This window comes from Embleya sp. NPDC050154 (assembly GCF_044460165.1).
Taxonomy (GTDB): Bacteria; Actinomycetota; Actinomycetes; order Streptomycetales; family Streptomycetaceae; genus Embleya.
In genome coordinates this window covers 241,651-298,196 of sequence record NZ_JBITJP010000009.1, presented here as the reverse complement: position 1 = coordinate 298,196, position 56,546 = coordinate 241,651, and the positions used below count along the sequence as shown (strand labels likewise).

50 protein-coding genes and 1 pseudogene (2 of these 51 only partly in view) are annotated in these 56,546 nt (G+C 72.0%); 26 read left to right on the top strand and 25 right to left on the bottom strand.

Going from position 1 to position 56,546, the window contains the following annotated elements; genetic code table 11:
• Nucleotides 1-471: the 5' portion of a helix-turn-helix domain-containing protein gene (locus ACIBSV_RS21135; RefSeq protein WP_395865138.1), read on the bottom strand. 123 nt of this gene lie to the left of the window's left edge; only the first 471 of its 594 coding nucleotides appear in the window; it begins with the start codon at nt 469-471; its stop codon lies beyond the left edge, outside the window.
• 48 nt (nt 472-519) lie between these two features.
• Between ACIBSV_RS21135 and ACIBSV_RS21130 the strand changes: the two genes are divergently transcribed.
• The 15 genes from ACIBSV_RS21130 to ACIBSV_RS21060 all read left to right on the top strand — a co-directional run bounded on the left by ACIBSV_RS21130 (nt 520) and on the right by ACIBSV_RS21060 (nt 18,162).
• Nucleotides 520-1,431, top strand: coding sequence for a class I SAM-dependent methyltransferase (locus ACIBSV_RS21130; RefSeq protein ID WP_395865136.1), 912 nt, complete (start codon nt 520-522; stop codon nt 1,429-1,431).
• Between the two features lie 294 nt (nt 1,432-1,725).
• Entirely contained in the window at nt 1,726-3,870 is a 2,145-nt protein-coding gene (locus ACIBSV_RS21125) for a PEP/pyruvate-binding domain-containing protein (protein WP_395865134.1), read from the top strand.
• Nucleotides 3,867-4,778, top strand: coding sequence for a hypothetical protein (locus tag ACIBSV_RS21120; protein ID WP_395865132.1), 912 nt, complete (start codon nt 3,867-3,869; stop codon nt 4,776-4,778). Before ACIBSV_RS21125 ends, ACIBSV_RS21120 begins: the two co-directional genes overlap by 4 nt.
• Nucleotides 4,779-5,062: 284 nt before the next feature.
• Complete coding sequence (locus ACIBSV_RS21115) at nt 5,063-5,665, top strand: tyrosine-protein phosphatase (protein ID WP_395865130.1); 603 nt, start codon at nt 5,063-5,065, stop codon at nt 5,663-5,665.
• Between the two features lie 139 nt (nt 5,666-5,804).
• Nucleotides 5,805-6,212 carry a YciI family protein gene (locus tag ACIBSV_RS21110; RefSeq protein ID WP_395865128.1) on the top strand — a complete coding sequence of 136 codons (408 nt, stop codon included), beginning with the start codon at nt 5,805-5,807 and terminating at the stop codon, nt 6,210-6,212.
• An 8-nt stretch (nt 6,213-6,220) separates the two neighbouring features.
• Nucleotides 6,221-7,366 carry an RNA polymerase sigma factor gene (locus tag ACIBSV_RS21105; RefSeq protein WP_395865290.1) on the top strand — a complete coding sequence of 382 codons (1,146 nt, stop codon included), beginning with the start codon at nt 6,221-6,223 and terminating at the stop codon, nt 7,364-7,366.
• A 684-nt stretch (nt 7,367-8,050) separates the two neighbouring features.
• Nucleotides 8,051-9,328: an asparagine synthetase B family protein gene (locus ACIBSV_RS21100; protein WP_395865126.1), complete on the top strand. Its 1,278-nt coding sequence runs from the start codon at nt 8,051-8,053 to the stop codon at nt 9,326-9,328.
• 111 nt (nt 9,329-9,439) lie between these two features.
• Entirely contained in the window at nt 9,440-10,714 is a 1,275-nt protein-coding gene (locus tag ACIBSV_RS21095; protein WP_395865125.1) for a cytochrome P450, read from the top strand.
• Between the two features lie 116 nt (nt 10,715-10,830).
• A complete protein-coding gene (locus ACIBSV_RS21090; RefSeq protein ID WP_395865123.1) occupies nt 10,831-11,901 on the top strand; it encodes an L-tyrosine/L-tryptophan isonitrile synthase family protein in 1,071 nt (356 codons plus the stop codon).
• 233 nt (nt 11,902-12,134) lie between these two features.
• A complete protein-coding gene (locus ACIBSV_RS21085; RefSeq protein ID WP_395865121.1) occupies nt 12,135-13,217 on the top strand; it encodes an iron-siderophore ABC transporter substrate-binding protein in 1,083 nt (360 codons plus the stop codon).
• Between the two features lie 22 nt (nt 13,218-13,239).
• Complete coding sequence (locus ACIBSV_RS21080; RefSeq protein ID WP_395865119.1) at nt 13,240-14,277, top strand: FecCD family ABC transporter permease; 1,038 nt, start codon at nt 13,240-13,242, stop codon at nt 14,275-14,277.
• Nucleotides 14,274-15,329: a FecCD family ABC transporter permease gene (locus ACIBSV_RS21075; protein ID WP_395865116.1), complete on the top strand. Its 1,056-nt coding sequence runs from the start codon at nt 14,274-14,276 to the stop codon at nt 15,327-15,329. The genes ACIBSV_RS21080 and ACIBSV_RS21075 overlap by 4 nt, the downstream gene beginning before the upstream one ends.
• Entirely contained in the window at nt 15,308-16,144 is an 837-nt protein-coding gene (locus ACIBSV_RS21070) for an ABC transporter ATP-binding protein (RefSeq protein WP_395865114.1), read from the top strand. The genes ACIBSV_RS21075 and ACIBSV_RS21070 overlap by 22 nt, the downstream gene beginning before the upstream one ends.
• Nucleotides 16,145-16,222: 78 nt before the next feature.
• The gene (locus tag ACIBSV_RS21065; RefSeq protein WP_395865112.1) at nt 16,223-17,041 is read left to right on the top strand and encodes a class I SAM-dependent methyltransferase; all 819 of its coding nucleotides are present in this window, start codon (nt 16,223-16,225) and stop codon (nt 17,039-17,041) included.
• Nucleotides 17,042-17,736: 695 nt separating this feature from the next.
• The gene (locus tag ACIBSV_RS21060; RefSeq protein ID WP_395865110.1) at nt 17,737-18,162 is read left to right on the top strand and encodes a YybH family protein; all 426 of its coding nucleotides are present in this window, start codon (nt 17,737-17,739) and stop codon (nt 18,160-18,162) included.
• A gap of 53 nt (nt 18,163-18,215) precedes the next feature.
• On the opposite strand, the gene ACIBSV_RS21055 is transcribed toward ACIBSV_RS21060, so the two are convergent.
• Both ACIBSV_RS21055 and ACIBSV_RS21050 read right to left on the bottom strand, forming a co-directional pair.
• A complete protein-coding gene (locus ACIBSV_RS21055; protein WP_395865108.1) occupies nt 18,216-19,973 on the bottom strand; it encodes a hypothetical protein in 1,758 nt (585 codons plus the stop codon).
• Between the two features lie 74 nt (nt 19,974-20,047).
• A complete protein-coding gene (locus tag ACIBSV_RS21050) occupies nt 20,048-20,542 on the bottom strand; it encodes a MarR family winged helix-turn-helix transcriptional regulator (protein ID WP_395865106.1) in 495 nt (164 codons plus the stop codon).
• A 163-nt stretch (nt 20,543-20,705) separates the two neighbouring features.
• On the opposite strand from ACIBSV_RS21050, the gene ACIBSV_RS21045 reads away from it, so the two are divergent.
• Both ACIBSV_RS21045 and ACIBSV_RS21040 read left to right on the top strand, forming a co-directional pair.
• Nucleotides 20,706-21,548 (top strand): NAD(P)H-binding protein, encoded by an 843-nt coding sequence (locus ACIBSV_RS21045; protein ID WP_395865104.1) that lies wholly within the window; start codon nt 20,706-20,708, stop codon nt 21,546-21,548.
• Between the two features lie 80 nt (nt 21,549-21,628).
• The gene (locus tag ACIBSV_RS21040) at nt 21,629-22,048 is read left to right on the top strand and encodes a MarR family winged helix-turn-helix transcriptional regulator (protein WP_395865102.1); all 420 of its coding nucleotides are present in this window, start codon (nt 21,629-21,631) and stop codon (nt 22,046-22,048) included.
• Between the two features lie 38 nt (nt 22,049-22,086).
• Here the strand turns inward: ACIBSV_RS21040 and ACIBSV_RS21035 are convergent, their stop codons facing one another.
• The 13 genes from ACIBSV_RS21035 to ACIBSV_RS20975 all read right to left on the bottom strand — a co-directional run bounded on the left by ACIBSV_RS21035 (nt 22,087) and on the right by ACIBSV_RS20975 (nt 37,092).
• The gene (locus tag ACIBSV_RS21035; RefSeq protein ID WP_395865099.1) at nt 22,087-23,520 is read right to left on the bottom strand and encodes a M1 family metallopeptidase; all 1,434 of its coding nucleotides are present in this window, start codon (nt 23,518-23,520) and stop codon (nt 22,087-22,089) included.
• Nucleotides 23,521-23,602: 82 nt separating this feature from the next.
• Nucleotides 23,603-24,121: a nucleoside 2-deoxyribosyltransferase gene (locus ACIBSV_RS21030; RefSeq protein WP_395865097.1), complete on the bottom strand. Its 519-nt coding sequence runs from the start codon at nt 24,119-24,121 to the stop codon at nt 23,603-23,605.
• A 109-nt stretch (nt 24,122-24,230) separates the two neighbouring features.
• Nucleotides 24,231-24,848, bottom strand: coding sequence for a class I SAM-dependent methyltransferase (locus tag ACIBSV_RS21025; protein ID WP_395865095.1), 618 nt, complete (start codon nt 24,846-24,848; stop codon nt 24,231-24,233).
• A gap of 44 nt (nt 24,849-24,892) precedes the next feature.
• Nucleotides 24,893-26,776, bottom strand: a complete 1,884-nt coding sequence (locus ACIBSV_RS21020) for a hypothetical protein (RefSeq protein WP_395865093.1) — start codon at nt 26,774-26,776, stop codon at nt 24,893-24,895.
• Nucleotides 26,777-26,866: 90 nt separating this feature from the next.
• Complete coding sequence (locus ACIBSV_RS21015) at nt 26,867-28,183, bottom strand: MFS transporter (protein WP_395865092.1); 1,317 nt, start codon at nt 28,181-28,183, stop codon at nt 26,867-26,869.
• Entirely contained in the window at nt 28,180-29,421 is a 1,242-nt protein-coding gene (locus tag ACIBSV_RS21010) for an ATP-dependent carboxylate-amine ligase (protein WP_395865090.1), read from the bottom strand. The genes ACIBSV_RS21015 and ACIBSV_RS21010 overlap by 4 nt, the downstream gene beginning before the upstream one ends.
• Nucleotides 29,418-30,596 (bottom strand): DegT/DnrJ/EryC1/StrS family aminotransferase, encoded by a 1,179-nt coding sequence (locus ACIBSV_RS21005; RefSeq protein WP_395865089.1) that lies wholly within the window; start codon nt 30,594-30,596, stop codon nt 29,418-29,420. Before ACIBSV_RS21005 ends, ACIBSV_RS21010 begins: the two co-directional genes overlap by 4 nt.
• Entirely contained in the window at nt 30,593-31,759 is a 1,167-nt protein-coding gene (gene blsG / locus ACIBSV_RS21000) for an arginine 2,3-aminomutase (protein WP_395865087.1), read from the bottom strand. Before blsG ends, ACIBSV_RS21005 begins: the two co-directional genes overlap by 4 nt.
• Before the next feature lie 222 nt (nt 31,760-31,981).
• On the bottom strand, nt 31,982-33,043 hold the full coding sequence (gene blsF / locus ACIBSV_RS20995; protein ID WP_395865084.1) for a CGA synthase-related protein: 1,062 nt from the start codon (nt 33,041-33,043) through the stop codon (nt 31,982-31,984).
• The gene (gene blsE, locus ACIBSV_RS20990) at nt 33,031-34,020 is read right to left on the bottom strand and encodes a cytosylglucuronate decarboxylase (protein ID WP_395865082.1); all 990 of its coding nucleotides are present in this window, start codon (nt 34,018-34,020) and stop codon (nt 33,031-33,033) included. Before blsE ends, blsF begins: the two co-directional genes overlap by 13 nt.
• Nucleotides 34,021-34,090: 70 nt before the next feature.
• On the bottom strand, nt 34,091-35,299 hold the full coding sequence (locus tag ACIBSV_RS20985; RefSeq protein WP_395865079.1) for a hydroxymethylcytosylglucuronate/cytosylglucuronate synthase: 1,209 nt from the start codon (nt 35,297-35,299) through the stop codon (nt 34,091-34,093).
• A gap of 211 nt (nt 35,300-35,510) precedes the next feature.
• Entirely contained in the window at nt 35,511-36,455 is a 945-nt protein-coding gene (locus tag ACIBSV_RS20980; RefSeq protein WP_395865288.1) for an endonuclease/exonuclease/phosphatase family protein, read from the bottom strand.
• 217 nt (nt 36,456-36,672) lie between these two features.
• Nucleotides 36,673-37,092, bottom strand: coding sequence for a MerR family transcriptional regulator (locus tag ACIBSV_RS20975; RefSeq protein WP_395865077.1), 420 nt, complete (start codon nt 37,090-37,092; stop codon nt 36,673-36,675).
• A 28-nt stretch (nt 37,093-37,120) separates the two neighbouring features.
• On the opposite strand from ACIBSV_RS20975, the gene ACIBSV_RS20970 reads away from it, so the two are divergent.
• The 7 genes from ACIBSV_RS20970 (at nt 37,121) to ACIBSV_RS20940 (ending at nt 43,043) form a co-directional block, all read left to right on the top strand.
• Nucleotides 37,121-37,936: a methyltransferase domain-containing protein gene (locus ACIBSV_RS20970; protein ID WP_395865075.1), complete on the top strand. Its 816-nt coding sequence runs from the start codon at nt 37,121-37,123 to the stop codon at nt 37,934-37,936.
• Nucleotides 37,937-38,261: 325 nt separating this feature from the next.
• A complete protein-coding gene (locus tag ACIBSV_RS20965) occupies nt 38,262-38,390 on the top strand; it encodes a lasso RiPP family leader peptide-containing protein (RefSeq protein WP_395865073.1) in 129 nt (42 codons plus the stop codon).
• Between the two features lie 297 nt (nt 38,391-38,687).
• A complete protein-coding gene (locus ACIBSV_RS20960) occupies nt 38,688-40,505 on the top strand; it encodes an asparagine synthase-related protein (protein WP_395865071.1) in 1,818 nt (605 codons plus the stop codon).
• A gap of 19 nt (nt 40,506-40,524) precedes the next feature.
• The gene (locus ACIBSV_RS20955; RefSeq protein WP_395865069.1) at nt 40,525-40,785 is read left to right on the top strand and encodes a lasso peptide biosynthesis PqqD family chaperone; all 261 of its coding nucleotides are present in this window, start codon (nt 40,525-40,527) and stop codon (nt 40,783-40,785) included.
• The gene (locus tag ACIBSV_RS20950) at nt 40,782-41,210 is read left to right on the top strand and encodes a lasso peptide biosynthesis B2 protein (RefSeq protein WP_395865067.1); all 429 of its coding nucleotides are present in this window, start codon (nt 40,782-40,784) and stop codon (nt 41,208-41,210) included. Before ACIBSV_RS20955 ends, ACIBSV_RS20950 begins: the two co-directional genes overlap by 4 nt.
• On the top strand, nt 41,207-42,223 hold the full coding sequence (locus tag ACIBSV_RS20945; protein ID WP_395865065.1) for an ATP-binding cassette domain-containing protein: 1,017 nt from the start codon (nt 41,207-41,209) through the stop codon (nt 42,221-42,223). The genes ACIBSV_RS20950 and ACIBSV_RS20945 overlap by 4 nt, the downstream gene beginning before the upstream one ends.
• Nucleotides 42,224-42,227: 4 nt before the next feature.
• Entirely contained in the window at nt 42,228-43,043 is an 816-nt protein-coding gene (locus tag ACIBSV_RS20940) for an ABC transporter permease (RefSeq protein WP_395865063.1), read from the top strand.
• Nucleotides 43,044-43,105: 62 nt separating this feature from the next.
• On the opposite strand, the gene ACIBSV_RS20935 is transcribed toward ACIBSV_RS20940, so the two are convergent.
• The gene (locus ACIBSV_RS20935) at nt 43,106-43,543 is read right to left on the bottom strand and encodes a DUF6314 family protein (protein WP_395865061.1); all 438 of its coding nucleotides are present in this window, start codon (nt 43,541-43,543) and stop codon (nt 43,106-43,108) included.
• 74 nt (nt 43,544-43,617) lie between these two features.
• Nucleotides 43,618-45,288, bottom strand: a complete 1,671-nt coding sequence (locus ACIBSV_RS20930) for a helix-turn-helix domain-containing protein (protein WP_395865059.1) — start codon at nt 45,286-45,288, stop codon at nt 43,618-43,620.
• Between the two features lie 378 nt (nt 45,289-45,666).
• On the opposite strand from ACIBSV_RS20930, the pseudogene ACIBSV_RS20925 reads away from it, so the two are divergent.
• Nucleotides 45,667-45,774, top strand: a pseudogene (locus tag ACIBSV_RS20925) (transcriptional regulator); the annotation flags it as partial.
• Between the two features lie 35 nt (nt 45,775-45,809).
• On the opposite strand, the gene ACIBSV_RS20920 reads toward ACIBSV_RS20925, so the two are convergent.
• The 4 genes from ACIBSV_RS20920 to ACIBSV_RS20905 form a co-directional block, all read right to left on the bottom strand.
• Complete coding sequence (locus tag ACIBSV_RS20920; protein WP_395865057.1) at nt 45,810-47,063, bottom strand: serine hydrolase domain-containing protein; 1,254 nt, start codon at nt 47,061-47,063, stop codon at nt 45,810-45,812.
• A gap of 530 nt (nt 47,064-47,593) precedes the next feature.
• Entirely contained in the window at nt 47,594-47,872 is a 279-nt protein-coding gene (locus ACIBSV_RS20915) for a hypothetical protein (protein WP_078981015.1), read from the bottom strand.
• Nucleotides 47,873-48,270: 398 nt separating this feature from the next.
• Nucleotides 48,271-48,471: a hypothetical protein gene (locus tag ACIBSV_RS20910; RefSeq protein WP_395865055.1), complete on the bottom strand. Its 201-nt coding sequence runs from the start codon at nt 48,469-48,471 to the stop codon at nt 48,271-48,273.
• Between the two features lie 171 nt (nt 48,472-48,642).
• A complete protein-coding gene (locus tag ACIBSV_RS20905) occupies nt 48,643-49,392 on the bottom strand; it encodes a DNA-binding response regulator (RefSeq protein ID WP_395865053.1) in 750 nt (249 codons plus the stop codon).
• Between the two features lie 383 nt (nt 49,393-49,775).
• On the opposite strand from ACIBSV_RS20905, the gene ACIBSV_RS20900 reads away from it, so the two are divergent.
• A complete protein-coding gene (locus tag ACIBSV_RS20900; RefSeq protein ID WP_395865051.1) occupies nt 49,776-50,081 on the top strand; it encodes a hypothetical protein in 306 nt (101 codons plus the stop codon).
• 86 nt (nt 50,082-50,167) lie between these two features.
• Here ACIBSV_RS20900 and ACIBSV_RS20895 read toward each other — a convergent pair whose 3' ends face one another.
• From ACIBSV_RS20895 to ACIBSV_RS20885, 3 genes are all read right to left on the bottom strand, one after another.
• Complete coding sequence (locus ACIBSV_RS20895; protein ID WP_395865050.1) at nt 50,168-51,886, bottom strand: carboxylesterase/lipase family protein; 1,719 nt, start codon at nt 51,884-51,886, stop codon at nt 50,168-50,170.
• 148 nt (nt 51,887-52,034) lie between these two features.
• On the bottom strand, nt 52,035-55,334 hold the full coding sequence (locus ACIBSV_RS20890; protein ID WP_395865048.1) for an ATP-binding protein: 3,300 nt from the start codon (nt 55,332-55,334) through the stop codon (nt 52,035-52,037).
• A gap of 339 nt (nt 55,335-55,673) precedes the next feature.
• Nucleotides 55,674-56,546, bottom strand: partial view of a tryptophan dimethylallyltransferase family protein gene (locus tag ACIBSV_RS20885; protein ID WP_395865045.1) — the 3' portion only. The gene runs 282 nt beyond the window's last position; the window shows 873 of its 1,155 coding nt (coding positions 283-1,155); the start codon falls outside the window, past its right edge; its stop codon occupies nt 55,674-55,676.

Sequence of the window (56,546 nt, the reverse complement as noted above, 5' to 3'; positions counted from 1 at the left end):
CTCGGCCGCGTTGCCGGCCTGGATCATGATGGTGCGCTCGCCCAGTTGCAGCCGGGCCGTGCCGGACAGGACGGTGAACCACTCGCGGCCCGGATGCACCTTGAGGTGTTCGGTTCCGGTCGGCCGGTCGGGGGTGATCCGCAGCTTGGCCACGGTGACCCCGTGCAGCGAGCGTTCGTTCGACAACAGCCAACTGGTCATGCCCTGCGTGTGACAAGGCTCGGGGCGGATCACCACATCCTCGTCGTCGGCGGATTCGACGAGTTGGTCGAGCGTGGTGTCCAGCGCGCGGGCGATGCCCACCAATTGGTCCAGAGCGATCCGGCGGTGCCCGGTCTCGATCCGGCTCAGGTTGGACGGGCTCAGGTGGCAGCGGGCGGCGAGGGCGTCCAGCGACCAGCCACGGGCGAGTCGCAGGCCGCGAATGCGGTGGCGGACGATGTTGTCCAGGCCTACTTCTTCTTGCGCCATAGGCAAGAGTATATGTGTCGCGCGCATGAATGTGCCTATCGTGAGGCCATGGAAACGCACTCGGATCGGCACGGCCACCACCGGAACCACGAGCACCATCAGCAGCAGGACCGGCCCCGGCACGACCACGACCACGACCACGGTGACGGGGCCACGGGGCACGACGAGTCGGCGTCGGCGGACATGCTGGACCTGGACGCCGAGATGCTCGGGTCGCTGCTCGACGAGATGACCGACTGGGTCGGGCGGCACGGCCCCGACGCACCGAAGCGGGTCGCCGACGTGGGCGCGGGCACCGGTACCGGGACCCTGGCGCTGGCCCGGCGATTCGAGGCGGCCGAGATCGTCGCGATCGACCGGTCGCCCGCGCTGCGCGACCGCCTGCGCGCGACCGCACACGGCGCGGGACTCACGGATCGGCTGCGCGTCGTGTCGGCCGACCTGGACGTCGCCTGGCCGTCCGTCGACGCCGTCGACGTCGCGTGGGCGGCCTCCTCGATGCACCACGTCGCCGACCCGGACCGGGTGCTCCGCGACATCCACGGCGCGTTGAACCCCGGCGGCGTGCTGGCTGTCGTCGAGATGGACGCGCTGCCGCGCTTCCTGCCGGACGACATCGGCGTCGGCCGCCCAGGGCTGGAGACCCGCTGCCACGAGGCGGCGGCGCGAGCGGGCTGGAACGCGCACCCCGATTGGCGGCCACACCTGGAACGGGCCGGCTTCGAGCCGGTCGCGCAGCGCACCTTCACCGTCGAGGCGAGCCCGGCGCCGCCCGCCGCGAGGCGGTACGCGCGGCGCCAGTTCGCCGCCTTCCGGGTCGCCGTCGAGGGCCGGGTGGCCGCCGACGACCTGGACGTGCTCGACCTCCTGTTGACGCAGGACCACCCCGGCGCGCTCCCGAACCGCCACGACCTGACGCTGCGGAGCAGCCGTACGGTCTGGGCGGCCCGCCGTCCCTGAGTCCGCCCCGGACGCCGACGCGCCCACGGTGCCGCCGTTTCGTCGCGCGGTGCCCTGGCCGGTTTCCACCCGTCGGATTGCCCGATGTGCGGACGGAGAGGGAAGCTTGAATGTCGAGATGTCGGTACGGCCCGTCGGCCGTGTGCCCGGGACGCTCCGTTCCGCTCGGGAGCACCGGAACCGGTCGGCACGAGCACCGGAAGCGGAACTCGGTACTGAGCACCGCAAGCGGAACTCGGTACTGAGCACCGCAAGCGGAACCGGTGCAGGCACCGGCGGCGGAAGGAGCCCGCCATGGCGGTCGAGGCGAACCGGCTGGTCGTCGTGCCGTTGGAGGCCGAGCGGGCCCACGATCCGCGGCTGACCGGCGGCAAGGCCGCCCAACTGGCCCGCGCCGCGGCCGCCGGCCTGCCCGTCCTGCCGGGGTTCGTGCTCGTCCCGGCCACCCGCGCCCCCGATGCCCCGCACGGCGAGGAGTCGTTGCGTCGCGCCTGGCACACGCTGGCCGAGGGCGGTTCCCGGTCGCTGATCGTGCGGTCGTCCTCGGTACACGAGGACACCGCGACCTCCTCCATGGCCGGGCGTTTTGCGACGGTCGCGGACGTGCGCGGCTGGGACGCCTTCACCGCGGCGGTGGACACGGTCCTCGATTCGGCGCGGGCCGCCGACCCGGACCTGCCCGGAGACGGCACCGGGGGCGACGGCATGGCCGTTCTGGTCCAGCCGATGTCGTACCCGGTCGCCGGCGGGGTGATGTTCGGGGCCGATCCCGTCGAAGGGCGCGAGGACCACATCCTGATCAGCGCGGTGCCGGGCAGCCCCGCCCGGCTCGTGGACGGGCGTAGCGACGGCGTGCACTACCGGCTCACCCGCCGCGGCCGTCGGCTGCCCACGCGTCCCGCCGAGCCGTCGGGTCGGCATGTACTGGGCCGGCGCCGGTTGCATCGGCTCGTCGTGCTCGCCGGGCAGACCGGGCGCCTGTTCGGCGCGCCGCAGGACATGGAGTTCGGCTTCGACGCCGACGACCGTCTGTGGCTGTTCCAGTCCCGCCCGATCACCGCGATGAGCGCGCGGCCCGCGCGGGGCGCGCGACTGCTGGGGCCCGGGCCGGTGGCCGAGACCCTGCCGGACGTCCTGCAACCACTGGAGGAGGACCTGTGGGTGGCGCCGATGGCGCACGGCCTGGCCGTCGCCCTCGACGTCACGGGCACCGCTCCCAGGCGCCGGCTGCGCACCGTCCCGGTCGTGCGCACCGTCGACGGCCTGGCGGTGGCCGATCTGCGCCTGCTGGGCACCGTGCCCTCGCCGCACCCCGTTCTCGACATCCTCAACCCCGCACCCGGTGCCCGTGCGGCCGGAGCGGCGTGGCGGGTGGGACGCCTGCGATCCGCGCTGCCCCTGCTCGCGCTGGACCTGATGGCCGACGTCGATCGCCGGCTCGCCGAGTTCCCGGCGCCCGGCGAGATGCTCGGCGGGCGGCTCGTGTCCGCCGCGTCGTGGGGTCGCCGGGCCCTGTCGGCGCTGCACGCGCAGGAGGCGCTGGCCGGGGCGCTCCTGGGCGGCGGTGCGGGCGCCACGCTCGCCGGCGAGGCCCTGGCCGTGCTGTCCGAGGGGCGTACGGCGGGCAGATCCGACGCGGACCTGGTGGCGGACCACCCGGTCCTGCTGGCGCTGTTTCCGCCGTCGCTGCATCGCGCGCGTCGGCTGCCCGGGCGCACCGGCTGGACGGGCGCGCCCAGGGGAGTGGGCACGCTGCCGTTCCGGGAGGGACTGCGGCTGCGGATCCGGTGGGTGCAGGAGATGCAGGTGGGCATGGTGCGCGAGTTCGCCGCCCGGCTCGCGACGGCCGGTCTGATCGAGGATCCGGCCCAGGTGGCGCGGTTGCGCTGGAGCGAACTGGTCGCGGCAGCCGGTGGCGCCGACCTCCCGGCCGACCTGCCCGCCCGGGTGCCCAGGCCGGACCGGCCACCGCTGCCCGCCGCGTTCCGCCTGGTCGAGGGTCGGCCCGTCGCGGCGCCGACCCGGACCGGTCGCGGCGACGGCGGCCGGGGCGCGGGCGGCGGTACCGGTACGGGCACGGTCTGGGACGGTGGCGGTGCACGGCCCGAGCACGCGGTGCTGGTGGTGCGTGTCCTCGACCCGGCACTGGCCGCGCTGCTGCCGGGCCTGGCCGGACTGGTGTCCGAGACCGGTAGCCCGCTATCGCACCTGGCCGTCCTGGCCCGCGAACGCCGCGTTCCCACCGCCGTCGGCGTGGTCGGCGCGGTGGACCGGTTCGTACCCGGGACGACACTCACGGTGGACGGCGGCACCGGCCTGGTGACTTCTCCCGCCGACGCGGGGCGACCGGCGGCGGACGGAGCGGACGCGGACGTCGAGGGCGCCGGGGACGGGGAGCGTGGGGTGGGGGCGGGGTCCGGGAAGGGAGCGGGCGCGTGAGGTACCTGGCGTTTCTGTTCGGCGGCATCGCCGGAGCCGCGTCGGCGTGCTACGCGGTGGTCTACCTGTACCGGTGGGAGTGGAACCGGGCGGTCTTCTGCCTGTTGATCTTCGTGATCGTGGAGATCCTGGTCGTCGCGGCCGTGCTGCTCGGCCGGATCGCCCGGCTGGAGCGGCACCTGGGGGAGGCGGACGAGCGTACCGAGGAGGCCGGGCGGCGGTTGGAGCAGGCGCGCGACGAGACCGGGACGGGCCGGTTTCGTTGGCTGGACGCCGAACGCATGGACAGCCGTGACACCCACCACGTGTTCGTGCCCGTCCTGCTGGCCGCGGGCGTCGTGCTCTCCGGGGTCGCCTGGGTGATCCAGCGGATCGCGCGGCTGACCTCGCATCCGGTCTCGAGCGGGATGCTGGCCCGGCGGTTGGTGGCCCTGAACGCACCGGCCGACGACCAGGCCCTCGGCGTCGAGCCACAACTGGAGGATCGACCCGCCGTCGCACCCGCCCGCCGGGTGCGCGCGGTCGCGGTGGTCGCCGGCGCCGTGCTCGCGGCAGTCCTGCTCGCCCTCGCGGTCGACCGCTTGGCGGACGCCACCGAGAGCCGGTCCGAGGGGCCGCCCGAGTCGGTCGCCAGCACCGTGGTGTTCCGGGTGATCTCCCGCGAGGAGCGCGAGATCGCCCGCGAGGTGGCCGCACGCGAGCTGTGGGAGGGCTGCCGCAGCTCCACCGGGGCCCGACCCGAGTACGCCCTGCTCGGCCGCCTCGACACCGATGTGTGGGTGGGCGTCGTGCGGCCGGCGCTCAACGACCACGACATGATGCGGCTGCGCGGGTGTCTCCAGGACACGAGGGCCTTCCACGCGCGCGCCGAGATCGTGGGCGAGGGGCAGGCGCCACCGCGACCCTGAAAATGGTTGATTTGAGGCTTTTTACCGTTAAATCAATATTGTTACTAATATCTTGAGATCGATCGGTTAACCTTGAAGTACGACCCGTCGGTTCCCCAGGGCCCGGGACGTTGCCCGTAGCCCGCAAACATCGACGGTGATTCCACTTGTCCGGACCCAAGGTCCTCACGCGTTCCGCCTTCTCCCCCACGCCTGCCACACCTGCCGCCGGAGCCCCTTCGGCCGCGCCCGCCGGTCCCCGGCGGCGCACGACTCGACGGGTTCTGAAGTACGTACTCGTCGCCGTGCTCGCTTACGGCGTGATCTGGCTGGTGTCGGTCCTGGGCATGCTGGGCGCGCACGCGGTCGCCCAGCAGGGCGAATCCTCGGGCAGTTCGATCGCCGGGATGAACCACGTCAAGCAGGTGGACGACAAGGTGTGGCGCGGTTCCGCTCCGGGTGTCCCCGGATACCGGGAGCTCGCCGACCGCGGCGTGCGGACCGTCGTGGACCTGCGCGCGGAGAAGATGAGCCAGGCCGACCTGGAGCGTCCGGCGCAGGCCGGACTGAAGCTGGAACGGCTGCCGATCCGGGACGGTCAGACTCCCACCCAGGCCCAGGTCGACGATTTCCTGCGGATCGTGCAGACCTCCGACGGACCGGTGTTCGTGCACTGTGGTGCGGGCGTCGGCCGGACCGGCGCGATGACGGCCGCCTACTCCGTGCGGACCGGCGAGGCCACCTCCCAGCAGGCCGCGCGCCAGGCGCTGGCCGTCGGACCCCCCTCGGTCGAGCAGGTCTACTACATCCTGGGCAACGACCGGAACGGCAGCGAACAGCCGCCGCTCGTGATCCAGATCATCAGCCGCATCCTGGACGCCCCGCGGCGGATCAAGGCGTCGATGTAGCCCCACATCACCCCCGGACGGCATCGTTCTCCGCAAGGGCCGAAAAAAGTTCGGCCGATGATGTCGAGAGCGCGTGACCGGCTCCGTCCCCGGTGTGCAGGCGACCACAATGGGTCGCATCACACCGAGGAGAAACACGATGGCCAAGTACCTGTTGCTCAAGCACTACCGCGGCGCTCCGGCCTCGGTCAACGACGTGCCGATGGAGAAGTGGACGCCGGAGGAGATCTCGGCGCACGTGAAGTACATGAACGACTTCGCGGCCCGGTTGGAGGAGACCGGCGAGTTCGTGGACAGTCGGGCGCTCGCCCCGGAGGGGACGTTCGTGCGGTACGACGGCGAGGGGCGCCCGCCGGTCACCGACGGTCCGTTCGCCGAGACCAAGGACCTGATCGCCGGGTGGATGGTGATCGACGTCGAGAGCTACGAGCGCGCCGTCGAACTGGCCGGGGAGTTGTCGGCCGCCCCCGGGGCGGGCGGGCGCCCGATCCACGAATGGCTGGAACTGCGCCCGTTTCTGGGCACGCACCCCACCGTCACGGAGTGACCCCACCGATGGACGAAGCCCTGCTCCGGAGCCTCACGCCGGGCGTACTCGCCGTCCTCGTGCGCCGCGGAGCCGACTTCGCGGCAGCCGAGGACGCCGTCCAGGACGCCCTGGTCGAGGCACTCCGCGTCTGGCCGGCCGACCGGCCGCGAGATGCGAAGGGCTGGTTGGTCACGGTGGCCTGGCGCAAGTTCCTGGACGCCACCCGCTCGGATGCCGCCCGCCGTCGGCGCGAGGACCGCGTCGACGAGGAGCCGGCACCCGGGCCCGCGCCCGCGGCGGACGACACCGTCCAGCTCTACTTCCTGTGCGCCCACCCCTCGCTGACGCCCTCCTCCGCGGTCGCGCTCACGCTGCGCGCGGTCGGCGGGCTGACCACCCGCCAGATCGCCCAGGCCTACCTGGTGCCCGAGGCGACCATGGCGCAGCGCATCAGCCGGGCCAAGCGCACCGTCTCCGGCGTGCGGTTCGACCGGCCCGGCGACGTCGCCACCGTGGTTCGTGTGCTCTACCTGGTCTTCAACGAGGGCTACTCCGGCGACGTCGACCTCGCCGCCGAGGCCATCCGGATCACCCGGCAACTCGCCGCCGCGATCGACCACCCCGAGGTCGCCGGGCTGCTCGCCCTGATGCTGCTCCACCACGCCCGGCGGGCCGGCCGTACCGCGCCGGACGGGAGCCTGGTGCCGCTCGCCGAGCAGGACCGCGGTCGGTGGGACACCACGTCGATCGCCGAGGGCGTCGTGATCCTCCAGGCGGCGCTCGCCCGGGACCGGCTGGGCGAGTTCCAGGCCCAGGCCGCGATCGCGGCGCTGCACGCCGACGCGCCCACCGCCGAGGAGACCGACTGGGTGCAGATTCTCGAGTGGTACGACGAACTCGTGCGCCTGACCGACAGCCCCGTGGTCCGGCTCAACCGCGCGGTCGCCGTCGGCGAGGCCGACGGACCGCGCGCGGGCCTGGCGGCGCTCGCGGCGCTGGAGGACTCGCTGCCTCGGCACACCGCGGTGGCGGCGTACCTGCACGAGCGCGACGGCGACCCGGCGACGGCGGCACGGCTGTACGCCGAGGCGGCCCACAAGGCGTCCAACCTCGCCGAACGCGACCACCTGACGCGCCAGGCCGCCCGGCTCAACTCCCGCCGAGGTCGCTGACGGGTCGCGCCGGGGTCGCGCCGGGGTCGCGTCGGATTGCGTCGGGATCGTCCCGCGGTATTCGGCGCGGCCCTCGCGGCCTCGGGGCCGGAACGGTCGGCGTACGGTCGAAGCCTGCGGGCTTGAACGGTCCGCCGCCCCGCGAGGGGTGCGCCTGGGGGCGGCGGACCGTTCGTCTCGCCGCCGGACCTGGTTGGGGGGCAAGTCTCCGGCAGCCTGAAGAATGTAGCGGTCCGCTCCGACACCGCACGTCCCGGCGGGCCGGACCGGGCCGGTCGCCCGGTTGCCCCTCGCCGCCCCGCTGCCCCTCGCGCCGCCCCGAGCCGCCTTCCGCGCCGCGCCCCGCGCCGGCCGATCCGTCCGACGCGGCCTTTCTCCAGCGTTGACCCTGGCCGCCCGTGGGGCGCCGAGACGTGCGCCTTCGCGCCGTCGCCGCCGCGGACCGGATCGAGCCGCGCGGGAAAACGGTGGCGAGTCCGGAACCGGAGGCGATCGCCGCCCGACTACTCGGATGCGTGTGCGGACGTGTGTGCGTGTCGGTGGTGCGGTGGCTCCCTCGTCGCCGCCCGTGCGGGCGGATCGCCGCGAAGATCGAGACCGAGATAGACAACACGGGCCCGCCCGTCCCATCCCGAACCGATGTGACGGCTTCGCCCCGTCTCCCGACCGAAGGACGGACCACGTATGTGCGGTATCACCGGCTGGGTGTCCTTCCGGGACGACGCGCGGCCACGGCGCTCGACCCTCGACGCGATGACCGCGACGCTCGCCCGGCGCGGACCGGACGCCGGTGGTGCGTGGCTGGACGCCCATGCCGCCCTGGGACACCGGCGATTGGCCGTACTCGACATCGCGGGCGGCCGGCAACCCATGACCGACCGGCGCGACGATCCCGAAGTGGTCCTCGACTGCGGCCTGGACTCCACCGTCGTCACCGCGCTGCTCGCCGACGAATTGCGTCTGCGGGAAAGCCCCGACGCGCGCATTCGCTCCTACGCGGTCGACTACACCGACCGGGCCCGCTCGTTCACCGCCGACGTGCTGCGCACCGGGCACGACACCCCGTTTGCGGCGGAGGCGGGCCGGTTCATCGGCACCGACCACGACACCGTCGTCCTGGACCCGCTCGCCCTGCTCGACCTCGACCACCGCCGTGCGGTCGTCGCCTGCCGCGACTCGCCGATCGGCGTGGGCGACATGGACACCTCGCTGTACCTGCTGTTCGGCGAGATCCGTCGGCACTCCACCGTCGCGCTCTCCGGCGAGGCGGCGGACGAAGTCTTCGGTGGCTACCCGTGGTTCCACGATCCGGCCGCGCTCGCCGCCGACACCTTCCCCTGGTTGCGGGTCACCGGCGACGAGGCCGCCATGCCGCTGCACCCGGATCTGTCCCGAACCCTGCGGATCGGCGAGTTCCGGGCGGACACCTACCGCGCCGCGCTCGCCGCCGTCCCGCACGCGGACCACGAGGACGCCGGCGAACATCGGCTGCGCGAACTGCGGCACCTGTCGCTGACCCGCTGGCTGCGCCAACTCCTGCACCGCAAGGACCGGTTGAGCATGGCCCAGGGACTGGAGGTGCGGGTGCCCTACTGCGACCACCGCCTCGTCGAATACGCCTACAACGCGCCGTGGTCGCTGCACACCTTCGACGGTCGGGAGAAGAGCCTGCTGCGGGCCGCCGCCGGCGACACCCTGGCCCCGCCCTCGGTGCTGCGCCGAGCCAAGAACCACTACCCGGCCACCCACCACCCGGACTACAACCGCGGCCTCCAGGACCTGGCCCGCGAGGCGCTCGACGCGCGCGGCGGCGAGATACGCGGCATCGCCGACGAGACGGCCATCAAAGCCTGCCTCGACGCCCCCGCCGACCGGCTCCCGTGGGGCCATCGGCTGCGCCTGGAACGTGTCGTCGACCTGGCTCTGTGGCTCGACGAGTACAACCCGCGCGTCACGCTCTGACCGCCCCCGCCGCGCCCCCCCGCGCCCCGCGCGCACCCCGCACCCACCGCGTCCCGCACACCCGCCGCGCACCCGACCCGCCCCACGACCTCGTCAGGAAGGCGAACACCCGTGACCCAGGCCGAATCCGGCGCGAACAGCCTCGAACCCGTGGAACCGGTGGAACCGGTGGAACCGGTGGAACTGTACGGGGCCGAGTACAAGCGTGACCCGTACCCCCTGTACACCAAGCTCCGCGACGCCGGCCCCGTTCATCGGGTGCGCTTCCCGAGCGGGGTCGGGGCCTGGCTGGTCACCGGATACGACGCGGCGCACGCGACGCTCAACGACCCGCGTCTGGGCAAGAACCACGACCTGGGCAACGACCGGTGGCGGGCGCTGGCCTCGATCATGCCCGAGCCGCAACACGCCCAATTGCAGGTGCACTTGCTGCACCAGGACCCGCCCAAGCACACCGCGATGCGGCGCCTGGTCACCGACGCGTTCGCGCCGCGTCGGATCGACGCGCTGCGACCGCGCATCCAAGAGCTGGCCGACATCCTGGTCGACGCCATGCCCGCGGACCGGGGCGCGGACGTCGTCGCGTGCTTCGCCGCCCGCTTCCCGTTCCTGGTGCTGGCCGAAGTCATCGGTCTCCCGGCCGAGTCGGCCGCCGGATTTCGCCGCGAGTGGTGCAAGGTGGTCCAGCCGGTGGGTCCCAAGGACCCCGGACGCGAAGCCTACGAGGGCCGGTTGCGCGCGCTGCAGGCCTACATCGCCGACGTGGTCGCCGACCGGCGCGCGAACCCGGACGACGGGCTGCTCGCGCGACTGGTCGCCGCGCACACCGCCGGCGAGCTCACCGACCACGAGCTGGACTCGATGGTCTTCCAACTCCTGGTCGCCGGACAGGAACCGGTCACCAATCAGATCAGCACCGCGCTGATGACCCTGCTGCGCCATCCCCGACACCTGGCCCGGCTCCGCAAGGACCCCACCCTGCTCCCCGCCGCGGTCGAGGAACTGCTGCGGTACGACAGCGCGTTCGAGCTCACCACGTGGCGCTTCCTCGGCGCGGACGACGACCTGCACGGCACGACGGTGCCCGCCGGCGACTCGGTGATCGTCTCGCTGTGCGCGGCCAACCGCGATCCCGCACGTTTCCCGGACGCCGACACCCTCGACTTCGACCGCAGCCCCAACCCGCATCTGGCGTTCGGGCACGGCATGCACTTCTGCCCGGCCGCCGCCCTGGCCCGGGTCGAACTCCAGGTCGCCCTCGGCACCCTCCTCGCGCGCCTGCCCGGCCTGGCGCCGGCGGTACCGGTCGAGGACATCGCGTGGATTCCCGCCGTCCTCGCCCGCGGTGTCGACTCCCTCCCGGTCACGTACACCGAACGCGTCTGACCCGAGCACCCGAACCCGCCACCGCCGCCCGGGTCGTCCCGCCCGTGCCGCCCCCACACCGCCCGCCGCCCGCGCCGAGGCGTCCTGCCGCCCTGCCCCCGTGGAGAAGCCGACCCATGCACGCCACCCACCCCCACGATCCCGCGGACCGCGCGAACACGTCCGCGACCTGCGCCGCGATCCTGAACCTCCTGCTGCCGCACCGCCGCGCGACGGAGGAGGAACGCCGCACCGCGACCGAGGCCGGAGCCGGCGCCGCGGACACGGGCGGGGTGGTGGGCGAATCGGTCGCGGACTTCCCCATCCAACTCGACCGACTCGCCCGTTTCGTCGGGCGCGACGAACCCGTCGTGTTCACCCTGCCCGGCTTCCCGTGCAAGTCGCCCAACCCCGCCAAGGTCCTGGGCACGTTGCCCGACGAGGGCGAACGCCTGAGCCTGGCGTTCCTGCACCGCCTGTGCGCGGCGATCGCCGCCGTACACCCGCCCGGTGCGCGGATGGTCATCTGCTCCGACGGCCACGTCTTCGCCGACCTGATCCACGTGCCCGACGGGCACATCGACGCCTATGCCGACGAACTGCGCGCGATCATCGCCTGCGAGGACCTGCACCACCTGAGCGTCTTCGACCTGCGCGACGTGCGTGGCGAGGACTCGCACGACGACAAGCGCGCCTGGCTGCACGCGCGCCACGCGCCCACGATCGCGCAACTGCGGGCCCAGGTGCGCGCCGACGAGGACACCCTGCGCCTGTACCGGGGCATCACCCGGTTCCTCTTCGAGGACGCCGTCGACTTCCCCGGCACCCGCTCCGCGCTGCAACGCGACTGCCGCGCCCGCGCGTACGGCGTCATCCAACGCAGCCGCGCCTGGGGCGACCTGGTCGCCGAGCACCACCCGCACGCACTGCGGCTGTCCATCCACCCGCAACGACGCGGCGCGGAGAAGTTCGGCATCCGCCTCCTGGACGCCCCCGACGTGTGGGCCACTCCCTGGCACGCCACCGTCCTGCACCACCCCGACGGCCGCCCGCACCTGCTCCACCATGCCGAAGCGGCACGATCAGGCGTCCTGGTCCACCGGGACGGCCGCCCCAGCCACTTCCGCCGGGAGACACCGAGCCCCGCGCCCGCACCCGGTACGACCACCGGTGCGGGATCCGCCGGCGCGGGCAGTCGGGTCGCGTGACGCGCCTGCGTGTCGGTGACGCGCCTGCGTGTCGGTGACACGCAGTGATCGCCGCCCCGCCCCTCGCGGAGGTCGATGTGTCCGAGGAGGGGCCCATTGAGGCGCGATGGTCGTTTAGCTTAGGCTGACCTAACAAGCGCGACATTCTCGGGCTGTACGACACCGCCCATGCTCGGCTACTCACTGTAGTGGGTTGATCGCCGACTGTTCGGTTGGCAAGAAAGAGGTCATCGATGTCCCCGCTGCCCAAGGGCATGATCCGCCGCCGATTCGCGGTGCCGGTCGCCGCCGCCGTGCTCGCCCTCGCGCTGGGCGCCTGCGGCTCGAAGGACGACGACAAGAAGTCGGCCGGCACCGATGGCGCCGCGACCCCTGCGCCCGCCGGTTCGGGCGCGCCCGCCGCGTCGGCCTTCCCGGTGACCATCAAGAGCGCGCTCGGCGATGCGAAGATCACCAAGAAGCCCGAACGCATCGTGACCCTGGGCCAGGGATCGACCGAGACCGCCATCGCCCTGGGCCAGGTGCCGGTGGGCATCGAGAGCTACGAGTGGGGCAGCGACAAGTCCGGCTACCTGCCGTGGGTGCACGACGCGGTCACCAAGGCCGGCGGCAAGCTGCCCAAGCAGTTCAAGGGCGGTGAGGAACTGGACATCGAGGCGATCGCCGCGCTCGACCCGGACGTCATCCTTGCCCCCTGGTCCGGCATCACGCAGAAGCAGTACGACCTGCTGAAGGACATCGCGCCCACGGTCGCCTACCCGGACAAGGCGTGGAGCACCAACTGGGACCAGCAGATCGACATCGTCAGCAAGGCCCTCGGCCGGCCCGACAGGGCCCAGGAGCTGACCGGCAGGATCAAGCAGCAGCTCGCCGACGCGGCGGCCACCCGGCCCAACTACAAGAACGTCACGTTCTCCTACATCTACACGACCGGCCCCGGCACCCTCGGCGTCTTCAAGCCCGAGGAACAGCGCGTGTCCGTGGTGTCCTCGCTCGGCCTCAAGGTCGACCCGATCGTGAACACCTTCCCGGAGACCGACGGCACCGACTCGGCGCTCATCGGCTTGGAGAACGCCGACAAGCTGGCCGCCAGCGACGTGGTCTTCACCTTCTACACCGACGCCAAGACCCGCCAGGAGATCGAGGCCCAGCCGCTGTACGCCTCGATACCCGCGGTCAAGCGCGGCGCGGTGGTCGCGAGCAACGACAACCCGTTCGTGACCGCGTCGTCGATGATCAACCCGCTGACCGTGCCGTGGAGCATCGAGCGCTACCTGCCGCAGATCGACGCGGCGGTCGCCAAGGCCGGCAAGTAGCCGCGGCCGAGAAACGAATCGGATGACCGCCGACACGCGCGTGCGTCCGGCCGGAACCGGGATCGGTGCCTCGCGCACCGGTCCCGCCGGTCGCGTCGCCGCTCTCTTCGCCGGATGCCTCGTGCTGCTGGTCGTCGCGCTCTTCGCGAGCGTGATGTTCGGCAGCAGGACGACGTCGTTCGGCGACGTCGTGGACGTACTGACCGGGCACGGCGACCCGTACCTGACCACCGTGGTGGAGAGCCGCTACCCGCGCACCGCGCTCGGCGTGCTGGCCGGCGTGTGTCTGGCGGTGGCCGGCGCCCTCATGCAGGGCGTCACCCGCAACCCGCTGGCCGACCCCGGCCTGCTGGGCATCAACGCCGGGGCCGCGGCCGGCATCGTCACCGGCACCGCGTTCGCCGGTGCCACCGGCTCCTGGGCGGCCCTGTGGTGGGCCCTGCCCGGTGCGCTGCTCGTCGGCGTGTTCGTGCACGTCCTGGGCGCGGGCGGCGGCCCGGTGCGGCTCGTGCTGGCCGGCGCGGTCCTGTCCGCCGTGCTCGGCGCGTACATCCAGGCGGTCACGCTCGGCAAGCCCAAGGTCTTCGACAGCTATCGCTACTGGGTCGTGGGCGCGCTGGGCGGGCGCGGCTGGGACGTCTTCTGGTCGATGTTGCCGTTCGGCGTACTCGGCGTGTGTGTCGCGCTGTTGCTCGGGCCCGGCCTGAACGCGCTCGCCCTGGGCGAGGAATCGGCCACCTCGTTGGGCGCCGATCCCGCCGTGCTGCGCGCGGCCGGCCTGGTGACCGCCACCGTCACCAGTGCCGCCGCGACCGCCGCCGTGGGGCCGATCGCCTTCGTCGGCCTGGGCGTCCCGCACATCGCCAGAGCCCTCGTGGGCGGCGACTTCCGCCTGCAGATCGGCTTCGCGGCGCTGCTCGGTCCGACCCTGCTGCTGGCCGCCGACGTGGTGGGCCGGATCCTGCTGCGCCCCCAGGAGTTGATGGTGGGCGTCGTCACCGCGTTCGTGGGTGCGCCCGCCCTGCTGTTCGCGGTACGCCGGATGCGGGTGAGCACATGAGCACCACACCGCGGACCCGACGCCCGGGCGGCTACCTGCGGATCGGGAGCACGATCGCGCTGCCCGTGCGCGGGGCGACCGTGCTCGTGGCGATCGTCATGCTCACGCTGACCGTCGCGGCCGCGTTCGCCACGCTGACCATGGGCCGGCTCGGCATCGCCCCGGGCGACCTGCTGCCCGCGGTGTTCGGCGGCGCGGAGGGCAAGGAGAAGTTCGTGCTCAACCGGCTGCGCGGGCCGCGCCTGGTGGTGTGCCTGGGCGCGGGTGCCGCGTTCGGCCTCTCCGGTGCCCTCTTCCAGACGGCCACCCGCAACCCGCTGGCCAGCCCGGACGTGATCGGGCTCAGCAGCGGCGCGGGCGCGGGCGCGGCGATCTTCGCGCTCGTGGTGCCCGGCGACACCCCGGTGTGGATCGGCGCCCTGCTCGGCGCGATCGGCGCGATGGCCATCGTGTACCTGGCCACCGGCACCGGGTTCCGCGATCCCGGACGCCTGGTCGTCGCCGGGATCGGCGTCGCCGCGATCGGCACGGCGCTGACCCAATACGTCGTCTACGTCGTCGAACGCGACAAGGCGAGCGCACTGAGCGCGTACGTCAACGGCAGCGTCGCGGCCCGGTCCTGGGACGACGCCGGCACCATCGGGCTGGTCCTGCTCGTCGTCGCCGGCCCGGCGGTGGCCCTGTCCCGGCATCTGGACCTGGGCGAGATGGGCGACGAGGTGGCCCGCGCGCTCGGCGGCAACCCCGGCCGGGCCCGCAGCCTGGCCGTCGTACTGGCCGTCGTACTGTCCGCGGGCGCGGTCACCGTGGCCGGTCCGATCGCGTTCATCGCGCTGACCGCGCCGCAGATCGCCCGCCGGCTCACCCGGGGCACCGGCCCACACCTGGTGTTGTCCACGCTGACGGGCGCCCTGCTGCTGACCGTGGCCGACCTCGCCGCGCAACAACTGCCCTGGGTCGAGCCGCTGCCGGTGGGCATCTACACCCTCGCCTTCGGCGGGGCCTACCTCGGATTCCTGCTGACCCGCGAATGGAGGAGTGGACGACTGTGAACGACCAACCGGCGCCCGCCCCGGCCGGGCTGAGCGCCCGCGACGTGACCCTGTCGTACGGCCGCAAGCCGGTTGTCGAAGGCGTCGACCTCGACCTCCCGCACGGCGGCCTCACCGTCATCGTCGGTCCCAACGGGTGCGGCAAATCCACCCTGCTCAAGTCGTTCGCCAGAGTGCTCAAGCCCGTGCGCGGCACGATCACCCTCGACGGGAGGGACGTACACGCGCACCGCGGACGCGAGTTCGCCCGCCGGGTCGCGCTGCTGCCGCAGAGCCCGATCGCGCCCGAGGGCATCAGCGTGCGCGGCCTGGTGCGGCGCGGCCGGCACCCGCACCACACCCTGCTGCGTCAGTGGTCGCCCGACGACGACCGCGCGATCGCCTTCGCGCTGGAGCGGACCGGCCTGGTCGACCTCGCGGACACCCCGGCGGGCGACCTGTCCGGCGGGCAGGCCCGGCGGGCCTGGATCGCGATGGTCCTCGCCCAGGAGACCCCGATCGTCCTGCTGGACGAGCCGACCACGTTCCTCGACATCGCCCACCAGTACGAGCTCCTGGAACTGTGCGCCGAGTTGAACGCCGAGGGCCGCACTGTCGTCGCGGTGCTGCACGACCTCAACCAGGCCGCCCGCTTCGCCTCCCACCTGGTGGTGATGAAGGCCGGCCGAGTCGTCGCCGAGGGCCCGCCGGGCGAGGTGCTGACCGCCGCCCGCGTCCACGACGTGTTCGGCCTGGCGTGCGACATCGCGCCCGACCCGATCACCGGCACCCCCATGGTGATCCCGCACGCGCGGCGCGGCGCGGTGGTGGGGTGAGCGCGGCGGCGTGCGCGCGAGCCGGCCCGCCGTATATCGGTTGAGCCGTGCGGCCGCGGCCGGCTAGCGTGGCTGGTCATGACGAAGATCGAGGCCGCGGCCGACTGGCGGGACGTCAATCGGGCCAATTGGGACGAGCGGGTCCCGATCCACAGTGCCAGCCGCTTCTACGACGTTCCCGGCTTCGTCGCGGGCAAGGACGCGCTCCGGGACTTCGAACTCGCCGAGGTGGGCGACGTCGACGGCCGTACGCTGGTCCACCTCCAGTGCCACATCGGCCTGGACACGCTCTCCTGGGCCCGGCGCGGAGCCACCGTCACCGGCCTGGACTTCTCCGAACCGGCCGTGGCCGAGGCCGGCGCCATCGCCGCGCGGATCGGTGCGAGCACGGCCCGATTCGTCACCTCCGACGTGTACGACGCCGAGGCCGCGCTCGACGGGGCGACCTTCGACATCGTCTACACCGGCCTGGGCGCGCTGTGCTGGCTCCCGGACATCGACCGCTGGGCCCGTACGGCGGCGGCACTCGTCGCGCCGGGCGGCTTCCTCTACCTGGCCGAGTTCCACCCGTTCACCGACGTCCTGGCCGAAGACGGCCGCACCGTCGAACTGGACTACTTCCATCGCGAGCCGACCGTCTGGGACGAGCCGGGCACCTACACCGACGCGGACACGGAGACCTCCGCGAACATGACGGTCGAGTGGCAACACGGCATCGGCGACGTGGTCAGCGCCCTGATCGCCGCCGGGCTGCGCCTGGAGTTCCTGCACGAGCACGACTACTCGCTGTTCGCCCGCTTCCCGATCCTGGAACACGACGACGGTCGCTACCGCTTCCCCGCCGGACAGCCGCGTGTTCCGCTGATCTACTCGCTGCGCGCGACGAAGGCGGCGTAGGCCCCGCCGGCCTCGTACGCGGACCTGCGCGAGCGGCCAGCCGACGAACCGGGACCCGGCGCGTGGACCGGGTTGCTGACGCGGTGTCAGGGGAGACCGCTGCGGCGGCGTCGCCTGCGGCGGTATTCCGGGTGTCATCCCGGCGAGGGGCGCGTTCACCCGAGCGGCCCCAAGGCCGGCACCGGGTTCTTCCCCGTTCGGGTGGGCTTTCAGGGGCGCCGGCCCCGGGTCCGAGCGTGCGCGGCGCGGCGCCGGCGGCTTATCTGGTGAGGGCGACGGCGCTACACCTCATCGAACAGGAGTGCACATGCGCGGGACGAGAGCGACCGGGAACACGCCGGGTGCCGGCAGGCGGGCGACGGGTCGTGCGGGTACGAAGCGGAGCGGCGGCGCCACGCCGCCGCGCGGGCACGACGACGAGGGCCGACGCCGACGGGAGATGTTCTGTCCGCGATGCATGGGCGTGACGGAACGCTGTACGCACGCGATCGGCGAACTCTCCGCCGCACGCCCGGGATTCCTCCTCGGAGCCGACCCGGCTCGCGGCGTCGAGCACCCGTGACGAAGCGGCGCCGGGCCCGGGGACGCCCGGCGCCGCACGAACACCCCTCGGCCCGGGCCCGCACCGCCGCGATGAGTTCTCGCCATCGCGCGAGTCCTACCCGGAGCCGGCGCCGCCGAGGAGGAGCCCACCCATGACCGACGAGCAGCAGATCCGCGATCTCATCGAACGCTGGGCCGGTGCCGTGCACGACGGCGACCTGGCCACCGTGTCGGCCGACCACGCGGCCGACATCGTCATGTTCGACGTCCCGCCCCCCGAGCAGGGCGTGCGCGGCATCGAGGCGTACCGCGAAACCTGGCCCGGCTTCTTCGAGTGGCAGGCGTCCGGCGCCGTCTTCGAGATCGAGTCGCTGGAGATCACCGCCGGCACGGACGTCGCCTTCGCGATCGCCCTACTCCGCTGCGGCGACCCCACCGACCTCGCACACCACCCCGACCGCCGCCTACGCCTGACCCTCGGCCTCACCAAGCCGAACACCCACTGGACCATCACCCACGAACACCACTCCTTCACCACCCCACCCACCCCGACTAGCCACCCCACCCACCCCGACTAGCCACCCCGCCCACCCCGAGCCGAACCGACTCACACCCGGGATCCGCGTCGCGATCAGCGTTGTCGGATCGGACCGAAGTCCTCGGTCGGGCTGCCCCCTTCGGTCAGGTCGAGAGGTACGACAAGGTCGCCCAAACGTACGGAGAGCGTTGTGGGATCGCCTCCGCCCGCGGACCGGCCGTAGACGGCGGAGGCGACGACCGCGGCCGACAGCCTGGGGTCGGCGGATTCCCAGCGCACGGTCGCGCGCCAACCGGACGACGTGCCCACGACACACGCGCGGACCCCGTCCGGGAGCGCGGCGACCCGGCACCCCGGGTGGGCGCGGAGCAGTTCCGCGAGGTGTCCCGCGGAGGCCGGCGGCCGACCCACGACGACATCGGCCCGAAGTCGGAGGCGGTCGTCGGGCTCCGCCTCGTCGACCACGAGATGAGCGTCGGTCAGGTGCGCGTCGGTTCCGCCGGCAAGGTGCGCGGGGTAGCGGCGCAACGCCACGACGTCCCCCTCGAACGTGACGGCCGACATCGACGCGGGCGCCACGGGTGATCGCCGCGACTCGACCACGGACCGGGAATCGGGCACTTCGACGGGCCGCACCACCACCGGTTCCGCCGGTTCGTTCAGGCCCAGCCGGTCGTAGAACAACGTGCGCAGCGTGCGTGCGGATCCGCCGGGTAGGGAGGTCGCGTTGGCGGTGACCTCGGCGACGGCCGGATCTGTGCGCAGGCGACGCTCGGCCGCGTCGAGTTGACGCGGCAGGGGTAGCGTCGCGTCCACGCGTGGCAGCAGTGGAAGCAGTCGGGCGATGGGAGAGGTTTCGGCCAGGGTGCCGTCGGCGGGAATTCCGGACAAGAGGGTGGGCAGTCCGAGAGCGGCGCCGTAGAAGGTCACCGAGCCGTAATCGCCGATGAGCGCGTCGGCCGCCACCAGCGCGGCCTTCCATCCGTCACCCTCGGGACGCACGAGCGTCAACCCGGCGGATTGCAGGGGAGCGAGCCAGGAACGCACCTGCCAGGGACTGTGGGCGTACCAGACGTTGGGATGGATCACCGCCGCGACGCGGAATTCGTCGCGGGGCAGCGTCGCCAGCACGTGCCGCAGGACGTCTCGGGATTTCCCGAGCTGCGATTCCCGGCTCCAAGTGGACGAGACGACCACCAGCTTTTGGCCCGGAAGCATCCCCCAGGCGGCCCGATAGTCGTCGCGAAACGGCAGGCCGGCCCGTAACTCGTCCAGGCAGGGGTCACCGGCGACAACGGCCGAGGGCAATGCCTCCGGGCAACCTTCGGCGAGTCGCGACAACTGCTCGTCGTGGGACAGGACCACGGCCGACGGGACGACCGCACCGTCGTGCGTGAGCCACTCCGCCGTCAGGCCGAAACTTCCCGGACTCGCGGTTTCGCGCGGCCGTGGGCTGCTTCCGGCCTCCTGCCGCAGGATCTTGTTGTAGCCCATTCCGTGCGGCGTACCGATGATAGGCGCATTGATCCGATGCAAATCTCCGCCGCGACTCGTCGTGATGGCCAGGTCGAACTTCGTGGCAATCGCCTGAGCCCAGGGAAGGCACACGAGCCCGTGGTCGCGAACGAATTCCGGAATCCCGTGTTCGAAGGCCGAGGAGCCGGTGCACGTGAAGACCGTCTGTATGCGGGTGTCGCCCTCGAAGAGCCGCAGAAGATCGAGCAGGCGGGTCGCCGAGGTGACGTTGTGGATGACGCCGAGAACGGTCCGCTCGGGCCGTACGGTCAGCCACCGGTCGGCGGCGGTGCCCACCGGAAGTGCGATCGGGTCGTCCCACGGTATTCGCGGCATGCGTTCCCCCAAGCTTCCGGCGTCCGGGAGACCCTAGCCCAACCGAGCCGACGTACACGCTCTTCGGTGTGGGATCAGGTGTGGGGCTTGGGGGTTGGGGGGTTGTGGCGGAGGGTGTTTTGGGAGGTTACGTATTTGAGCATGAGGCGGGCGAAGTCGAGGCGTTCCTGGGCGGGCCAGTCGGCGGTGATGTATTCGTAGGCCGAGCGTTGGTGGCGGCGGAAGCGCTTCATCAGGTCGATGCCGTCGGGGCTGAGGTGGAGGACTGTGCGGCGGCCGTCCTGTTGGGAGGCGGCGCGGATCAGGTAGCCGGCGGAGATGCAGTCGGAGACCATGCGGCTGGCCACCGACGGATCCACGCTCAGGTGGTCGGCCACCGCGCCGACGGTGACCTCGCGGGCGTCGTCCTGTTCGGCCTCCAGGACGATGTTGAGTACCAGGGTGCGGCTCAAGTCCTTTTGGGAGATCGGGTTTTCGACGTCCAGGAGGGAGGAGCGCCGCAGCTTCCCGAAGGCCGGGCCCACGGCGTCGAGCAGCTCGTCGGCTGTGCGCGGCTCGTGCTTCGTCATGTCCTCATCGTACACATACGTGACCAACCGAAGACATGTGTTGACGCGAAAACGTATGCATGACAGCATGCATATGTCGGCATGAGCGAAGCGACGTGCAGACCGCAACCTTCAGACCATCGAACGTGCAGATCATCCGAGAGCAAACGAACGGGGCCTTTCCATGACCATCCTCATCACCGGCGCCCGCGGCAAGGTCGGTCGCGCGATCATCGAGCGCCTGCACTCCGCCGGACACGCGTTGCGCGCCGCCAGTGCCAACCCCGCCGAGCTGACCGTTGCGGCCGGCGTCGAGGTTGCCGAGCTCGCCCTCGACCGTCCCGAGACCTTCGAAGCCGCGCTTCGCGGCGTTCGCCAGGTCTTTCTGTATCCCGAGCCCGCCGGCATCGACGAGCTGATCAAGGCCGCCGGCACGGCCGGCGTCGAGCATGTCGTCCTGTTGTCCTCGTCCTCGGTCCTGGGCCCGGGCGCCGAGAACGACCCGCTCGCGAGCCACAGCCTCCGGGTCGAGCGTGCGCTCGCCGACTCGGACCTCTCCTGTACATTCCTGCGCCCCGACGCCTTCGCGAGCAACGCGCTCGGCTGGGCGTACTTCATCGGCAAGGCGATGCCGATCCAACTCGCCTACCCGGACGCGCGGATCGCCCCGATCCACCCCGAGGACATCGCCGACATCGCCGTGGAGGCGCTCACCGGCGACTCCCTCACCGGCCGCCGGGTCACCCTGACCGGTTCGGAATCGCTCTCCTTCCGCGAGCAACTCGCCGTCCTCGCGGGCACCATCGGCCGTGAGATCCCCGTCGAGCGGATCACCCGCGCCGAGGCCGAGCAGCAGATGGGCCACCACATGCCCGCGCCGATGGTCTCCTCGCTGCTCGACCTGTGGGAAGCCGCCGACCACGGCCCCGCGGCCATCGCCGACACCACCGAGTCCCTCCTCGGCCGCCCAGCCCGCACCTTCGAACAGTGGACCCGCGAGAACGCCGCCGCCTTCACCGGCCGCTGACCGAACGAGCCTGCGCCGCACGCCCGTTCGCCCCGTCGCCCGCTCGACCCCGGCATCGCCGATCCACTCGGGAGCAGGACATGAAGCCCATCGGCTACTGGCTCAACCGCACCGACAAGGCGATCACCGCCGCCATGGACTCGATGGTGGCCGAGTTCGGCCTCACCCGCCTCGCCTGGCAGGTCCTCAACGTCGTGCAGGGCGACCCGCGGGCCACCGACACCGACGTGCGCACCGTCCTGGCCGCCAACGCCGACGTCGCCGACCTGACCGCCGCGGTCGAGACGGTCCTGGCCGACGGCTGGGTCTCCCGCCCGGCACCGAGCAGGCTGGCCCTGACCGACGACGGCCGCGCTCGGCTCGCCGAGGTCGCCGAACGTGTCGGCGCCTTCCGCCAGTTGTCGACGGCCGGCATCACCGACGAGGAATATCGGATCGCGGTGAGCGTTCTCGAACGCATCACCCGCAACCTGGAGACCGGAGCGGAACACCGCGACTGACAAACCCGGTTCGTGCCCGGGCGGCCGCGCAGGCCGGTTCAACCGTCGATGCGGTGCCGTGTCCAGAACGGTGTCAGGTCGTGGGTGGTGGCTGCCTGGGCCGCGCGCTTGAACTCGGCCGTGGTGGAGATCCCGTACCAGTGGTCCGCGGCATACCGGCGCAGCAGCGCCTCCATCGGGGCATCGCCGATCAGTCGCCGCAGCTCGTGCAGTGCGCACTTGCCGTAGTCGTAGACGACGGCCTCGTAGCGGGACGGGTGGGCGTCCCAGTACCGCATCGAGTCGGTGATCCGTTCCGTCGGCGCGGCCCAGGAGAAGCCGTCTCGGCAACCGTCGCCGGTCCTGCCCAGGGCGAGGTCGGTGGCGTACTCGGAGAACGACTCGTCCAGCCAGGGGTCGTTGTACTCGTCGTTGCCGACGATCCCATACCACCACTGGTGCGCGATTTCGTGGACGAGTGCCGTGGACCGGACCCGGTCCAGGACGAAGCCCGGGTACTCCATGCCGCTGAACCACAGATCGTCGTCCAGGACGACGTCCAGTTCGGCGTACGGGTAGGCACCGAAGCGCCCGGCGTGGGCGTCGACGCTCGTCAGCGCGACGTCCAGCATGGCCCGGGCGTCGGACGGGTCGATGCCGGCGTCCGCGTGGACGTTGATCCGGACCCCGCCGGCGGAGGTGCCGGAGACGCCGGCGAACGGCCCCGCGGCCCACACGAAGTCCCGGACCTCGCGCGCCGTCGCGATGGTGACCGTACGACCGGGCGCGCCCGGGGACTCGACCGAGGTGCCGGTGGCGGGCACCCGGAGCCGCGCGGGGTGGTCGAGGGTGACGTCGAAGTCCGCGGCGAGGGAGTAGAAGGACTCGCCGTGGTTGGTATAGGGGTCCAGATGCGTGCCTGCGGCGTCCCGAATCGCCAGCAGTGGCAACGCGTTGCCGAGTACGGCGTACTCGCCGTCGTGGCCGAACCGGTCGACGCGGTCCGGGACTTCGATCCGCAGATCGAAGGCGATCGAGGTGCGCTCGCCGCGGCCGAGCGGCTTGGGCAGGACGACCCGCAGGGCCGTGCAGTCGACGGACAGGGCCACCGGGGTGCCGCCGGTGACCTCGGAGACCGTGATCGGCGGCGCCGCACACGTGCCGTGCGCGTTGTCCCACAACCGCAGGTACACCTCGGGGAGCGGATCGACCGAGGCGTTGGTGAAGCCCACCCGCTCATGGCCGGTCCACACACGGCCCGTGGCGTCGGCGGCGAGGTCGACCGTGTACGAGGGCGCCGCGGGTGTTCGCACCCGGTCCGCGGCCGTCCACACCCTCTCCGCCGGCGTCCGGACCGCGTCCGCGGCCGGCACCTCGTCGCGCACCGACGCGACGCCCACGACGGGGCCGGGGCCGCCGCCCGCTCCGGAGCTCGCGCCGACCCCGCCGAGCAACACGGCGACGGCGGTGAGCACGGCCGTGGCGATTCTCATCGGCTGATCCCCGTCGGGTCGGCGGCGTTCGGAGGCAGGCGGCCGGGCGTGACCCGGCCGCCTGCCGATATGGCGGCGCGGGTCAGCCCGTGCGGGTCGTCTCGCGGTGGCGCGACACCGCCCGGTGCAGTGCCAGGTCGAGTTCGGGCAGGGCTTCCGCGACGTCCGTGTACTCCACGTACTCCACGGTGGCCACCGTGTGCAGCCCCTGGACCAGGAACGTGTACTCCCGGCCCCGCTCCAGCATCAGCACGATGGGTTTGTCGAAGGCACTGGCCCAACCCACCTCGATGTGGGTGCCCGGCGAGGCGGGGAAGCCCGGGAGCGCGACGAAGACGTCGGCCTTGCGGATCTCGTCCTGGTCCAGCCGGGTGCACTGGTCCGGACGCATCAGCTCCGCACCCCACGCCTCGCGGCGGTGCGCGTTGTGGACGGCGAGCCCACGCGCCTCGAAGTGCTTGATCAGGATGTCGAAGGGGGCCCGTGCGTGCTCGGGCATCTCCCCCGTGGCCGGGTCCAAGAGTTGGATGAAGGGTCCGGCCAGGAACAGCGAAGCCACGTCGAGGCCGCACAGGAAGTCGGTAGAGGGGGCGGTGGTCATACGGCTGCCTCCGGATTGGGGCCGTGGGGATGGCATGGGACGAGATGCGACGCCGTGGGGCGCGCCGCCGGCCGCAGGCGCCGGGCCGGCGGGCGGCACCGGCTCGTGATCAGGTCTTGCGGAAACACTGGATGTAGGCCTGGCCGCTCGTGCCGTAGGTGTACTCGGTGGTGTCGTACGCCCGGTACGGGTGGGACTCGACCCGGATGCTCCGGAAGTGCGGCAGGTACTGCCAACGCAGCTCCGGCTTGGTGCTGAAGAAGGGGATGAACACCCCGCCGGGGCGCAGCGCCCGGACGACCTCCGGCATGGTCTTGGCCCACAGGGCCTCGTCCTTCCAGACGTCCATGTCCAGGGCCGGGTCGAAGAACATCCCGTCGAGGCTCTCCGAGGGCAGTTCGAAGACCCGCTCGAAGAAGTCGCCGCGCTCGATGGCGAGGTTGTCGGGCAGCGAAGGGTGCCGGCTCCGGAAGAGGTCCTCGACCTCGCCGAAGAGTTCGAGCACGGTGTGGCTGCGGGTGGCCGGGTTGCCCGCGATCCGCAGTGCGGACAGCCCAAGGCCCAGGCCGACTTCGTAGAAGTCCCGGCCGTACTCGCACAACATGTCGGCGCTTGCCCACATCAGATCGCGCTCCCAGGCCTGCATCGCCTGCTCGCCGCCGATGTTCAGGGTCACTTCGCCGTCGGTCTCGACGAGTTCGATCTCGGGCTTGGAACGGGTTTCCATCGCATTCGTCCTTTGCTGTGACGGGGTCGGGAGTCGGGTTCGGCTCAGGTACGGCGCGGCACGACGCCGAAGTGCCGGCGGGCCGTGGAGACGGCGAGGTCCTGGACGGCGAAGACGGTGAAGTAGTACGCCTGTGGCGCGGTGTCGGCGGCGAAGCGCACCCGGAAGGCCACGTCCTGAGGCCGGTCGTGCCCGGCCCGGATCCTGACCACGCCCGGTTCCACCGTGGTGTCCTCGCGCAGGTAGGTGGGTACGAACAGCCCCAGCCGCACGGGTCCGGTACGGGCGACCGTGAGGGCGGCGCGCACCTCCAGCACGCCGCCCTGCTCGACCTCGTCGGAGGCGTAGGCCAGCAGGGAAGGGGCGTCGGGGACCCGGAAGGTGACGTCGCCGCAGCGCATGCAGACCGCGCAGATCGTGTCCGACACGTGCGGGAGCAGGCCCCGCCGGGTGAACTCCTGGGCGGGACGACCGCAATGGCAGGTCACCTCGCGCACGTGCGGGTCCAGCGAACTGCGGTCCCCGAAGTGCGCGGGGTAACCCATGATCTCGTTCTCGGGGTTCGCCGCGACCTGTTCGGTGATCACGTGGTCGAGCGATTGCAGGTCCGCCGTGAGCGAGGAGCGAATCTCGTCGGGCGACTGGTCGGCGAGATGGGTAGGGCGGGACACCCACAGGTCCACCTTGCGCGCGAGCTTGACCAGCCTCGGGCGCAACGCGTGGTTGTGCGGCAGTAGTTCCGAGCCGAGCAGGGTGGTCAGGCGTCGTCCCACGGTCAGTACGAGCGGGTCGGGGCGGTGCTCGGCGGGCGGCGGTGCGGCGGGCGCGTCGCCCTGCGGGAGGCCGAAGCGCATGAACGCGGGGTAGGGGTGCGACCCGGCGAGGCTGGCGTTGAGGGTGTCCACGGAGTCCGCGCCGGACAGGGCCGCGCGCATCCACGCGACGTTCTCGGGCCGGTCGGAATCGTGCACCGAGACCGCGGAGACGACGGTGCGGGCCGGGCCGTCCAGGGCGTTGAGCAGCAGTTGGTACCTGGGGTCGTACAGCGCGAGATCGGCGAGCGGGCCGCTGTTGCAGGCGCTGAGCACCACCTCGACGGCTTCCACCCGATTGAGCGGGACCAGCTTGTCCTCGGGCTTGTAGCAGGGCAGTCCGTACGCGCAGCGTGGGCCGAGCAGTCCCGCGCGGGCGGGGGCGGCGGGGTTCAAACCGCAGATGGTGAACTCGCCGAGGTTGACGCTGTCGTCCTTGCCGTGGCCCTGGAACGCCACTCGGCGCCAGCGCGTGCCGAGGATTTCGGCCTGGATGTCGACGCGTTCGAAGTCGCGGTCGTCGAAGACCCGGACGCCGTCCGGGTGCGGCGGCCGGTCGGTGTCGGTGAACAGCCCGATCGCGTGGACGCCGGTCGCGGCGGTCGCGTACTGCTTGGCCACGTTCCAGGCCACCGAGGCCGCGTCGCGTCCGCTCAGCAGCGTCAGTCCGGGCTCCCGGTCACGGTAGGTGGTCAGCAGCAACGCCCGGACCGGATCCAGGTTGAGCCGGTCGTAGCAGCCGACCATCAGCAGCGTTCCGGGGTGGCGCCGCCGGAACTCGGCGGCGTCCGCCAGTTCCTCCTCGGCCACCCAGGTACGGGCGAGCGGGCGGGCGAGCGCCGGTACGCCGTCGGGCAGGTCACGTGGGCCGAGCAGGACTCCGACATCCAGCGGTCGCGGGAGTTCGACGCCGGCGTACAGGCGGGCGGCCAGGTCGACGGCGTGTGTGAGATCCGGGCGTCCCAGGCCCGGCACGGGGATCGGAGTGTGCGCGGGTGCGGCGAGGAACTCCGCAACCGCCTGCGGCAGTTGCTCGAAGTCGAGCACACCGAACAGCGCAGGGGCCGGGATTGCATCCGGGCGGTCGTGTGCTTCGGTGACGACGGGGGCGTTCATGACGGGTGACCTCGTGTTCTGTGGGCTGACCCGGCCGGGAACGGGTCGGCCGGAGTGGGGCGGACGGGCTTCACGCACCGTCGGCTGCGATCAGGTCGCGCACCGCGCGGGGGCGGCGGCATCGGGCACCGGCAACCGGCGGCCCGCGAAGGCCAGTCCCGCTCCCGCCAGGGCCACGCCGAACGCGAGGGTGAACACGCCGCGCGGGCCGATCGGTTCGATCAGCAGACCGCCGACCTGCTGGCCCACCGCGTCCCCCAGAACGGTGGCCAGCGACGCCCAGGTGAACGCCCGCGCCAGCAGACGCTTGTCCGCGAGCGCGCCGACCAGGGTCATCTCGGCCGCCGACACCAGGGCGATCGGCATGCTGCCGACGGCCAGGGCGATCGCCAGGGTCAGCGGGGAGGTGCTCAGCACGGCCAGTCCCGTGCCGGCCGCGAAGGCCAGCACCAGGCGCGGGAAGCGCACCCGCATCGGGATCCGCGACGGGGCACGCCCCAACCACAGGGCGCCCACCGCGCTGCCGACGCCCCAGCACGCGTAGACCACACCCGTGCCGTCCGGTGATCCGTGGGCCGACACGAAGGCCGGGATGGCGAGCGTCATCAGTCCGATCGGGACGGCGCACGCGGTCATCACGCCCAGGAGCACCAGCATCGAGGGATCGCGCAGCGGGTGGCGCGGTATGCCCAAGGCGTCGGCGCCGGCCGTGTGCGGGCCGGTCGGGGCCGCGGCTTCGGTGCTCGCGGGCAGCCGGACACAGGCCAGGCCGAGGGCTCCCGCGCCGCCGATGACGGCGACCGTGGTCAGCGCCGTCCCGGCGGATCCGGACCACATCAGGGCCGCGAGCATCAGCGGCGCGCCGATGACCAGGACCTCGGTGAGCAGCGCCTCCCACAGGTAGGCGGTCTCGCGTTCCTCGTCCGTGAGCGGCATGCGCGCCCACAACGAGCGCATGCACGCGTTCGTCGGCGGGAGCGCGACACCCGCGGCGACGGCCAGGACGGGCTGCGCCCACGAGCCCGGCCGGGTGGCCCACACCAGCGTCGCGAGCGCCGCCGGGTAGGCGAGGCCGGTGACCACCAGGACGCCTCGGCGGCCGCTGCGGTCGAGGTGACGGGCGATCAGCGGGCTGCCCAGGGCCATGCCGAGCGTGTACAGCGCGGCGATCAGGCCGGCCTGCGCGTAACTGCCGCCCTGTTCGCGGATGGTCAGCACCATGGCCAGGGACATCAGGTAGACGGGCAGCCTGGCCACGACGCTCCACCCGGCCGCCGGGGCGACCTGCGGGCGGGTGAGCAGGTCGCGGAAGCGCCCGAGCAGGCCGCCGGTCCCGGAGGGCGCCGGTGGTTCCGGTGGGCTCTGCGCGGACGCGGGTTCGCCGTCTCGGCGCGGATCGGCGCTCATCGGGCCACCGGATCGGGCTCGCGGGCCGGGGCCACCTCGATCGTGAAGGCGTCCAGGACGGCCCGCATGCGTTGTTCGACCCGCGCGATCGAGTCGCCGACGACATGAACGTAGCCCGAGGCGTTGTGCGAGGCCCGGCGGGCCGCCACCGTGTCGCCGACGCCGGCGCGCAGGACCGCCTCGACGACGCCCGGCAGGCGCAGGAGTTCGTCCGCCGAGGTGACGCGGCGCACGGTTCCCGATCCGGGCAGGGGCAACAGCAGGTCGCCCGCGCAGCGGCGTTCGCGGTAGTCCAGGCGTGGGCGGTGGCCCAGGTAGACGTCCAGCGTGGCCGCGAACACGTCGAATCCGTAGGCGTGTCCGTGGTTGGCCGGGATCTCGCAACCCGCCAACCGGATCCCGATCTCGCCCGCGAACACCTGCCCGTCGACCACGAAGAACTCCATGTGCGCGTACCCGTGGTCGATGTCCATGCCGGTGACGATGCGTTGGAGCAACTCGCGCAGGTCCACCGGAGGACCCTCGTCGGTGCCGACGCTGATGTTGGCGTTCATCGCGCCGTCCACGATGTCCAGCGGACGGCAGGGCATCGCGCTGGGCCAGGCGGTCAGCACCTCCCCGTCGTGGATGAGCCCGCACACCTCCCACTCGGTGCCGCCGAGATACTCCTCGACCATGAAGTCCCGGGTGCCGTAGTCGATCTCGGCCGCGGCGGCCGGTCCCGGGAGCAGATAGGTGTCCACGCAGGCGAACGAGTCCACCGGCTTGAGGACGAGCGGCCGCCCGTAGCGCGCGGCGAACCGCTCCACCTCCGCGGCCGACCGCACCCGGGCGAACGCGGCGGTACGCAGACCCAGTTCGCGGAACCGCTCCTTCATGGCGACCTTGTCGCGCACCCAGCCCACCTGGCGTTCGTCCAGATGGGGCAACCCGACCAAGGCGGCGAAGCGATGCGCGACGTGCTGGCGCGGCTCGGAGGGATTGCAGAACCGGGTCGGCGGCTCCCGCAGTTCCGCCGCCCACTCCCGGTAGCGTTGCGCCTCCTCCGCCAGGGACACCCCTTCGCGGACCCAGAACGCCGGCAGGTGCGCGGTCTCGCGCAGGTAGTCCTCGCGCAGGTCGCCGCGAAGCTCGGCGAAGCGCAGCAGCACCAGATTCTCGGACAGCGCGCGGGCCGCGTAGCGGGTGAACGAGGAGGCCCGGTCGTCCACCATCAGCAGCACGGGACGCGGGCTCACACCGCCTCCAGCACGCGCCGGATCGCCTTGACCGCGCCGACCTGCTCGGACTCGGGCAACTCCGGGGACAGCGGTACGCACAGGGTGCGGTCCAACCGGTCCCGGGTGCGCACGAATCCGTCGTGGCTGAGCGCGAGCGAGCCCTCGGGGGCGTGGTTCCAGGGGAAGCCGTCGGCGTAGAGCGAGCGCCGGCCGGTGAGCACCGGATGCTCGGGCAACAGGTACTTGTTCAAAGTCCAGTTGGCGATGCCCTCGGCGGTCAGCGCGGCCACGGCGGCGTCGCGCAGGGCGCGGTCGCGGCAGCGGAAGCGCAGACTGACCTTCACGTCGCCCGCCGCGCGCGGCCGTACCTCCAGGTCCGCGCGGTCGGGGAGTTCGCGCATCGCGATGGCGTACATGCGCTCCAGCCCGTCCAGGAGCTCGCCGAGATGGCGGAACTGTTGGCACTGGACGGCGGCGACCTGCTCGCTGGTGACGAAGTTCTCGCCGTAGTAGGCGTCCTGGTTCCAGGTGGGATAGCGGCCGGGTACGCGCGCCGAGCCGTGGTCGTGATAGCAACGCATCGTTGCCCACGCCTGCTCGTCGTTGGTGACCACCAGGCCGCCCTCGCCCGAGGTGAGCACCTTGTTGTGGTGGAAGCTGAAGGTCCCCGCATAGCCCGCGGTTCCCACCGCGCGTCCGTCCGGGAAGCGGGCGCCGAGCGACTGCGCGCAGTCCTCGATCACGTACCGCACGCCCTGGGGCAGCGGCGCCACCGTGCCCTCCATGTGGGCCACGATCACCCGCTCGGCGTCCGGCGGCAGCAGCGTGGGGTCCAACGACAACGAGTCGTCGGTGTCGACCAGCACCGGGATCAGGCCGCAGGACAACACCGCGCCGGCCACGGCGACGAAGGTCACGGCGGGGATGTACACCCGGTCGCCGATGGACGGGCGGGTGGCGATCAGCGCGAGCCGCAGCGCCTCGGTGCAGTTGTGCACGGCCAACGCGTGGGCGGCGCCCAGGTGTCGGCAGGTCTCACGTTCCAACCGCGAGGCCATGCTTTCGGTTTCCGTCTGGTAGCGGAACAGCACCTGGTGGTCGATCGCCTCGCGCAGTTCCGCCATGTCGGACCAGTCGAGGTAGTTCGCGCCGTAGGGCAGGAAACGTTGTCCGAGACGCTTGTCCAGGGTCATCGTGCGTCCGCCTCCGTGATCGGGCATGCCGTGGTGTCGAGGAGCATCTCCTCGCCCCGGAAGTTGCGCAGGCGCAGGCCCTCCGGGGTGACCGTGAAATACGGCTGTGCGATCGGGATCTTGCCGATCCTGGTGGTCAGCACGTATTGCGGCACACCGAAGCCGGTGATGTGACCCTGCAGGCCCTCCATGATCTCCCAGCCCTTGGCCACGGAGGTCATGAAGTGCGAGACGCCGGTGACGTTGTCGCAGTGGTAGAGGTAGTACGGCCGCACCCGGATGCGCAGGAGGTCCGTCATCAGGGTGCGCATGGTGGCGACGTCGTCGTTGATGCCCCGCAGCAGCACGGTCTGGTTGCCCACCGGGATCCCGTGGCGCAACATGCGGTCCACCGCCGCGGTCGCCTCCGGGGTGATCTCCTTCGGGTGGTTGAAATGGGTGTTCACCCACACCGGGTGGTGGCGCGCGAGCATCGCGCACAGGTCGTCGGTGATGCGTTGTGGCAACAGGACCGGGAAACGGCTGCCGATCCGGATGATCTCCACGCTCGGGATCGCCCGCAGCCCGGCGATGATCTCCTCGAGCTTGCCGTCCTGATAGGAGAGCGGGTCCCCGCCGGTCAGCAACACGTCCCGGATCTCCGGGTGGTCGGCGATGTAGCGCAGATCCTCGTCGAACGACTCGCCCTCGTCGTCCCGGAAGTACGTGCCGTTGACGTCGGTGGTGTGGAATTTGCGGGTGCAGTGCCGGCAGTAGACCGGGCACGCCTCGGTGATCAGCATGATCACCCGGTCGGGGTACTTGTGCACGACACGGTTGGTCTTGCGGTAGTACGTGTCGCCGACCGGGTCGACTTCGGCACCGGAGAACTCCATCAACTCCCCGGCGGCGGGCACGGCTTGCTGCCGGACCGGACACAGAGGGTCGTCCGGATCCATCAGCGAGGCGTAGTACGGCGTGACGCTCCAGCGGTACTTGCCCGCCACCCCGGCGATCGCCTTCTCCTCGTCGGGGCTGAGGTTGATCCATTGTCGGGCCTTGTCGACGTTGGTGATGCGTCGCCGCATGTGCCAACGCCAGTCGTCCCAGTCCGTGTCGGGGACGCGGGGTCGCGCGATCCTGGGATCGACCGAGGTGGTGGCTTCGAGGGGCGTGGCGGACATGGCGGACTCCAGGGTTGACGGGCCTTCGACGACGCGAGGCGTTCGGCCGGGGCGCAGGTGGCGGCCGTGCCGGCGTCGTGGGGCGGTGGGTGGTTCGCGGTGTCGCGGGCCGTTCGGAGGAGGCGTCCACGGCGAGATGTCCGCGCGAGATGCCTACGGCGAGATGTTCACGGCGGGCCGTTTAGTGGGGCTGTTCACAGTGGGCTGTTCACATTGGGCTGTTCACAGTGGGGCGAGCGAGAGTTGGCGGAGTGTACGGGCGACGCGTTGCGCGCCGCGCAGGTCGTCCAGGTCGGGGTCGAGCACGCTCCACAGCGCGGTGGCGTTGCGCGCGGGCGGTACCCACATCGCGTCGTCCTCGGGATCGTCGGCGGGCGGAACCGGAACCAGGTGTCGTACGCGCGCGGCCAGATCGCGCTGGGTGTCGCCCAGCGCGGGCAGGAACACCAGGGGTGCGCGCCGAGCTTGGGCCAGCGCCAGGGCACCCAGGGTCGGCGCGGCCAGGAACACCTCGGCCCCGGCGTGCAGCGCGTCCACGTCGACGTCGACCGCGCGGCTCACCCGCACCTCCGGGCGGCCGGCAAGTCCCGCCAGCGCGGCGTGGATCGGCGTCAGCCGCGTGTCGCCGACCACGTCGCATCGGCCGGTGCGACGCAGCGCCTCCCGGACCAGCGTGGGCAGCGTCCCGGTGATGAACGTGTCCGCCTCGGCGTCCGGCACGTCCCACGCGGACAACAACAGCAGGGTTCCCGCGCGTTCGCGCTTGCGGGCGGAGCGGGCGGGGGCGAGCAGCCCGGTGGGCCGAACACCATTGGGGCGCGGGTCTGTTGACGCGGTTGCGGGGTCGGGCAGCCAACCGGGTCGGTGGACGCGATGCAGCGCCCGGCCGGCGGCGCCGTCCGCCGCGGTCGTCCCGCTTGCCGCGGTCGTCCCGATCGTCCCGGTCATGGCCGTCGTCCCGGTCGTCCCCTCGTGACCCGAGGACAGGTGCACGACCGGTACGCCCGATTCCAACAGCCGGTTCGTGGCTGCCTCGTCGTCGCAGACCAGGGCCACGTCCGGGACCGGGAGTGGTCGCCCGGTCGCGTTGTGCACGGGTCGCAGGTCGCCGAGATGGGCGGCGACGCGTCGCCGGGCGAGCAGCGAGTCCAGGTGGTCGTCACGCGAGACCAGCAGGATTCGGCGAGTCGGCTCGGCGGGCCCGAGTTCGGACCCGTCGGTGGCCGTTCGTCGCGGGTCCGGCCGTCGTGTGTCCGGCCCTTCCCGGGGAGTCAGTACTGCCATGGGTTCACCGACCCCAGCCGGGCGACGTCGTCGCTGTAGCCGGCGGCCGTGGTGGAACAGCCGTTGCACACCAGGGGTCCGCGTTCGCGGTAGAAGTCGGCGTGCTCACGGAACGCCGGTGTGTCCAGGCCGATCACCCCCGCCTGGCGCAGCGGCGCTCCGCCCGGGCCGTCCTCGCCCTCGCGGTGCGGAATGCAACTGCACGCGTACATCCGCCCGTACTTGCCGTCGATGTAGATCACGTCGTCGGTGACGTGGCACTGCGGCAGCGACGCGCGCGGGGTGACCGATTCGGCGAAATAGCGAGCCTGTTCCTCCGGGTCGTCGCCGTAGAAGCGCTTGCCCATCGGCACCAGCAGGGAGTTCGGATCGGCGTCGTAGACGCGGTCGCCCACCCGGCGCACGTCGTCGGGATCGGGGTAGGTGATGCTGCGATCCAGTTTGAGCGCGGACAGTTCCCACTGTCGGACCCCGGCGCGGGTCAACACCTCCTGGAGCAGCGGCATTTCGCCGTAGTTGTGCGGTCCGACCACGGTGTTGACCCTGGGCAGGATCCCGAGGTCCGCGGCGGCGCGCAGTCCGCGCAGCCCGTTGTCGAACATGCCGGGGGAACGGCGGTAGACGTCGTGGGTCTCGGCGGACGCGCCGTCCAGGCTGACGATCACCTGGGCCAGGCCCGCCTCGGCGAGGCTCTCGGCCATCCTCGGCAACATCGAGCCGTTGGTGATGAGGGACATCCGCATTCCCGCCGCCGTGCCGGAGCGCACCAGCTCGACCACGTCCGGATGCATGAGCGGTTCGCCGCCGGTGAACCGCACATAGGCCACGCCGGCGTCGCGGGCCTTCGGCAACAGATCCTCGAAGTCCTCCCGGGAGAAACGGAACGTGTCGCGCGACAGCGCGAAATCGCACATGAAGCAGTCGGCGTTGCAGGCTTCCAGGATCCTGACGAAGAGATATCGGTGACGCTCACGCACAGGGGGACCCCTTCGGGCCGGTCGCGGGCAGGACGGGTCGAGGTGAGGGCAGGGCGGGTCGAGGCGAGGGTCAGGCGGGTCCGGGCGCGCCCGGCAGGATCGCGAGCAGGGCGTCGGCCACCTGGGCCGCTCCGTCGACACCGACGGTCGCGGTCAGCGCGCCCCAGTCGGTGCCGTCGGCGGGGCCGCGCAGCGCGGTCAGGATGTCGTCGCGAAGTGCGACGGTCGTTCTCCGGCCGTCCGGGTCGGCGGCCACCGCGGCGATCGCCGCGTAGATCAGTTCCAAGGCGTGGTCCTCGCCGCGGGTGCGCAGCGACAGCGCCTCCTCCTCGGTGAACACCCCCTTGGGCCAGGCGATTCGGGTCTCGGCGCCGATCGCACGGCTGTGGAATCGTCCGTTGAAGATCTGGCTGAGGTTTTGCGGCGGCAGGCAGATGGTGGGCACGCGCAACCGGCCGGCCTCGAGCAGGGTGGTCAGTCCCGGGGAGGTGAGCAGGACGTCGCAGCCGGCCACCCGGTCCAGGAATTCGCCGTGCGCGAGCGCCCCCGTGCTCACTCGCGGGGGTGTGATGGACGCGTCCACGAGCTGCCCGGCGAGATCTGCGGGCAGGTTCCCGGCGACGTGCACCTCGTGGATCCCGTACGCGGCGAGCGCCTCCAGGACGGCCGGAACCACGATGCGCGGGTAAGCCGTCCAGTCGGCGAGGGAAGGCGCGCGCAGACCGCCCAGACTGACCACAGCCGTGCGGTACGGGCCGGCGACGGGTGCGCTCGGCCCGGCGACCGACGGTGCGGCGACGACGGCCTCCACCCAGCGCAGGGATCGGACGGACGCCAGTACGTCCCGGCACTCGGAGGGAAGTTCGACGCACTTCTGCGCGCAGTAGGCCGTGGCGTCCAGAGGCAGCGCGGCCCGGTCGCCCTCGGTCCACAGGAAGGGCAGGCTGTCCACGAACACGGTGGGTACGCCGGACGCCTCCAGCGTCTTCGCGAGCGCACCGTCCAGGACGACCACCGCGGCCGCCGCCCGTTCCGATCGGGCGATGGCGTCGATGCCGGCGGGTACGTCCTCTTCGGCGTCCGGCAGGTCGTACCAGCGGTCGATGGCGTGTTCGGACAACACGGGGCGGCCGAGTTCGGAGGCCAGGCCGACGAAGCGCAGCGGCTCGGCCGATCGTTCTCGTGCGGCCGACAGGATCGCGCCGAGTTTTCCCGTACTGCCCCAGCCGAATTCCACACCGGAGACGACCACGGTTCGTGCATTGGAATCGGTGCGCATTGAATCCGTCTCGACTTCCGGGCGGGCGAGTTGGCGGAATCAATATAGGTCGATATTCCGGATCCATGCAACCGGTTTGTCGGTCACGGTCGAGGTGTGTAATGGATATGCCGAAAACGCATTCAATGATTCGATGCGAAGGATTGTTTATACGACGAATAACGTCGATGGGGATTTCATGGAGCGGTTGCGTCGGCGGCGACCGGCCCGGTCAGTAGGCGAGTCGAGCGAATACCGGTGCGTGGTCCGAGCCGGGCTCGCCCTGCCGCTCGGCGGGCCGGGCGCTCACCGACGGCAGCGGGTGGTCGGCTCCGGTGCCGGCGGACTCGACGCGGGCGAGGAGGGCGTGGCTGACCAGGATGTGGTCGATGAGTTCGCCCTGGCCCTCGAACACGCGCGAGAAGCGTTGGTCCTCGGGTATGCGCGGGGCGAGGTTCCACAGCCGGGAGGCGTCGCCGCGATCGGGGTGGGTGAAGCCGGGTGTGCCTATCTGCGAGCCGGGCGGGCCGTACAGGATCTGGGTGGTGGCGGCCTGCGGCTGGTCGTTGAGGTCGCCCATCAGCACGACGTCGTGGGTGCGACCGTCGCCCGCGAGGAGTCGGTCGGCGAGGGCGCGCATGGTGGCCGCCTCGGCGCCGCGCCGGGACAGGGCGTAGGCGGCGTAGCGGGCGCGTTCGCCTTCGTCGCGCGGGGCATGGCGGTTGCCGGGGTAGGTGAGCAGCTTGGACTTGAGGTGGCAGACGGCCGCGGTCAGGGGTCGGCCGGCCGCGGGTTCCGTGGTGACGGCGAGGCCGCCTCGACCCATGCCGCTCGCCGGGGCGCCGGTGTCCTGGGTCTGCACGGGCGCGAACAGGGCGGGGAACGCGGTGACGTCGGCGACGGTGGTGAGCGGCGTACGGGCGATGAAGCCGACCCGGATGCCGCGCCCGTCCGGGTGGGCGGACAGCGCGCTGTGCCAACGGCCGGGCAACAGGCCGACCAGGTCGGCGAGTGCGTCCGGGTTGCCGACTTCCTGGATGCCGAGCAGGTCGGGTTTGAGCCGGCCGATCGTGGTCGCCGGCGCGGCCAACTTCATCCGATAGGTCGCGTCGTCCTCGGGGCCGTCCGGGTCGCCGGGGCGGAAGAGGTTCTCCAGATTCCACGTGCCGATGGTCACCCTCACGGGCTGCTCCTGACGATGCCGAGGACCGGAGCCTCCAGTGTTTCCGCCCGCGCGGGCCGCAGGTAAGGCCCTCGGCGGAATTCACGCCCGCGCCGCGGCGAACGCGCAGGTGGCGTCGCGCAATTGCGCGGAACCGAGGGTGGGTCACCGATCAGCCTTCCTTGATCCCCTCCTCGATCCCCTTCCTCGATTGCCGTTCATCGATCACCGTTCACGGGGACGGGATCCCGGTATCGATCCGGTCGGCGAGCACGCGGCGGAAATGCGGACACCGGGCGACATCCTCGTGGTCGCAGTCCAAGGCGCATTCGATGAGATCGAGTCTGGATCGGGCGGCGGCGATCGCGGACCGCGCGGCCTCGGCTTCCCGGCGCAGGATTTCCCGGCGCGCCGCGGAGTCGGCCGTGGTCAGGGATCGAATGCCCACCAGGCTCAGCCCCGCTTCCTTGGCCCGCAGGATCACGGCGACGCGGGTGAGGGCGTCGGTGTCGTATCGGCGCCGACCGGCCGTGTCGCGCGCCGGGCTCAGCAGACCCATCGTCTCCCAGTGGCGCAGGACGTGTGTGGGCAAATCGAAACGCCCCGCGACGGCGCCGATGCTCAGGGTCTCGTTCGAGTCGCTTGACTTCATGCCGACATTAAGCCGGAGCCTTGGGGACATGTCCAAGGAACGGAACGAAGAACGCGCGACGCCTGCTCTCGTCGCCCTGCTCGACGCGGCCGAGGAGTTGTCGGGCGCCCGACAACTACGCAGGCGAGCCTACGAGTTGCTGGACGCCGGGCCGGGATCGAGGGTGTTGGACGTGGGGTGCGGCGCGGGTCGCGCGGTCGACGAGTTGGCCCGGCGCGGCGTCGAGGTCGTCGGGGTGGACCCGGACGGGCGAATGATCGAGGTGGCGCGAAGCCGGTGGCCGGAGCGGGACTTCAGGCGTGCCGACGCGCGGCGGCTGCCGCTGCCGGACGCCTGCGTCGACGGGTACCTGGCGGACAAGGTCTACCACGAACTGCACGCGCCTGAGCAGGCGTTGGTCGAGGCCCGGCGCGTGTTGACCCCGGGTGGGCGGATCGTGCTGGTCGGTCAGGACTGGGACGCCTTCGTGATCGACTCCGACGACCCGGCGCTCACCCGCACGATCGTGTGGGCGCGCGCCGATTCGATCGCCGGGCCGCGGAGTGCGCGGCGCTATCGAAATCTGCTCCGGGATGCCGGATTCGGGGATGTCACGGTGGAGGCGCGGATGGAGATCTTCACCGATGCCGCGATGCTTCCCATGGTGGCGGGGCTCGCGGAGAAGGCCCGCGCGACCGGCGCGGTGACTCGCGTACGGGCCGACGCGTGGATCGCCGAGCAGCGCGAACGCGCGGAAGCCGACCGGATGTTCCTGGCCCTGCCGATGTTCGTGGCCGCGGGCACCGCCCCGCGTCGTGCCGACAGCGATCTCACCCTCGCGGATCCGGACGCGGAGCGTCGGTGACCGCTCGGCAACCGGGCCGGGCGCAACTCCCGAATTCTCGCCGGGTGGAGGTCGATCCGAGGTACGCCGCCGGATTCGCGCGTTTGATCGGGCAGGAACGGCTCGACGATTGCGCCGGTTTCCTGCGACCCGTCGAACTCTTCGACGAGCCGCCGCCCTGGTCCCGCCACGATCGGTTGTCGTGGGACTCGAGTGGGACCTGTGCCCCGGGTGCCCGGGACAACGGGCGGCCTAGCGTGGCGGGGGTCCGGACGAGGAGGGGACGCCGATCCGATCGACGTCTTCCGCTCGCGACATCCGCAGTACGCAAGGGATGGAGAAGATCATGACGTACGACGACAGCTACGAACCCCCGGCGCTGGTCGAGGTCGGCGACTTCACCGAACTGACCCTCGGCCTCTGGTGGGGTTGCCCGCACGACGTTTTCGGCGGTCCGACGCCGCTCGCCTGCTGACCTTCGCGTCGGCAGGTCGCCGGGGCATCGGGTGCGGGGGCGTCTCACGCGCCTCCGCACATCCTCCGGCCGCCGCGCACCTCGCGCGCATCCCGGGTACGCCGCGCACCTCGCGCGCATTCCGGGTACGCCTCGGACCCCGCACGCATTCCGGGTACGCCTCGGACCCCGCGCGCCTCGCGGATACGCCTCGGACCCCGCGCACGTCCCGCGTACTTCCGCCGACCGTGCGCGTCTTCGCGTAGCCCTCGGACCCGGTAGCGCAACCACACCGGATCACCACGCCTGGAGAAGGCCATGGACTTTCTGATCCTTCCGGACGTCTCGGTGCCGGCGTCGATCACCATCGGGAACGCCGGACAACCCCCACTGCGGTGCATCGCGCACGCCTCGGCCCGACCGTGGCTGGTCGGTCATTGGGCGGACGAGGACGTCACCGTGCTCGTGGCCGGCACCCGTCGACTCGTGGTGTTCGGACGGACCCGCCTCGACATCGACGCCGCGACCCGCGAGCTGGCCCGTGCCCGCTCACCGCACGATCTGGACGCGTTGGCCCGCACCCTCCCCGGCAGCATCCACCTCCTCGCTTCGATCGACGGCCGGATCCGCGCCCAGGGCGCCCTGTCCGGCACCCGACAGATCTTCCACACCCGGTTCGCGGGCGTCACCGTGGCGGCCGACTCGCCGCGGCGGCTCGCGCACCTCGTCGGGGCGCCCCTGGACCGGGACGTCCTGGCGCTGCGCCTGGCGACCCCTGGGGCACCCTGGCCGCTGAGCACCCGCACCATGTGGACCGGCATCGACCAACTCGACGCCGGTTGCCGGCTGGACATCGACACCCGCGGCACGCGGAGCACCGTGCGTTGGTGGCAGCCGCCCGCGGCCGAAGTCCCGCTGCCCCGGGCTGCCGACACCGTGCGCGCCGCGATCCGCGACGCCGTCGCCGTACGTACCGCGGCCGGACGCACGGTCAGCGCCGACCTGTCCGGCGGACTGGACTCCACCGGCCTGTGCTTCGTCGCGGCGGCCGGCGAGGGCACCCTGCTGACCCACCACTGGCAGCCCGTGGACGCCGCCAACGACGACACGACCTGGGCCGAACGGGCCGCCGCACTGCTGCCCGCGGCGCGGCACCGCGTGGGCGGTCCCGCCGACGGCCCGGGCTGGCTCGACGAGGTCACCGATCCGGGCATCGTGGACGGCGCGCACGGTCCACTCCCATGGAGCCGCAATCTGGCCCGGATGGAACACGTCGCACGCGACTCCGCCGCCCGGGGCGCGACCGTGCACCTGATGGGCGTCGGAGGCGACGAGTTGTTCTCCGTCACCCCCACCCACCTGCGGACACTCCTGCGCACTCACCCCCTCACGGGCCTGCCGGCCGTGCTCCGCTGCCGGTCGCTGAACCGCTGGGGCCTGCTCCCCACCCTCCGCGGTCTCACCGACAACGGCTCCTTCGCCGACGCGCTGCTCGCCGGCGCGCGCGACCTCCGCGCTCCCGCGCCGCGGCCGTCGCAGGTCTTCATGGGCTGGGCCCCCCACCCGCGCCTGCCCACCTGGGCCTCCGCGAGCGCCGCAACATCCGTACACCGGCTGCTGATCGACGCGGCGGCGGACGACCCTCTGCCGTTGCACGCCGATCGGGACCGGCACCAGATCCTCGAGGGCGTACTCCACGGCGGGGCCGCGATCCGCGGCATGGGGGCGGTCCTGTCCCGGTTCGGCATCGAACTCGCCGCACCGTACCTGGACGACCGGGTCGTCGAGGCGGCCCTGTCGGTCCGGACCCGGGACCGCATGTCGCGCGGCGGCTTCAAGCCGGTCCTGACCACCGCGCTGCGCGGACTGGTACCCGACGAACTCCTGGCCCGGCGCGACAAGGGCGACTTCAGCGCGGAGTTCCACGCGGGCGTGGAGCACAATCGGCGCCGGCTCGCGGAGCTGTGTGAGGACCTGCGCCTGGCCCGGCTCGGGCTGGTCGACGCGGGAGCGCTGCGCGCCGCGCTGCTGGGGCCCAAGCCCGACACCGCGGCACTGGCGCCCTTCGAGAACACCCTGGCCTGCGAGAGCTGGCTGCGCTCCGCCGAAGCGTGCCGGTCGCAACCGGTTCCGTGATAGCCACAGGAGGATTCCGATGACCATCACCCTGGCCCCGGACGTCACCGCAACGGAGGTGCCGGACGGGCTCGTCCTGCTCGACCAACGCAAGGGCCGATACTGGCAGTTGAACCCGACCGGGGCGCGCACGTTGCGCCTGCTCCTGGACGGTCACACCGCGGCCGACACGGCGGCCCGATTGGCGCAAACGTCCCCGGCCGCCGCCGCACGGGCGCATGACGACGTACGGAACCTGCTGCGCGCGCTGCGCGACGCCCGTCTGGTGGTGGCGTCATGACGATGCCCGTCGTCGCGGAACAGCCGGTGCCCCTGACCTGGCAGCGACACGTCACGGCACGCTGGGCGGTCGCGGTCGCTCGGCCGTTGGCGCTCCTCCCGCCGCGGCGGCTGCGCCGGGTGTTGTGGGCGGTGGGCCTGGGAACCCGACCCGCCGGCGCCGCCGAGACGCTGGAGGCGAGGCGCGCCGTGGTGTCGGTCAGTGCGCGCTGCGCCGGTCAGGGATGCCTGCAACGATCGGTGGCCACGCTGCTGCTGTGCCGCCTGCGGGGCGTGACTCCGGACTGGTGTACGGGAGTTCGCACGCAACCGTTCCGCGCGCACGCCTGGGTGGAGGCTCGGGGCGTGCCGATCGGGGAGAGCGCCGACATGGCACTGTTCCACACGGTGCTCAGTGTGCGACGTCCCGACCGGCGGTCGTCATGAGCATCGCCGCCGAGGAGGGAACGGCCGCCGCCCATGGGGTCGTCGACGATGCGATCGCCATCCGCGCCGAGGGGCTCGGCAAGCTCTACGGCGACACCGAAGCCGTGGTGGGGCTGGATCTGGAGGTCCCGGCGGGCCGGATCTTCGGTTTCCTCGGCCCCAACGGCGCGGGTAAGAGCACCACCATCGGCATGTTGTGCACGCTCGTGCGGCCGACGCTGGGCCAAGCCCGGGTCGCCGGCCGTGACGTACGCACGGAACCGGACGAGGTGCGGCGCCGGATCGGGCTGATCTTCCAGGAGTCGACGCTCGACGTGGATCTCACCGCCGAGGAGAACATGCGATTCCAGGCCGACCTGTTCGGGATCCCGCGACGGCGTTCGCGCACGACGATTCCGGCCCTGCTGGACCTGGTGGACCTGGCACGGCGCGGGAACTCACCGGTGCGCACACTCTCGGGCGGCATGCGGCGCCGGCTGGAGATCGCCCGGGGTCTCCTGCACGCCCCCCGCGTGTTGTTCCTCGACGAGCCCACCACCGGGCTGGATCCGCAGACCCGCGCGGCCGTGTGGGAGCACCTGCACCGCCTGCGACGCGAGCAGGGCATCACCATCTTCCTGACGACGCATCACCTGGAGGAGGCCGAGAACTGCGACCTGATGGCCGTCATCGACGCCGGTGAACTGGTGGCGCAGGGAACTCCCGCCGCGCTCAAGGCCGTTGTCGGCGCGGATCTGGTCACGCTGCACACCGGCGACGACGAGCGGGCGGCGCATGCCGTACACGAGCGGTTCGGCCTGACGGCGGAGGTCCACGAGGGAGGTCTGCGGCTGAGGGTGGCCGACGGCGCGGCGTTCGTGCCCCGACTGTGTGCCGAACTCGACGTGCCGGTGCGGTCGGTGCGGGTGACCGCGCCCTCGCTGGACGATGTCTTCCTGCACTACACGGGCCGCACGATACGGGAGGCCGACGGCGGTCCGACCGCGCCGTCCGGCTTCGGACCGAGGAGGTGAACCCATGGCGAGCATCGAGGCCGCGCGGGATCTACGCACCGTTCGGGTGCTGTGGCAGCGCGAGATGATCCGGTTCGGCCGCAATCCGGTCCGGCTCGCGATGGGGCTGGTCACGCCCCTGATGTTCCTGCTCATTTTGGGAACCGGACTCGACTCCCTGGTCGGCGGCTCGGCGGACGGGTTCGGCGACTACCGCGCGTACCTGTTCCCGGGCGTGCTGATCATGGCCGTGCAGGCGCCCGCGATCGCCGTGGGGGTCACCATCGTGTGGGACCGCCAGGCGGGATTCCTACGGCAGATGCTCGTCGCGCCGGTGCGCCGCGGAGTGTTGTTGACGGGCATCTGCCTCGGGGGAGCCGCCACGGGGGCGGCCTACGGCGCGCTGGTGCTGGCCGTCGCCGGAGCCGCAGGAGTTCCATATCGTCCGCAACTGCTGCTGGTGCTGCTGGAGTTGACGCTGATCGCGTTCGCCTTCACCGCGCTGGGGGTGCTCGCGGCGGTGTGCATTCGCCGGATCGAGACCTTCCAGGTCGTGGTCGGCATGTTCATGATGCCGCTGCTGTTCCTGTCCGGCGCGATGTTCCCCGCGCGCGGACTCCCCGGGTGGCTGGGCGGAGCGGTCCTGATCAACCCGCTGACGTACGGCGTCGACGCGCTGCGGCGCACCCTGCCCGGGGATGCGGCGGCTCCGGGCGGGGTGGCGACCGGACCACAGTGGTGGGGGTGGGCGCCGCCGGTACTGCTGGAGGTGTCCTTCCTCGCCGCCGCGGCACTGATGGCGTTGGGCCTGGCAACACGCCGCTTCTCGCACACCGAGTAGCCGGGCGAGCCGATCGGCTCGGTGTCGGTGGGGAGCGGTCGCACCCGGCCCGGGTGTGTCGTTCAGGACACGGTGTGTATGCGTCGGTACACGGACGTCAGCGTCTGGGACTTCGTCGGGCCCTCCACGCGCCACAGCAGGTGCCACTCGTCCTGCGACACGATGGTGAACTCGCCGTCGTAGCGATCGGCGGCGCAGGGGTGTCGGGTAGTCCATCTGCCGGTGCGCAGGTCGAGATGGTGGAACGGTCGCCCGTCCGCGAAGAGCACGTCTGCCGTGCCGTCGGCACGTGGTACGAGGCGGTGGGTGCGGCTCGCCGGGTTGGCCGTCCCGGCCCAGACGAACTCGCCGGACTCCACTTCGAGCAGCTCGTCGTCGGTGCGGCGAAAGACCGCGGTCCCCACGAAGGTGCCCCGCGCGCCGGAGCGCTCGTCGGTCACGGCGCGGTCGATGGACCAGCGGCCGACGAGATAGGCGGCGGTGTCGGGAACGGGACGCATCCGCCCATGATGCCCGGGCCGGGCCGCTCGGATCACACCCGGTGTGCCGTGCGCGGGCCCGAGCGGCCGTCGGGTCAGGTGTAGTCGATCAGGAGCGGTCGTTCCGTGACCCGCACGGTGTCCCGCGAGTCCACGCTGCGGGTGCTCCCGTCGAGCCGACGCACCCGTGTCGCCCCGGCGCCCACCCGGACGTCCGCGGTCCCGGTGTGGGTCCAGCGGATCCGGGCGCCGCGCGGGGTGCCGTGCTCGTCGGGGACGACGAACTCGCACTGCCACACGTTCTCCGGCAGGCCGATCTGGTCGCCGTTGCCGCAGGAGACGATTCGCGCGTGCGCGAGCCACTGCTGAAGGCGGTCGACGAACAGCCCGGCGCGGGTGGGTTGCCGGCCTTCGGCCTGGAGCACGAGCGGGATCTTGCCGTTGCCCCACGCATAGAAGTACATGCGTTCCAGGCCGCGATTGCGGGCGTACAGGCCCGTCAGGTAGAAGCGCACCGCGAAGTCCGCGGCGGTGTCCGGGTCCAGCGGGTCGTTCAGCGGCAACGATTGGGTGGTGCCCGTGTTCCACAGCGGCAGGTGGTAGCCGGCCTGCTGGAAGGTCCGGTCCACGTCGTTCACGGCCGTCAGCATGGTTTCCGGCGGGTCGGTGACCTGCCGCTGGTAGAGCTTGACCCCGGCGGCGTCGCAGTATTGGTAGCCACCCAGTTCGGCGAACCTCAGCAGGTAGTCGTGCGACTGCCGCTTCCACAGCTCGGTAATGGACGGGCACACCACGGTGGCGCTCGGGTCGTCGGCCCGGACGATCGCGCTCGCGCGGCGCGTCATCTCGACCAGGGTCTCCACGCTGCCGTTGTAGTGGTGTTCGTGGTTGGCCATCACCCACAGCTCGTATGCGTCGATCCGGTCGCCCGCATGTCGCACGAGGGACCGTACGAAGCCGTCCCAGTCCGCCAGGTCGTCCGGCGGCGCCGCTCGCGACCCGTCCGGGTAGGCGGCCTTGCGGGCCTCCGGGGCCGCCCAGGCCGGCGTACCACCGAACACGAACAGCGTCGGCAGGCCCTGTTGTTGCGCGCCGTCCAGGAGTCGGTCGAGCGTGGACCAGTCGAACTCGTCCCGGCGCGGCTGTACTTGCGCCCAGCGGGTCTCACTGTCCCACAACCGCAAGGCGCCGACCCGGAACGACGGCATCGCCCCGCTCGAACTGTTCATCGTGACGCCGAAAAGCTGGGCGGGCACCGCTGACGGAGCCCGTGTCCAACTCGTGGCCTCGACGGGCACGCGCTCGGTCCGCCGCCCCTGCTCCTGCGAGGTGCTCGCGACGGCGGTGGCGAGTACGACCAGCACCACACCCACCGCGGCCGCGACCCGCACCGCCGAGCGGCGCCGACGCGTCGGCGGGCGGCCCCCCACCGGCGTGCCGGCCGTTGTCGCGGGGTCGGTCGGCGCACCGGGCTCGGCGACCACCGGGGAGGGAACCGGGGCTTCTCCCTGTCCGGTCGCCGCGTTCCAGCACTTGAGCAACGTGTTCAGGTCGTCCGGGTCGGCCCCGCACTCCTTGGCGATCCGGACGACGAGGGCGTAGTCCGGCGGTACCGACTCGCCCCGACAGTACCGGTGCAGGGAGGAACTGCTCGTGAAGACCCGCTGCCCCAGGTCCTGGTAGCTGAGACCGCTGCGCCGTTTCAGTGCCGCCAACACGGCGGACAACTCGCGAACTGCTGCTGCTCTGCCCTGTGCCTCGTCCATCCGGCCCACCCCCGTGACGGCGCTCTCCATTTCCCGCGTCAGTATGGCAAGCCCGTCCCGGCCCTGCCGCGATTGTGCAGGTCAGCCGTGGGATGCCCGTCCCATGCCGGGATGGGATGCGATCACCCTGGTCATCGGCCCTACCGGGGACCACAGTTGATCCCGCCGCGCCGACGGGGGAGACCGGACGGGGGCCGTCGGCGGCGGCTTCAAGACTGCGCACCGCGAGACCGCGGGTATGCGCACGGCGCTCGTCGTCATCGGGCGACGGCGGCGGGCCGGTTCCTGTTGTGAGGTCGGCCCGCGACGTCGAATCGCGAAGTCGGCCCGCGAGGTCGGCCCGCGACGTCGCCCCGCGAACTCAGGTCGTTGCCGTCGGGTCGCCGCGTCGTGTACGCCGTGCCGCACGGCCACATCAACCGCCTGGTCGACGAGGCCCTGCGCGTCGCCGATCACCGCATCGGCAATCTCCCACCGCACGACTGACCCCGGAGCCCACCGCCCCGAGGCGCCGACGCACGTCAGGTCGTGGTCGCGGTCAGGGCGAGGAGGTCGAGGGAGAGTTCGCGGTCCTGTTCCTCGAGGTTCCATTTGCCTTCCCGAGCCACGTGGTTGCTGACCCAGAAGACCATGGTGCGGTCGGCCGGACGGATCAGGAAGCGCGCGTAGGACCAGTCGTTGCCGCCGTCGTGGGTGGCGATCGGGCCGGACGCGGAGGGCAGGACGCTCCAGCCGTAGCCGTAGGACTGCGGTGTGTCGGGGCCTTCGGGGACGTGCGGACTGAACATCTTCGCCTTCGCGGCGGCGGGCAGGATCGATTCGCCGTCCAGCGCGCGGTACCAGCGGTACATGTCGCGCGCGGTGGACAGCAGGCCGCCGTTGCCGCGCAGGTTCCAGTACGGGCCGTCCGGCGCCCACGGGTGGTCCAGCGGGATGCCGTGGGCGTGGCCGTCCGCGTCGTACTCGACGGCTATGTCGTCGCGGCGCGGGTCGGCAAGACGGTAGCCGGTGCGGGTCATCCCGGCCGGGGTGAACAGGTTCCGGGTGAGGAACTCGGAGTAGCTCGTGCCGGAGGCCTTCTCGAGGATCGCGGCCAGCAGCGAGTAGCCGACGTTGGAGTACCCGAACGTCTTGCCCGGCGCCGAGTCCAGTGGAGCCGCGAGCGCGCGGGCGAGCATGTCGTCGCGGCTCACCGGATCGTAGTCGTCGCCGAGGCCCTCGGGCAGGCCCGAAGTGTGGGTGAGCAGGTGGTGCACGGTGATGCCGCGCTTGTCGGCGGGGACGGGTCCCAGATAGGTGCCGATCGGTTCCGTCACCCGCAGCGCACCGGTCGTCTCCAGCTTCAGGATGGCCGCGGCGGTGAAGGACTTGGTGATCGAACCGATGTCGAAGACCGTGTCGCATCCGGCGTCGACGCGCGCCTCGATGTTCGCTCGGCCGCGCCCCTGGCAGCTCACGAGTTCGCCGTTCCGAGCGGTGGCTATCGCCCCACCCGCACCGGACGGCCAGTGCTTGTCGAGATACGCGGCGACGGCGGTCGCCCGTGCGGACGTCGGCGGGGCGGCCGTGGCGGGGGCCGTGGCGGTGCCCGCCGCAGTGGCTTGCGCGGTTGCGGTGGGTGCGCCGGCTGCCCCGCTCGTACTCGCGGTGGGCAACCCCGAGGGCCCTTTGTCGTGGTCGTTCGCACCCGAGCAGCCCGCCAGCATCAGCGCCGCTGCCGAGGCCCCGGCCAGGAACGCGAACCGACGTCGTCGCACACGTGAGATTCGTGGCATGGCGTTTCCCCCGAAGTCCGGACGCGGACGTTCCGCGTCGTCCCCGACAACGCTATGAATCCGCGAACCGCGCGTCTTCCCGCATCCGAGCCAACCTCGGTTCCCCGCTCGGGGGGAAAGCAGGGCACAGGGATCCCCCGGCCGAGGGACCTACCGGCCGGGTGTGGGTACGGAGTGCACGTACGCGGCTGCCGCCGCCACCCTCGCGCGGGCACGCGCGGACGATCGCGACGGGCAGACCGCGCCCACTCACCGGCGGTCGCATGGTCGGGCAACCAAAGTCACCGAAGTACCCTACCGGTGGGGCGATTTCCGTAATGCCCGACGCGTCGGTAGGCCGCACGGCCGTTCGGCACGGCCGGTGCGGATCCGCCGTCACGCTTGGGGACGGCCGATTCGGGCGTCGTCCCCGCCGAATGTGTCGGCGGGGACGACGCCCGAGTGGCGGCGGCACGGCCCGAGGAGACCGTGGGGGCCTCGATGCGTACGGAGTGCGTGCCGGGGTGCCGGGAGTGCCGGGGTTTCGAGGGCTACTTCACCCACAACTCGTAGTTCTCGAACTGGCCGCCACCGGTGCACTGATAGGTCGACCAGCGATGGGCGTTGATCCCCTGGTTGCCCGTGTCGTTGCACGCACTGGCCCAGTAGTAGTCGGTGATGTAGGTGTAGCCGGGGCTGGCCGGCGGGTGACACGGATGGTCGCAGGCGACCGTCGCGGGGGCGGCCTGGGCGGGAGCCGCGCCCAGCACGGTGCCGGTGAGGATGGCGCCACCGGTGGCGAGACCGAGTACGAAGTTGCGGAGACGCATGACGATGTCCCTTCGAAGCGCAATGTGTGGACATCCCGTACACGGTCGGTGACGGCTTTCGGTATGACACGGGGAATGTGACCTGCGTCACATTCAGGGCAAATATGGCTTTACCGGGCCACCGCCTCGGCTGTCGCGGGCAGTTCCGGGACGGTGCCGGTGAAGTCCGCGAACAGGTGCAGGCCACGGTCCACGCCGCCGGCAGGTCCCAGCGCGACGCGTGTGCGGCCTGCGCGGCGCTGCCGCGCACGGCGTACACCTGGTCGCGCAGGCGCGGTGTCAGGCGGCCGTACGGCAGCAACTGCCGTACCCCGCGGGGGTCCAGGACCGGAATCATCGCCCGCGTCGCCTCCTCGGGCGCGCGGCCCGGGACCCGGCTTCGCTCCGGTCGGGCTCGCTCAGTCCGGGACGGCCGTCGACGTGTGCTCGACGGGTGTGCGGCGGATCGCGATCACGGCGTCGTCCGAGCCTCGGTAACGCCTCGGGGCGGGTGGGCGCAAGGTGTAGTCCGGGTCGCGGGTGTCCCGTACGCCGCGACCGGTGGCGCCCACCCACGCGATCAGCACGAGGGCTGCCATCCAGAGCAGGGTCACCGCCATGCTTCGGTCCCCGGGAACGCGGTCTCGACTGTGTTCATACGTCGACCCTGTCGGCCCTGTGGTCTGGTGCCCAGGTCCACTTCCCAAGCGGTCGACCGGTCCATTGCGTCCGAGGCAGGCTTCCTCCGGTGAGCATCGTCGGCGCGCCGGCGCGCCGACGGGCGAGTGTCCTCAGGCCCAGCCCTTGCGGGCCGCTCGGGCGCCGGCCTGGAAGCGACTGGTCGTGCCCAGGAGGGTGAGGAGGTCGCCGACCCGGCGGCAGTACGTCCGCGCGGACAGGCCGATCCGGGCGGCGGCCGCGTCGTCGGTCAGGCCGGCGAGCAGGCAGTCGAGGACCGGGACCAGGTGGGCCGGCAGTTCCTCGTCGGACGAGGTGGCGTTCGGATCCTCGCCGGACCGCCACGAGCACTGGTGGGCCCGGACCAGGGCGCGTACGACGACGGGATCGCGGACCAGGAGCATGCCGTTGTAAAGGACGTCGAGATCGATCGGGACGAGCGCGACCGAGCGGTCCATGACGCCCATCCGGAAGGGGATTCGGTCGATCACGCGAGCCTGTGCTCCGTGCCGCCAGCGGATGGTGCCCACGTCCGCGTCCTGGGCGAGGCCGCGTCGCGAGGTGATCTGGCGGACCTCGGGCCCACGATCCACGATCCGACCGATGCACGCCGCGGCGTGGACGAGCATGCGCTCGGGGACGCCCTGACCGATACAGCCGGACGGGTCGTCGAAGGTGAGCAGTTCGTGCCGGGTGGCGGCGGCGAGCCGAGCGGCGGCCGTACCGACGTTTTCCGGCCGTACGCACTGCGCGGGTGGCCTGATGCCGCGATCGGCGTGAAAGGCGGACTCCTCGAGCGTTTCACTCAAGGTCTCGCGCAGCACCGAGCGCGTGGGCACCCGACCGGAGGCCACCACCGACACGCGCTTCCTCCTCGTGTGAGTACGACAGGCCCGTCCTTACCAAGAGTACGCATTCATATGCGTCACGTGTCGACTCGTTTCCGTGGCCCCGTCCCCACCGAGGCCCGTTCGGGTGGGCGACGCCGGGCGCCGGATGTCGGCGGCGGCCGGCGAGTCGTTGAAGCCTGTACCAGTGGCGCGTTCACGCCACCGCGGCGCGCGAGCGGTCCCGGCCCGGGCACTGTGATCCCGGGGCGCACATCCGGCCACGAACACGATGCGACAAGGCGCCGTGGCCGGGACCGCCGGCGGGCGCCACGGCGCCGGCCACGCGAGAAACGAAACCCCATCGTGAACGACCCCGCCGAGGCCAAGACCTCCGGCGACAACGACAAGGAATCACCATGACTCGCCTGCGTACTACCCTCGTCTCCGTCTCCGCCGCCGCGTTCCTCGCGATCCCGGCCACGCTGCTCACCGCCCCGATCGCCGCCGCCGGCCCCGGCCTCGCGGTGGAGGGACCCGGGTGCGCGCAACTGGGCGACCACGGCCCCGGCTGGGCGAACATCAGCAACGACTGCTCGCACGGGATCAACGCCTCGGTCGAGGTCGACGGCTACGACCCGGACTGCGTCGCGATCCCCGCGAAGGAGTCGCGCCGGGTCACTTTCGCGGCGGACGCAGCCGCCTACTACGCGTACGAGTGCTGAACACCCACTCCCCGCGGAGGTGCCCCGACCGGCCGCAACGGCCGCGCGGGGCACCTCCCTTGGCTGCCCGGGCCATCGGATCCGGGTCACCGGGGCGACGGTTGCCCCGCGCAGCCGGTGCCGTTCGCGTTCCAGAAATCGAGGTTGTGGATGCTCGCGTAGTCGACGGGCGCGATCCGGTCCGGAGCCAGCGACTGGGTGCGCGGCGGAGTGGACGGATGGTGCGCGTCGTCGAACCGCGGCCAGTACGGCAGGCCGGGTCCGTTCGGACTGCCGCCGGTCGCGAACGCCGCCCAGTAGTCGCTCATCGTGTTCGACAACCGCACCTGGGCGGGCGTGAATCGGGGCTGGGCCTGCGGATCCTCGAAGAGGTACGGCGTATCCGAGGCGTGGTAGGCGCCGAAGTCGAAGGACGCGGGAAACGGCAGGTACATCGGCGCGTCCCGATCGGCGAACTCGTAGGCGTACGTCGGCACGAAGCGGCTCAAGGCGATGTGCTGCGCGTAGGTCCCCCTGGCCCACATGCGGTCGGTCACCACCGCGGACCAGGCCAGCGCCGGCGAGGAATGGTCGCGGACCGGGTACTCGGCGAGCACACACTCCCGCATGCCCGGGAACGCCGTCTCCACCGCCCGGCCGAACTGCTCGTCGGTGAAAGGCCGTTGCACCGCGTCGTGCGCGGCGCCGACGAACAGGCGATGCTCGTCCCGAGTGGCCCCGGACAACACCGGAACGCGGTGGAATCGGCCCTCCCGCAGCGCCTGTTCCGGCAACTCGGGCAACACCTCGTTGCCGAAGGCGAAAGCTTGGAAGGCGTTCATGATGTACGGAACGCGCAACAGGCGCTCCACCGGCAGTGCCCGCAGGCACCGCAGCGCGGCTTCGGGATCGGGTGCCGAACACCCCAGCGACGAGGCCGTCTCGGTCCCGGTGTCCTGCATCTCGCGCGTGGTGCGCCAGCCGTACCACGGGTACGCCGGTACACCCGCGCCCATGGCGCCGGCGGGCATGTCCATCATGCCCTCGCCGCTGGACAGGGCCGCACGCTGGAACAGCCCCCGGGCGGACGGCGAGGTCAGGTGCGCGGTGATCGCCGTCGCACCGAACGACGAACCCGCCACCGTCACCCGGTCGGGGTCACCGCCGAACGCGGTCGCGTTGCGCCGTACCCAGCGCAGCGCGGCCTGCTGGTCCTGGAGCGCGAAGGTGCCCGAACCCGGCAGACCCGGATGGGCGAAGCCGCCGAAGACACCCAGCCGGTAATTGACGGTGACCACGACCACCCCTCGGTCGGCGAGTCGGCGGCCGTCGAAGAACTCGCCCGCGCCGACCGTGCCGTCCCCGTGGATCCACACCAGCACCGGCGCGGTCCGTCCGGGCGCGCGGGTCCGCGCGGGGGCGGTGACGTTCACGACCAGGCAATCCTCCTCGACGGCGGCCAACTGCGCGTGCGCGGCGGGTACCTGCGCGCACAGCGGGCCGGGCGCGGTCGCGTCCCGAACCCCCGGCCACGGCGGGACCGGCCGCGGCGCGGCCCAGCGAAGGTCGCCGGTCGGGGCGGCGGCGTACGGGATGCCGCGGAAGGTCCGGTGGGCGGCGGTACGGACGCCGCGCACCAGACCCGCGTCCGTGCGCGTCACTGCGCTACCGGCGGGTGTGGGCGATGCGGTGTCGCGGGGGTGGCCGAGTCCGGTCGCGGATCCGGTCGACGCGGCGGTTGTCGTCGTCGTGGTCGTCGCCGCGGTCGTCGCGGACAACACCGCGGCGGCCAGTGCCGCCACCGCAAGGGCTCGTTGTGCTCGCAAGGTTCTTCCTCTCCTGGACCCGGGCTCTGCCGGTCCTCCCATCCGGGCGGTGATGAATCGGCTTCGTGGCGGGGCTCCGACCCCGGGGCGAGCCGGCCCCGTGCGTTGTCGATCGCAACGGCCGACACACCCGGCGCTCCGGCGTCGGTCACAATCGCCAACGCACCCGCGGATCCGGCGTGTAGCAGCACGTCGACCCGGTCGACACACTCGCGCGCAGATGCGCCGCCAGCTCGGGATGTCGCTCGTCCAGGCGCCGCAGCGTGTCGCGGATGCGCGCGGTGATCGTCTTGCGGGCGCGCTCGCCCTGGTCGCCCAGACGGCGTACGCGCCCGGCGAGGCCGGCCGCGCGGCGCAACTCCGCCAACAGCGCGGCCCGCTCTCGGTCGTACTCCGCCGCCCGTACGTCGTCGCCGCACCGCTCGGCCCGGGCGATCTCCTCGTCGAGCCGATCCAGATGCCGGCGGTAGCGTCTGCGCGCCTCGTCGTCGAGGAGCGCGTCCGCGCCCATGGCTCCCGCGGCCGACACCGCCGACTCGCCGTCCGGGTCGAGCAGTCGCGCCGCCGGGACGGGCGTACCGGGCCGTTCGAGCAGGTGACGCACGTCCCGCAGGCCCTTGGCATCCGGCACGTGCACCACCCGGCCGGCGAAATCCAGCCGCCACACGGCCCCCTCGCGACGGAACTCGGCGGTACGCTCCACCGGTTCCGAGTGAGCGGCCGGCGGCGGGAGACTCGGCCGACGGGCGCGGTCGACCAGGTGCGCCATGCCGAGTTCGTGCGCCTCCGCTCCGGCGTCCGCCAGGAGCACATCGGCCCGGGCGCGATCGTCGCCGAGGTGCCGGGCCAGCAGGGCCTCGGCCAGTTCGATCCGGGCGCGCACCGACCAGGGACGCGCGTGCAGGCGGTCGGCGGAGCGGCGCGCGTCGTCGAACGCCTCCACCGCGTCGTCCCAGCGCTCCTGGGCGGCGTCCACGATGCCCGTCCACAGCGACGCGGGACCGCCGATGTCCCATCCGTAGAGGGATACCAACCACTGCCCCCGGTACGGACCCAGCGCGGCGCGGGCCTGTTCGCAACGCGCGGGATCACCTTCCGCGGCGGCGGCCTGCGCCTGGTGGCGCAGCCACAGCGGAACGACGCTGCGATGCGCCACCGTGGCCTCGCCGTCGCCCACCGGCACGGGACACGGAAACCGCGGACGCTCGCCCGACTCCAGCGCGGCGATGTTCGCCAACAGGTCCGCGAACGGATGGTCGTCCTCCCGCAACGCATCGTGCACCGACGGCAATTCCGCGAATCGGCCGCGCAACAGCGTCAACGCCCAACGGTGGTGACCGCCGAAGTGCCGGTAGCTGGGGTGCGGCCCGTCGAGCGTGGCGAGTTCGGTGAGCAGGGTCTCGGCCTCCTCGAAGCGGCCCTGGCAGGCGTACACCACGCTCCGGTCGATCAGCGCGGTCAACCGCATCCGGGGCGAGCCGCCGGCCCGGGCCACCGCCACCAGGGACTGCAATTGGTCCAGGTAGCGCGGATCGGCCAGTTCCAGCAGCGCCACCCAGCGCAGGGACATCGCGATGTGTTCCATCCAGCGGTCGCCTCGGCGTCGGGACACCTGGCTCAACTCCGCAGTCAGCGAAGCACGTTCGGCTACGGCGTGCGGCTCACACGAGGCCTGCACGGCGGCCCACAACCCGGTCTGGAGGGCGTCGTCGTCACCCGTACGACGGGCGGCGGCGATGACATGGCGGGCCACCTCCGCCGCGCGGGGGGTGGGGTCGTCCTCGGGTGGCGGTAGGCACGGGGGTTCCAAGGGAGCGGGTGGCGCGGCAGCGGGAGGTGGGGGAGCGGATGGTGTCGGGTCGGCGGGCGGGGGTGCGGGGTGGTCGGGACGGGCGGGTCGTGCGTTCGGGCGGGCGGTGGTCAGGGCGGTGTGTGCCTCGTGGGTGAGGCGGGACTTGAGGCCGGACACGTCGCCGCGGCCGTCCATGCCGAGCAGGGTGAGCGCGACCATGCCCAGCAGCACGGGGTCCTCGTCGCGGGCCGACACGGCCGCGTCCTCGAACACGAGCCACGAGCGTCGGTAGTCGCCGGTGAGTTGCAACGCGAGAGCCAGGTCCAGGGTCAGCGTCACTCGCCGGCGCCCTGTGTCGGAGCCCAGCCGCTCCAACGCGCGCCGATAGTGGCGCACCGCCTCCTCGTTGGCCAGCCGGTTCGCCGCGTGCCGGGCGGCGGCCACCAGGAGGTCGACCACCGTGCCGCGGTCGAGGTCGGCTCCGGCGAGATAGGCGTGGTGCGCCGCCTCGTTCGGCCGCGCCGGGTCGGTGACGGACGCCGCGACGGGCAACTCGCGTACGACGGCGGCATGCAGGCGACGGCGGTGGTCCTCGGCTGCCGAGACGTACAGGGTCTCGCGCACGAGATCGTGCCGGAAGGCGAACTCACCGCTCGCGGACGGCTCCACCAGGTGTGCGTCCACCGCGTCCGTCAACAACCGCCCCACCGTGACCGCGCCGACACCCGCCACCCGCGCGAGCAGGTCGGTCTGGAAGCGCCGACCCAACACGGCTGCGACGCGGAGGAGTTCCACGACGGACTCGTCCAGGAGTTCGAGTCGTCGCCGGACCGCGGCCCGCACACCGGCGGACATCGCGGTGACCGGTTGCCCGGCGGACCACAACCGAGCCGTCTCCTCCACGAAGAACGGATTGCCGCCTGTGCGCCGGTGGACCTCGTCGACGACCGCGTCCGGCGGCGAGGTGCCCACCGTACGGGTGATCAGCTCCGCCACCTCCACGCGGGTCAGACCGGCCGGCCGAACGATCGCCGTCTCCGCGCCCGCCGCCGGCAGCCGCCGCCCGGCCTGCCGGGCCTCGAACTCACGGCAGGTGCCCACCACCAGCAACCGCTCGAACCAGGTGTGCCGTGCCACGAACTCCACCAGGTCCAGCGACGCCGCGTCGGCCCAGTGCAGATCCTCGAGGACGACCAGGACCGGTCGCGTGCGGGAGACGGTGGTCAGCATCGTCGTCACGGCGTCGCCGATCGCGAAGCCGTTGGGCCGCCCGTCCGGATCCCTGTCCGGTTCCGTGTCCGGACGCCCGTCCGGACTGCCGTTCGCGATGTGCTCGGGTGGCAGGACCGGAAGCGCTCCGCCGGCCACCGCCGTCATCCGGTCCCACTCGTCGGCGGCGACCTCGCTCCGCAGGCTGCGCAGGGCCTGGGTCCAGGGCCAGTAGTCGGGCGTGGCGCCGGAGTCCCAGCAGGTCCCGCGCAGCACCAGCATCCCCAGGCCCGGCGCCTCGTACGCGATGTGGCGCACCAGGGTGGTCTTGCCGATCCCGGCCTCCCCGCCGACCAGTACCAGCCCGCCGTGCCCCGTGCGGGCCCGCTCCACGTGCGACCGCAACACGTCCAGACAGTCGGCCCTGCCGATGGGTGCGGAAGGCACGACGTCCTTTCGCTCTCGGGCGGGACCATGAGGCGGCGATGAACCGCCGCATGCCGCGTCGGACCGGTCGGCCGCCGTCGACTCCGGACTGTCGACAGGATGTCGACTCTAGGAAGGCGGCGCGTCGGTGTGCCGCACGCGGCGCTTGGATTCGCTCGAAAGGATGGTTGGGCGGTGGCGTCGGTCCGGGAGGGATCGCGGTGTGTCGGGTCGACGACATTGCCCGGGGAGGGCGCTTCTTCTCTCGGTGACAGCGTTCCTCCCGGTGCGGCGATCCTTCGGTGACGGCATTCCATGGGTGGCGACGTTCCTTCGGCGCGGATTCGGGAGGGTGCTCCGCTACGACTTCTCCGGGCGGGGCCGCTGCGTGCGCGGTGCCCCGACTCGGTAGGCCTCGGAGGAGAGGTAGGCCGTCACCCTCGGTGGGTGGCCTGCGGCCTGCACGAGGGAGAGGTACGAGATCAGGCCCACCCCGTCGGCCGGGCGGCGCCTGGACACCGCGCCCAGCGCCCGATCGAGCAGGGCCGTGGGCAGACCTTGGTCGCGCAGTACCGACGCCGCGCGGTCGCGGGCGCACGCGTCGTCCCCGACGTAGTCGCGTACCGGCAGGTGCAGCGTGTAACCGGTGGGGCCGCATGTGTCGGGGCCACCGTTGAAGGACAGGCACGACAGCAGGGGACGACCGTCGAAGCGGTTCGTGGCGCCGGCGACGCGGGAGAACCGCACCACCTGCTCCGGACATCCGCCCCCGTACAGTCCGGCGACGCGGCGGACACCGTCGAGGTCGAAGCGGTGATGGGCGACGTAGACCTTCACGCGTGGCGCCGCCCACGACCCCAGATCCACCCCGACGAACGCGAACCGATCGTCGTCGGGCCGGCGTGCCGCGACGTGCGCGCGTACCGCCGCCCAGGCCCGCGCGTACCCGAACCGGGCCATGGCCTCGTCGATCACCTCCGCCGCGGGTCCGGGCCCGTGCGCCCCGGGATTTACGTACGCCTTGAACCCCGGGCCTTCGTGCGCCCGCAACTCCATCGCGCACCACAGCGCGAAGGCACCCTGCGGCGCGGCCGGGAAGAAGAGGGTCTCGACCCGACGCAGCGGCTCCAGGGAGAATTCCCAACGACCGGCCAGCCGGCGCAGCGCCGCCCACCCCGACCTGCTGTTGCCGGCGAGTGTCGCCGCACCACAGCCGGGCTCGGTCAGCACCCG

What these genes read in the sequence shown, in the direction of transcription:
- ACIBSV_RS21090 (WP_395865123.1), top strand. Translation starts at nt 10,831, where the DNA reads ATGCACGCCACCCACCCCCACGATCCCGCGGACCGCGCGAACACGTCC.
- ACIBSV_RS21110 (WP_395865128.1), top strand. Translation starts at nt 5,805, where the DNA reads ATGGCCAAGTACCTGTTGCTCAAGCACTACCGCGGCGCTCCGGCCTCG.
- ACIBSV_RS21025 (WP_395865095.1), bottom strand. Translation starts at nt 24,848, where the DNA reads ATGGAAACCCGTTCCAAGCCCGAGATCGAACTCGTCGAGACCGACGGC.
- ACIBSV_RS21130 (WP_395865136.1), top strand. Translation starts at nt 520, where the DNA reads ATGGAAACGCACTCGGATCGGCACGGCCACCACCGGAACCACGAGCAC.
- ACIBSV_RS20960 (WP_395865071.1), top strand. Translation starts at nt 38,688, where the DNA reads ATGGACTTTCTGATCCTTCCGGACGTCTCGGTGCCGGCGTCGATCACC.
- ACIBSV_RS21015 (WP_395865092.1), bottom strand. Translation starts at nt 28,183, where the DNA reads ATGAGCGCCGATCCGCGCCGAGACGGCGAACCCGCGTCCGCGCAGAGC.
- ACIBSV_RS21045 (WP_395865104.1), top strand. Translation starts at nt 20,706, where the DNA reads ATGACCATCCTCATCACCGGCGCCCGCGGCAAGGTCGGTCGCGCGATC.
- ACIBSV_RS20955 (WP_395865069.1), top strand. Translation starts at nt 40,525, where the DNA reads ATGACCATCACCCTGGCCCCGGACGTCACCGCAACGGAGGTGCCGGAC.
- ACIBSV_RS21055 (WP_395865108.1), bottom strand. Translation starts at nt 19,973, where the DNA reads ATGCCGCGAATACCGTGGGACGACCCGATCGCACTTCCGGTGGGCACC.
- ACIBSV_RS20935 (WP_395865061.1), bottom strand. Translation starts at nt 43,543, where the DNA reads ATGCGTCCCGTTCCCGACACCGCCGCCTATCTCGTCGGCCGCTGGTCC.
- ACIBSV_RS21020 (WP_395865093.1), bottom strand. Translation starts at nt 26,776, where the DNA reads ATGAACGCCCCCGTCGTCACCGAAGCACACGACCGCCCGGATGCAATC.
- ACIBSV_RS21035 (WP_395865099.1), bottom strand. Translation starts at nt 23,520, where the DNA reads ATGAGAATCGCCACGGCCGTGCTCACCGCCGTCGCCGTGTTGCTCGGC.
- ACIBSV_RS21100 (WP_395865126.1), top strand. Translation starts at nt 8,051, where the DNA reads ATGTGCGGTATCACCGGCTGGGTGTCCTTCCGGGACGACGCGCGGCCA.
- ACIBSV_RS21065 (WP_395865112.1), top strand. Translation starts at nt 16,223, where the DNA reads ATGACGAAGATCGAGGCCGCGGCCGACTGGCGGGACGTCAATCGGGCC.
- ACIBSV_RS21040 (WP_395865102.1), top strand. Translation starts at nt 21,629, where the DNA reads ATGAAGCCCATCGGCTACTGGCTCAACCGCACCGACAAGGCGATCACC.
- ACIBSV_RS21075 (WP_395865116.1), top strand. Translation starts at nt 14,274, where the DNA reads ATGAGCACCACACCGCGGACCCGACGCCCGGGCGGCTACCTGCGGATC.
- ACIBSV_RS20975 (WP_395865077.1), bottom strand. Translation starts at nt 37,092, where the DNA reads ATGAAGTCAAGCGACTCGAACGAGACCCTGAGCATCGGCGCCGTCGCG.
- blsF (WP_395865084.1), bottom strand. Translation starts at nt 33,043, where the DNA reads ATGGCAGTACTGACTCCCCGGGAAGGGCCGGACACACGACGGCCGGAC.
- ACIBSV_RS20940 (WP_395865063.1), top strand. Translation starts at nt 42,228, where the DNA reads ATGGCGAGCATCGAGGCCGCGCGGGATCTACGCACCGTTCGGGTGCTG.
- ACIBSV_RS21060 (WP_395865110.1), top strand. Translation starts at nt 17,737, where the DNA reads ATGACCGACGAGCAGCAGATCCGCGATCTCATCGAACGCTGGGCCGGT.
- ACIBSV_RS20965 (WP_395865073.1), top strand. Translation starts at nt 38,262, where the DNA reads ATGACGTACGACGACAGCTACGAACCCCCGGCGCTGGTCGAGGTCGGC.
- ACIBSV_RS21050 (WP_395865106.1), bottom strand. Translation starts at nt 20,542, where the DNA reads ATGACGAAGCACGAGCCGCGCACAGCCGACGAGCTGCTCGACGCCGTG.
- ACIBSV_RS20910 (WP_395865055.1), bottom strand. Translation starts at nt 48,471, where the DNA reads ATGGCGGTGACCCTGCTCTGGATGGCAGCCCTCGTGCTGATCGCGTGG.
- ACIBSV_RS21085 (WP_395865121.1), top strand. Translation starts at nt 12,135, where the DNA reads ATGTCCCCGCTGCCCAAGGGCATGATCCGCCGCCGATTCGCGGTGCCG.
- ACIBSV_RS21080 (WP_395865119.1), top strand. Translation starts at nt 13,240, where the DNA reads ATGACCGCCGACACGCGCGTGCGTCCGGCCGGAACCGGGATCGGTGCC.
- ACIBSV_RS21070 (WP_395865114.1), top strand. Translation starts at nt 15,308, where the DNA reads ATGGAGGAGTGGACGACTGTGAACGACCAACCGGCGCCCGCCCCGGCC.
- ACIBSV_RS21105 (WP_395865290.1), top strand. Translation starts at nt 6,221, where the DNA reads ATGGACGAAGCCCTGCTCCGGAGCCTCACGCCGGGCGTACTCGCCGTC.
- ACIBSV_RS21005 (WP_395865089.1), bottom strand. Translation starts at nt 30,596, where the DNA reads ATGACCCTGGACAAGCGTCTCGGACAACGTTTCCTGCCCTACGGCGCG.
- blsG (WP_395865087.1), bottom strand. Translation starts at nt 31,759, where the DNA reads ATGTCCGCCACGCCCCTCGAAGCCACCACCTCGGTCGATCCCAGGATC.
- ACIBSV_RS20970 (WP_395865075.1), top strand. Translation starts at nt 37,121, where the DNA reads ATGTCCAAGGAACGGAACGAAGAACGCGCGACGCCTGCTCTCGTCGCC.
- ACIBSV_RS20930 (WP_395865059.1), bottom strand. Translation starts at nt 45,288, where the DNA reads ATGGACGAGGCACAGGGCAGAGCAGCAGCAGTTCGCGAGTTGTCCGCC.
- ACIBSV_RS20900 (WP_395865051.1), top strand. Translation starts at nt 49,776, where the DNA reads ATGACTCGCCTGCGTACTACCCTCGTCTCCGTCTCCGCCGCCGCGTTC.
- ACIBSV_RS20945 (WP_395865065.1), top strand. Translation starts at nt 41,207, where the DNA reads ATGAGCATCGCCGCCGAGGAGGGAACGGCCGCCGCCCATGGGGTCGTC.
- ACIBSV_RS20950 (WP_395865067.1), top strand. Translation starts at nt 40,782, where the DNA reads ATGACGATGCCCGTCGTCGCGGAACAGCCGGTGCCCCTGACCTGGCAG.
- ACIBSV_RS21030 (WP_395865097.1), bottom strand. Translation starts at nt 24,121, where the DNA reads ATGACCACCGCCCCCTCTACCGACTTCCTGTGCGGCCTCGACGTGGCT.
- ACIBSV_RS20915 (WP_078981015.1), bottom strand. Translation starts at nt 47,872, where the DNA reads ATGCGTCTCCGCAACTTCGTACTCGGTCTCGCCACCGGTGGCGCCATC.
- ACIBSV_RS20920 (WP_395865057.1), bottom strand. Translation starts at nt 47,063, where the DNA reads ATGCCACGAATCTCACGTGTGCGACGACGTCGGTTCGCGTTCCTGGCC.
- ACIBSV_RS20985 (WP_395865079.1), bottom strand. Translation starts at nt 35,299, where the DNA reads ATGCGCACCGATTCCAATGCACGAACCGTGGTCGTCTCCGGTGTGGAA.
- ACIBSV_RS21125 (WP_395865134.1), top strand. Translation starts at nt 1,726, where the DNA reads ATGGCGGTCGAGGCGAACCGGCTGGTCGTCGTGCCGTTGGAGGCCGAG.